The organism is Pseudotabrizicola sp. (genome assembly GCF_030684215.1).
In the GTDB taxonomy this organism is placed as follows: domain Bacteria; phylum Pseudomonadota; class Alphaproteobacteria; order Rhodobacterales; family Rhodobacteraceae; genus Pseudotabrizicola.
In genome coordinates this window covers 1-55853 of record NZ_JAUXOV010000055.1, presented here as the reverse complement: position 1 = coordinate 55853, position 55853 = coordinate 1, and the positions used below count along the sequence as shown (strand labels likewise).

Annotated in this window: 57 protein-coding genes (1 of these 57 running past the window's edge); 37 read left to right on the top strand and 20 right to left on the bottom strand. The window is 62.8% G+C overall.

Translation table 11 applies throughout. The features are described from left to right. Both Q8K08_RS11020 and Q8K08_RS11015 read left to right on the top strand, forming a co-directional pair. Positions 1–244, top strand: partial view of a nitroreductase gene (locus Q8K08_RS11020; RefSeq protein ID WP_304799904.1) — the 3' portion only. 329 nt of this gene lie to the left of the window's left edge; the window shows 244 of its 573 coding nt (coding positions 330–573); its start codon lies beyond the left edge, outside the window; the stop codon is at positions 242–244. Positions 245–248: 4 nt separating this feature from the next. After that, the gene (locus Q8K08_RS11015; protein ID WP_305250123.1) at positions 249–938 is read left to right on the top strand and encodes an EI24 domain-containing protein; all 690 of its coding nucleotides are present in this window, start codon (positions 249–251) and stop codon (positions 936–938) included. A gap of 98 nt (positions 939–1036) precedes the next feature. On the opposite strand, the gene Q8K08_RS11010 is transcribed toward Q8K08_RS11015, so the two are convergent. The 3 genes from Q8K08_RS11010 to Q8K08_RS11000 form a co-directional block, all read right to left on the bottom strand. Next, positions 1037–2926, bottom strand: a complete 1890-nt coding sequence (locus Q8K08_RS11010; protein WP_305250094.1) for an acyl-CoA synthetase — start codon at positions 2924–2926, stop codon at positions 1037–1039. A 178-nt stretch (positions 2927–3104) separates the two neighbouring features. Further along, positions 3105–3533, bottom strand: a complete 429-nt coding sequence (gene lysM / locus Q8K08_RS11005; RefSeq protein ID WP_304803309.1) for a peptidoglycan-binding protein LysM — start codon at positions 3531–3533, stop codon at positions 3105–3107. A 135-nt stretch (positions 3534–3668) separates the two neighbouring features. After that, entirely contained in the window at positions 3669–5450 is a 1782-nt protein-coding gene (locus Q8K08_RS11000; protein WP_305250093.1) for an ABC transporter transmembrane domain-containing protein, read from the bottom strand. A 270-nt stretch (positions 5451–5720) separates the two neighbouring features. Here Q8K08_RS11000 and Q8K08_RS10995 point away from each other — a divergent pair, with 270 nt between their 5' ends. The 10 genes from Q8K08_RS10995 to Q8K08_RS10950 all read left to right on the top strand — a co-directional run bounded on the left by Q8K08_RS10995 (position 5721) and on the right by Q8K08_RS10950 (position 14616). Continuing rightward, a complete protein-coding gene (locus Q8K08_RS10995; RefSeq protein ID WP_304800800.1) occupies positions 5721–6545 on the top strand; it encodes an alpha/beta fold hydrolase in 825 nt (274 codons plus the stop codon). Beyond that, positions 6542–7498 carry a threonine/serine dehydratase gene (locus Q8K08_RS10990; protein WP_304800802.1) on the top strand — a complete coding sequence of 319 codons (957 nt, stop codon included), beginning with the start codon at positions 6542–6544 and terminating at the stop codon, positions 7496–7498. The genes Q8K08_RS10995 and Q8K08_RS10990 overlap by 4 nt, the downstream gene beginning before the upstream one ends. A gap of 3 nt (positions 7499–7501) precedes the next feature. Beyond that, positions 7502–8287: a 3-oxoadipate enol-lactonase gene (gene pcaD, locus Q8K08_RS10985; RefSeq protein WP_305250092.1), complete on the top strand. Its 786-nt coding sequence runs from the start codon at positions 7502–7504 to the stop codon at positions 8285–8287. After that, positions 8280–9005, top strand: coding sequence for an alpha/beta fold hydrolase (locus Q8K08_RS10980; protein ID WP_305250091.1), 726 nt, complete (start codon positions 8280–8282; stop codon positions 9003–9005). The genes pcaD and Q8K08_RS10980 overlap by 8 nt, the downstream gene beginning before the upstream one ends. Beyond that, a complete protein-coding gene (locus Q8K08_RS10975; RefSeq protein WP_305250089.1) occupies positions 9002–10237 on the top strand; it encodes a TCR/Tet family MFS transporter in 1236 nt (411 codons plus the stop codon). The genes Q8K08_RS10980 and Q8K08_RS10975 overlap by 4 nt, the downstream gene beginning before the upstream one ends. Before the next feature lie 142 nt (positions 10238–10379). After that, positions 10380–11627, top strand: coding sequence for a mandelate racemase/muconate lactonizing enzyme family protein (locus Q8K08_RS10970; RefSeq protein WP_305250087.1), 1248 nt, complete (start codon positions 10380–10382; stop codon positions 11625–11627). An 82-nt stretch (positions 11628–11709) separates the two neighbouring features. Beyond that, positions 11710–12315 (top strand): TetR/AcrR family transcriptional regulator, encoded by a 606-nt coding sequence (locus tag Q8K08_RS10965; protein WP_305250086.1) that lies wholly within the window; start codon positions 11710–11712, stop codon positions 12313–12315. Positions 12316–12433: 118 nt separating this feature from the next. Beyond that, on the top strand, positions 12434–12625 hold the full coding sequence (locus tag Q8K08_RS10960; protein ID WP_304800814.1) for a chromate transporter: 192 nt from the start codon (positions 12434–12436) through the stop codon (positions 12623–12625). A 30-nt stretch (positions 12626–12655) separates the two neighbouring features. Continuing rightward, on the top strand, positions 12656–12853 hold the full coding sequence (locus tag Q8K08_RS10955) for a hypothetical protein (RefSeq protein ID WP_305250085.1): 198 nt from the start codon (positions 12656–12658) through the stop codon (positions 12851–12853). A 566-nt stretch (positions 12854–13419) separates the two neighbouring features. Next, entirely contained in the window at positions 13420–14616 is a 1197-nt protein-coding gene (locus Q8K08_RS10950) for a DegT/DnrJ/EryC1/StrS family aminotransferase (protein WP_305250084.1), read from the top strand. Between the two features lie 102 nt (positions 14617–14718). Here Q8K08_RS10950 and rsgA read toward each other — a convergent pair whose 3' ends face one another. Beyond that, the gene (gene rsgA / locus Q8K08_RS10945; protein WP_304800820.1) at positions 14719–15753 is read right to left on the bottom strand and encodes a ribosome small subunit-dependent GTPase A; all 1035 of its coding nucleotides are present in this window, start codon (positions 15751–15753) and stop codon (positions 14719–14721) included. A gap of 140 nt (positions 15754–15893) precedes the next feature. Here rsgA and Q8K08_RS10940 point away from each other — a divergent pair, with 140 nt between their 5' ends. Continuing rightward, positions 15894–16883 carry a LacI family DNA-binding transcriptional regulator gene (locus tag Q8K08_RS10940; RefSeq protein ID WP_304800822.1) on the top strand — a complete coding sequence of 330 codons (990 nt, stop codon included), beginning with the start codon at positions 15894–15896 and terminating at the stop codon, positions 16881–16883. Here the strand turns inward: Q8K08_RS10940 and Q8K08_RS10935 are convergent. Genes Q8K08_RS10935 through Q8K08_RS10925 form a run of 3 tightly spaced genes read right to left on the bottom strand, consistent with a single transcriptional unit; the run spans position 16880 to position 20034 of the window. Continuing rightward, entirely contained in the window at positions 16880–18013 is a 1134-nt protein-coding gene (locus tag Q8K08_RS10935; RefSeq protein ID WP_305250083.1) for a Gfo/Idh/MocA family protein, read from the bottom strand. The two genes, Q8K08_RS10940 and Q8K08_RS10935, sit on opposite strands and share 4 nt — an antisense overlap. Positions 18014–18020: 7 nt before the next feature. After that, complete coding sequence (locus Q8K08_RS10930) at positions 18021–18911, bottom strand: sugar phosphate isomerase/epimerase (protein ID WP_304799483.1); 891 nt, start codon at positions 18909–18911, stop codon at positions 18021–18023. Between the two features lie 7 nt (positions 18912–18918). Next, positions 18919–20034, bottom strand: coding sequence for a Gfo/Idh/MocA family protein (locus tag Q8K08_RS10925; RefSeq protein ID WP_304799481.1), 1116 nt, complete (start codon positions 20032–20034; stop codon positions 18919–18921). A 109-nt stretch (positions 20035–20143) separates the two neighbouring features. On the opposite strand from Q8K08_RS10925, the gene iolD reads away from it, so the two are divergent. The 7 genes from iolD to modC all read left to right on the top strand — a co-directional run bounded on the left by iolD (position 20144) and on the right by modC (position 27335). Next, positions 20144–22015 carry a 3D-(3,5/4)-trihydroxycyclohexane-1,2-dione acylhydrolase (decyclizing) gene (gene iolD, locus Q8K08_RS10920; protein ID WP_305250082.1) on the top strand — a complete coding sequence of 624 codons (1872 nt, stop codon included), beginning with the start codon at positions 20144–20146 and terminating at the stop codon, positions 22013–22015. Beyond that, on the top strand, positions 22015–22992 hold the full coding sequence (iolC, locus tag Q8K08_RS10915; RefSeq protein WP_305250081.1) for a 5-dehydro-2-deoxygluconokinase: 978 nt from the start codon (positions 22015–22017) through the stop codon (positions 22990–22992). Before iolD ends, iolC begins: the two co-directional genes overlap by 1 nt. Before the next feature lie 10 nt (positions 22993–23002). Continuing rightward, positions 23003–23860: a 5-deoxy-glucuronate isomerase gene (locus Q8K08_RS10910; RefSeq protein WP_304799475.1), complete on the top strand. Its 858-nt coding sequence runs from the start codon at positions 23003–23005 to the stop codon at positions 23858–23860. Then, complete coding sequence (locus Q8K08_RS10905; RefSeq protein ID WP_305250080.1) at positions 23857–24696, top strand: class II fructose-bisphosphate aldolase; 840 nt, start codon at positions 23857–23859, stop codon at positions 24694–24696. The genes Q8K08_RS10910 and Q8K08_RS10905 overlap by 4 nt, the downstream gene beginning before the upstream one ends. A gap of 80 nt (positions 24697–24776) precedes the next feature. Next, positions 24777–25571, top strand: coding sequence for a molybdate ABC transporter substrate-binding protein (gene modA / locus Q8K08_RS10900; protein ID WP_305250079.1), 795 nt, complete (start codon positions 24777–24779; stop codon positions 25569–25571). A 4-nt stretch (positions 25572–25575) separates the two neighbouring features. After that, the gene (modB, locus tag Q8K08_RS10895) at positions 25576–26244 is read left to right on the top strand and encodes a molybdate ABC transporter permease subunit (RefSeq protein WP_305250078.1); all 669 of its coding nucleotides are present in this window, start codon (positions 25576–25578) and stop codon (positions 26242–26244) included. Next, positions 26208–27335, top strand: a complete 1128-nt coding sequence (modC, locus tag Q8K08_RS10890) for a molybdenum ABC transporter ATP-binding protein (RefSeq protein WP_305250077.1) — start codon at positions 26208–26210, stop codon at positions 27333–27335. Before modB ends, modC begins: the two co-directional genes overlap by 37 nt. On the opposite strand, the gene Q8K08_RS10885 is transcribed toward modC, so the two are convergent. Genes Q8K08_RS10885 through Q8K08_RS10870 form a run of 4 tightly spaced genes read right to left on the bottom strand, consistent with a single transcriptional unit; the run spans position 27332 to position 31109 of the window. Further along, positions 27332–28114: a heme ABC transporter ATP-binding protein gene (locus tag Q8K08_RS10885; RefSeq protein ID WP_305250076.1), complete on the bottom strand. Its 783-nt coding sequence runs from the start codon at positions 28112–28114 to the stop codon at positions 27332–27334. The genes modC and Q8K08_RS10885 overlap by 4 nt on opposite strands. After that, positions 28115–29179 (bottom strand): iron ABC transporter permease, encoded by a 1065-nt coding sequence (locus Q8K08_RS10880; RefSeq protein ID WP_305250075.1) that lies wholly within the window; start codon positions 29177–29179, stop codon positions 28115–28117. Further along, positions 29179–30072, bottom strand: coding sequence for a hemin ABC transporter substrate-binding protein (locus Q8K08_RS10875; RefSeq protein ID WP_304804740.1), 894 nt, complete (start codon positions 30070–30072; stop codon positions 29179–29181). The genes Q8K08_RS10880 and Q8K08_RS10875 overlap by 1 nt, the downstream gene beginning before the upstream one ends. Continuing rightward, a complete protein-coding gene (locus tag Q8K08_RS10870) occupies positions 30069–31109 on the bottom strand; it encodes a hemin-degrading factor (RefSeq protein WP_305250074.1) in 1041 nt (346 codons plus the stop codon). The genes Q8K08_RS10875 and Q8K08_RS10870 overlap by 4 nt, the downstream gene beginning before the upstream one ends. Positions 31110–31316: 207 nt before the next feature. On the opposite strand from Q8K08_RS10870, the gene Q8K08_RS10865 reads away from it, so the two are divergent. From Q8K08_RS10865 to Q8K08_RS10830, 8 genes are all read left to right on the top strand, one after another. Further along, positions 31317–33431: a TonB-dependent receptor domain-containing protein gene (locus Q8K08_RS10865; RefSeq protein WP_305250073.1), complete on the top strand. Its 2115-nt coding sequence runs from the start codon at positions 31317–31319 to the stop codon at positions 33429–33431. Continuing rightward, entirely contained in the window at positions 33425–33841 is a 417-nt protein-coding gene (locus Q8K08_RS10860; RefSeq protein ID WP_304804730.1) for a hypothetical protein, read from the top strand. Before Q8K08_RS10865 ends, Q8K08_RS10860 begins: the two co-directional genes overlap by 7 nt. Continuing rightward, positions 33838–34509 carry a MotA/TolQ/ExbB proton channel family protein gene (locus Q8K08_RS10855; protein ID WP_305250072.1) on the top strand — a complete coding sequence of 224 codons (672 nt, stop codon included), beginning with the start codon at positions 33838–33840 and terminating at the stop codon, positions 34507–34509. The genes Q8K08_RS10860 and Q8K08_RS10855 overlap by 4 nt, the downstream gene beginning before the upstream one ends. Then, complete coding sequence (locus Q8K08_RS10850; protein ID WP_304804726.1) at positions 34496–34870, top strand: biopolymer transporter ExbD; 375 nt, start codon at positions 34496–34498, stop codon at positions 34868–34870. The genes Q8K08_RS10855 and Q8K08_RS10850 overlap by 14 nt, the downstream gene beginning before the upstream one ends. Before the next feature lies 1 nt (position 34871). After that, a complete protein-coding gene (locus Q8K08_RS10845; RefSeq protein ID WP_304804724.1) occupies positions 34872–35279 on the top strand; it encodes a biopolymer transporter ExbD in 408 nt (135 codons plus the stop codon). Next, complete coding sequence (locus Q8K08_RS10840; RefSeq protein ID WP_304804722.1) at positions 35276–36121, top strand: energy transducer TonB; 846 nt, start codon at positions 35276–35278, stop codon at positions 36119–36121. Before Q8K08_RS10845 ends, Q8K08_RS10840 begins: the two co-directional genes overlap by 4 nt. Before the next feature lie 111 nt (positions 36122–36232). Beyond that, entirely contained in the window at positions 36233–36400 is a 168-nt protein-coding gene (locus Q8K08_RS10835; protein ID WP_305250071.1) for a hemin uptake protein HemP, read from the top strand. Between the two features lie 37 nt (positions 36401–36437). After that, entirely contained in the window at positions 36438–36677 is a 240-nt protein-coding gene (locus Q8K08_RS10830; RefSeq protein ID WP_304804718.1) for a DUF1289 domain-containing protein, read from the top strand. 13 nt (positions 36678–36690) lie between these two features. Here the strand turns inward: Q8K08_RS10830 and Q8K08_RS10825 are convergent, their stop codons facing one another. Together Q8K08_RS10825 and Q8K08_RS10820 are read right to left on the bottom strand one after the other, a co-directional pair. Further along, complete coding sequence (locus tag Q8K08_RS10825) at positions 36691–37161, bottom strand: Dps family protein (RefSeq protein ID WP_304804714.1); 471 nt, start codon at positions 37159–37161, stop codon at positions 36691–36693. A gap of 142 nt (positions 37162–37303) precedes the next feature. Then, positions 37304–37711, bottom strand: coding sequence for a hypothetical protein (locus tag Q8K08_RS10820; RefSeq protein ID WP_305250070.1), 408 nt, complete (start codon positions 37709–37711; stop codon positions 37304–37306). A gap of 158 nt (positions 37712–37869) precedes the next feature. Here Q8K08_RS10820 and Q8K08_RS10815 point away from each other — a divergent pair, with 158 nt between their 5' ends. Continuing rightward, positions 37870–38766, top strand: a complete 897-nt coding sequence (locus Q8K08_RS10815; RefSeq protein ID WP_305250069.1) for a S9 family peptidase — start codon at positions 37870–37872, stop codon at positions 38764–38766. On the opposite strand, the gene Q8K08_RS10810 is transcribed toward Q8K08_RS10815, so the two are convergent. Genes Q8K08_RS10810 through Q8K08_RS10780 form a run of 7 tightly spaced genes read right to left on the bottom strand, consistent with a single transcriptional unit; the run spans position 38763 to position 47616 of the window. Continuing rightward, positions 38763–39818, bottom strand: a complete 1056-nt coding sequence (locus Q8K08_RS10810) for an ABC transporter ATP-binding protein (protein WP_305250068.1) — start codon at positions 39816–39818, stop codon at positions 38763–38765. The genes Q8K08_RS10815 and Q8K08_RS10810 overlap by 4 nt on opposite strands. A gap of 9 nt (positions 39819–39827) precedes the next feature. Then, positions 39828–40877, bottom strand: a complete 1050-nt coding sequence (locus tag Q8K08_RS10805; RefSeq protein WP_304797369.1) for a carbohydrate ABC transporter permease — start codon at positions 40875–40877, stop codon at positions 39828–39830. Further along, positions 40874–41887, bottom strand: a complete 1014-nt coding sequence (locus Q8K08_RS10800; RefSeq protein WP_305250066.1) for a carbohydrate ABC transporter permease — start codon at positions 41885–41887, stop codon at positions 40874–40876. The genes Q8K08_RS10805 and Q8K08_RS10800 overlap by 4 nt, the downstream gene beginning before the upstream one ends. A gap of 3 nt (positions 41888–41890) precedes the next feature. Continuing rightward, entirely contained in the window at positions 41891–43153 is a 1263-nt protein-coding gene (locus tag Q8K08_RS10795) for an ABC transporter substrate-binding protein (protein ID WP_305250065.1), read from the bottom strand. A gap of 48 nt (positions 43154–43201) precedes the next feature. Further along, a complete protein-coding gene (locus tag Q8K08_RS10790) occupies positions 43202–45676 on the bottom strand; it encodes a hypothetical protein (protein ID WP_305250064.1) in 2475 nt (824 codons plus the stop codon). Positions 45677–45685: 9 nt separating this feature from the next. After that, on the bottom strand, positions 45686–46519 hold the full coding sequence (gene kduI, locus Q8K08_RS10785) for a 5-dehydro-4-deoxy-D-glucuronate isomerase (protein ID WP_305250063.1): 834 nt from the start codon (positions 46517–46519) through the stop codon (positions 45686–45688). Then, on the bottom strand, positions 46516–47616 hold the full coding sequence (locus tag Q8K08_RS10780; RefSeq protein ID WP_305250062.1) for a glycoside hydrolase family 105 protein: 1101 nt from the start codon (positions 47614–47616) through the stop codon (positions 46516–46518). The genes kduI and Q8K08_RS10780 overlap by 4 nt, the downstream gene beginning before the upstream one ends. A gap of 112 nt (positions 47617–47728) precedes the next feature. Between Q8K08_RS10780 and Q8K08_RS10775 the strand changes: the two genes are divergently transcribed. The 8 genes from Q8K08_RS10775 to Q8K08_RS10740 all read left to right on the top strand — a co-directional run. Beyond that, complete coding sequence (locus tag Q8K08_RS10775; RefSeq protein WP_304799121.1) at positions 47729–48781, top strand: LacI family DNA-binding transcriptional regulator; 1053 nt, start codon at positions 47729–47731, stop codon at positions 48779–48781. Between the two features lie 87 nt (positions 48782–48868). Continuing rightward, positions 48869–49546 carry an SGNH/GDSL hydrolase family protein gene (locus tag Q8K08_RS10770; protein ID WP_305250061.1) on the top strand — a complete coding sequence of 226 codons (678 nt, stop codon included), beginning with the start codon at positions 48869–48871 and terminating at the stop codon, positions 49544–49546. 164 nt (positions 49547–49710) lie between these two features. Continuing rightward, complete coding sequence (locus Q8K08_RS10765) at positions 49711–50817, top strand: MlaE family lipid ABC transporter permease subunit (protein WP_305250060.1); 1107 nt, start codon at positions 49711–49713, stop codon at positions 50815–50817. Beyond that, complete coding sequence (locus Q8K08_RS10760) at positions 50814–51611, top strand: ABC transporter ATP-binding protein (RefSeq protein WP_304797901.1); 798 nt, start codon at positions 50814–50816, stop codon at positions 51609–51611. The genes Q8K08_RS10765 and Q8K08_RS10760 overlap by 4 nt, the downstream gene beginning before the upstream one ends. Beyond that, a complete protein-coding gene (locus Q8K08_RS10755; protein WP_305250058.1) occupies positions 51592–53337 on the top strand; it encodes an MlaD family protein in 1746 nt (581 codons plus the stop codon). Before Q8K08_RS10760 ends, Q8K08_RS10755 begins: the two co-directional genes overlap by 20 nt. Positions 53338–53367: 30 nt before the next feature. Next, positions 53368–53994: an ABC-type transport auxiliary lipoprotein family protein gene (locus Q8K08_RS10750; RefSeq protein WP_304797905.1), complete on the top strand. Its 627-nt coding sequence runs from the start codon at positions 53368–53370 to the stop codon at positions 53992–53994. A 161-nt stretch (positions 53995–54155) separates the two neighbouring features. Then, a protein-coding gene (locus tag Q8K08_RS10745) for an IS5 family transposase (protein WP_370870543.1) occupies positions 54156–54961 on the top strand; the annotation gives its coding sequence in 2 pieces (ribosomal slippage) (positions 54156–54477 and positions 54477–54961; 807 coding nt in all). A gap of 113 nt (positions 54962–55074) precedes the next feature. Further along, positions 55075–55853: IS110 family transposase (locus tag Q8K08_RS10740; protein ID WP_305250057.1), on the top strand; the 779-nt coding region annotated here is incomplete at its 3' end.

The window sequence follows — 55853 nt, the reverse complement described above, 5'->3', positions numbered from 1 at the left end:
GTTGGCCGAACAGGTGCTGTCAGCGGGGGCGTTGTGCATGAATGTCGTCCATGCCGCCACAGCGGCGGGCTGGGGCGTGTGCTGGCTGTCGGGCTGGCCCTCGCATGATGCCGAATTCCGCGCTCAGGCCTTTGGCTGCGCAGAGCATGAGACGGTGGCCGGGATCATCCATATCGCCACCCCGACCCCGATGGCCCCCGACCGCCCGCGCCCGGATGTGGCCAAACTGGTAAGCTGGGGCTAGAATGATCCTTGGGGATTTCCTGAAGGCCCTGCTGCAATTAGGCGACAAGCCGTTCCGGCGGGTCATGCTGATCGGGGTTATGTTGTCGCTGGCCTTGCTGGTCGCGGTCTATGCAGGCTTTCTTGCCTTGATCCAGACCTTTACGCCCGACGCGATCGACATTCCCTTTGTCGGCCCCGTCGGAGGCCTCGATACGCTGCTGTCATGGGGATCGGCGCTGTTCATGATCGGGCTGTCGGTGTTTTTGATGATGCCGGTAGCCTCGGCCTTTACCGGCCTGTTTCTGGAAGACGTGGCGCAGGCGGTGGAGGACCGGCACTACCCCGCGCTGCCGCCGGTGCCCCGGCTACCGCTGGGCGATGCGCTGGTCGATGCCGCGAATTTCTTTGCCCTGCTGATCGCAGTCAACACGCTGGCGCTGATCCTGTATGCCTTTGCCGGGCCGTTTATTCCGATAGTGTTCTGGCTGGTAAACGGGCTGCTTTTGGGGCGGGAATATTTCACCCTTGTCGCGATGCGGAGATTGGGGCGCGCAGGCGCAAAAGCGCTGCGCAAGCGGCATTGGGGCAAGGTCTGGATTGCAGGCACGCTGATGGCCGCACCGTTGTCGGTGCCCTTTCTCAACCTTCTGATCCCGGTTCTGGGGGCGGCGACATTCACCCATCTGTTCCACCGGCTGAATGTCCGTGAGTGATGGCAGAGGGCGGAATCTTGGCCAAGGGCAGAGCGGGGGGCCAGCCCCCCGCCCCCCCGGGATATTTTTGAACAGAAAATGAGTAGCCGCGGTTCGGGTTACGCCGCCCAGTCCCACGGGTTGGTAAAGCCGCCCAGCACTTCGGTGACCTTTGCGTCATCGACCGGGCCGGTTTTGACAAGCTTTGCCACAAGGCCGCGTTTTTTATCCTCGGCCACCATCGCCACGCTGGCCGGGATACCGGCTTTTGCCAGCGCCTCGTCATAGATGCGGGTGATGGCCATGCGGCGCAGGTCGGGTTTGAACACCTTACCCACGGCGGTTTTGGGCACTTCCACCAGAATCTCGATATGCTTGGGCAGGGCGGCGCGTTCGTGGATGTGTTTGGTGGCATAATCCATAAGATCGGCCACAGTTGCATTGGAGCCTTTGACCAGTTCGACGTAAGCCGCAGGCAGTTCGCCTGAATGCGCGTCGGGTTGGCCGATGGCACCGACCACGGCGACCGCCTCATGGCCCATAAGCGCTTCTTCGATGATTGCGGGGTCGATGTTATGGCCGCCGCGAATGATCAGATCCTTGGCGCGGCCGGTGATGAACAGATACCCATCGGCGTCGATGCGGCCCAAATCGCCAGTGCGCAGGAACCGGCCTTCGGCAAAGAGGTCTTTGTTCTTGTCGACTTCGGTATAGGTCGAGCCTTCAAATACGCCGGGGTTCGCGACACAGATTTCACCCACCTCATCCACGCCACATTCGCGAAAGCCCTCGCCGTTCTTGTGCAGGATGCGGACGTGGGTATAGGGAAAGGGCATGCCGACCGAGCCGATTTTCTTTACGCCATCGGGCGGGTTGATCGACACAAGGCAGGTGCATTCTGTCAGGCCATAGCCTTCGATAATCTCGATCCCGGTTTCTTTCTTGAAGCGGTTGTACAGCTCGATCGGCAGGGGCGATGAGCCGGAAAACGCGTTGCGCAAGGTCGAGATGTCGGCGTTGACCGGGCGCTGCATCAGCGCCGAAAGCGCGGTCGGCACGGTGATCATATAGGTGGCCTTGTAGCGTTCGATCAACTTCCAGAAGTTGTCAAACACCCCGTCGCCGCGATAGCCAGCAGGGGTCGGGAACACCGCATGCGCGCCCGATGCGATCATGCCCATCAGGATCGGATAGGCGGCAAACACATGGAACAACGGCAGCGGGCACATTGCCACATCATTGGGCTTGAACAACAACTGCTGACCAAGCCAGCCGTTATAGACCATGCCCGACACCTTGTGCTGGGCGACCTTTGGCATACCGGTGGTGCCACCGGTGTGGAAATATGCGGCAACTCGGTCGCGCGGCTCGTCTGCAAAGGTCAGGCGGTCTGACGGCTGGCGCGCCAGTTCAGTCATGAAATTCTTGACATTGGCATTGTGGCTGATCGGATTTTTCGGCCGGATCAGCGGCACGATAAACTTCTTGGCACCCGACAGGTAGCGCACCAGATCGACCTCCAACACGGTTTTCACCGTTGGCGCGTGACGCACCGCTTCGGCCACCTTTTGCGGCAGGTCGGTTTTCGGGAAGGGTTTGAGCGTGACCACGACCTTGGCCTTGGTCTCACGCAGGATGGCACTGATCTGCTCAGGCTCCAACAGTGGATTGATCGGGTTGACGATACCCGCGACCGCGCCGCCGATCAGGGTGACCACGGTTTCCAGCGCATTGGGCAGGACATAGGCCACCACATCGGATTCGCCCACGCCAAGGCTGCGGAACAGGTTGGCGGCCTGCGTGGTCAGCGCGTGCAACTCGGCCCAGGTAAGGGTTTCGCTCTTGGTTTCGGGGCCAGAGAGCAGCTGGTAGCTGACAGCCGGGCGCGCGCCATGAGCGGCCTTTGTGCCGCTGATGAATTCATACATCGTGCGTGCCACCGGGCGATCAGCCCATGACATTTCAGCCTCGGTCGCCGCGATATCTTCGCGGGTGACGAAAGTCCCCATAGTATCCTCCCTATGACCCCGTTGATGGGGGGTCTTTTATCCCTGCCACCTACAATGTGGGCAAAAGCGGTATTTGCCAAGCCGCAGCTGTGGATCAAAACGCAACGTCAAACCGGGGCCAGTCTGTAAAAAAAGGCGGCCCCTGAAGGACCGCCTTTCACAAGCTGACCGGCGCAGATCAGGCCGGGATGCGCAGCATCTGACCGGGATAGATCTTGTCAGGGTGCTTCAGCATCGGCTTGTTGGCCTCAAAGATTTCCATGTAGCGGTTGGCGCTGCCCAGCGTGGCCTTGGCGATCACCGACAGGTTTTCACCCTTTTGCACGGTGTGGAATGTTGGCTCATCGCCATCGGCTTCAGCCTCGACCGAAGCCACACCCGCCACATTGCCGACGGCAAGGATAACCTTTTCCTTCATCTCGGGCGACACGGCTTTGCCTTCCACGGTGACCTTGTCACCATCGACCTTGATCTCAAGCCCGGAAGCATCAAGCCCCAGATCCTTGAGTTCAGTCTTCAGCGCCTCTGGCTCTGGCAAGGTTGCCGCCTCTGCCTTGCCACCAAACAGCGATTTGCCCGCGTCTTTCACGAAACTCCACATTCCCATCGGATACTCCTCTACCCAGCTTTATCGCCCCGGACGTAGGTGCCAGAGGCATTGGCGCGCAGTATGGCGCGTGAGGATCAAAGCGCAATGACACTGTGCCGGGGTCGGCGGGGAAAAGCAGGGTTGGCTTCCCCCTCAGGCCGCGCCATCGGTGAATTGCAACCGCGCAAGCCGTGCATAAAGGCCGCCATCACGGACAAGATCATCATGCTTGCCCTGCGCCACAATACGGCCCTGATCAAACACAATGATCCGGTCGGCGCGTTTGACGGTGGCCAGACGGTGAGCCACGACAAGAGTGGTGCGGTTTTGCGCAAGGGTTTCCACGGCGGCCTGCACCAGTCGTTCGGATTCTGCGTCCAGCGCGCTGGTCGCTTCATCCAGCAGCAGAACCGGCGCGTCACGCAAAATGGCGCGGGCGATGGCGATGCGTTGTTTCTGGCCGCCCGACAGCATAACGCCGCGCTCGCCAAGATAGGTGTCATAGCCTTGTGGCAAGGCGGCAATGAAATCATGCGCGGCGGCAGCGCGCCCGGCGGCTTCCACCTCTGTATCGGTCGCCTCTGGTCGGCCAAAGCGGATGTTTTCGCGAGCGGAAGCGGCAAAGATCACCGGATCCTGCGGCACCAGCGACAAAGACTGGCGGAAATCGCCGCGGGTCAGGTCACGCAGATCGATGCCGTCAAGGGTGACGCTGCCCTGTTGCGGATCGTAAAACCGGAGCAGAAGTTGCAAAATCGTCGTCTTTCCCGCGCCAGAAGGGCCAACAAGCGCCACAGTTTCACCGGGCTGGACGTGCAGCGTAACGCTCTCAAGGGCAGAGGTTTCGGGCCGGGCCGGATAGCGGAAGGTGACGGCATCAAAGCGGATCTCGCCGCGAACGGGTTTGGGGAGGGCGACGGGTGTGGCGGGGTCGTTCACCGGGTCGGTGGCGTGCAGAAGTTCGACCAGACGCTCGGTCGCACCTGCGGCGCGTTGCAATTCGCCCCAGATTTCCGACAGCGCACCGACCGATCCCGCGACCATGATGGCATAGATGACGAACTGGATCAGTTCGCCTGCCGTCATCACATCGGCGCGCACGTCGCGCGCGCCCATCCAGAGCACACCAACGATGCCGGTAAACACCAGAAAGATCACAAAGATCGTCAGCACGGCACGGGTGCCGATGCGGGTTTTGGCTGACAGAAAGCTTTTTTCGGTCACCTCGGCAAAGGCAGCGCGGGTTTGCGGCTCATGCGTGAAGGCCTGTACGGTCTGGACAGATGACAGCGCCTCGGAGGCCGAGCCCGAAGAATTCGCGATCCAGTCCTGATTTTCGCGCCCCAGTTTGCGCAGACGGCGGCCCAGCACGATGATCGGCACCACAACCACAGGCACGATCAGCAGCACCAGCCCCGCCAGCTTGGCCGAGGTCAACAGCATCAGGACCAGACCACCCAACAAAATCAGGCTGTTGCGCAGTGCAATCGAAATGGAGGAGCCGATCAGCGACAAAATCAGCGTGGTGTCGGTGGTGATGCGGCTGAGCACCTCGCCGGTCATGATCCGCTCATAAAACGCCGGCGACAGCATCAGCACCCGGTCAAACAGCGCACGGCGGATGTCGGCCACCACGCGTTCACCCAGACGGGTGACAAGATAGTAGCGCATGCCAGAGCCAAATGCGAACAGCCCGGCAATGATGATGGCGGCGCCGAAGTATTGGTCCAGAATGACCACATCGGCGTTGAAGTTATCCACCACCCGCCGCACGGCCAGCGGCAACACCAGACTGACAGCGGCAGTCAGGATCAGGGCCAGCAAGGCCAGCAGCAACAGGCGGCGATACGGCATCAGGAAAGGCAGCAAGCCTGCGAGGGCGCTGACCTGTTTTGATTTCGCGCGGTCTTCGGTGACTGTGGGTGTGCGTGCCATGTCGTCCTGCCTTGTTGCGCCTCGGGTTTAGGCAACCCGGCCCGCCGGGGCAAGCGCCCCGATTGCCGCGCCCCTGTTTTGTCGGTGATAACCAGCTTTTCAGGCGCTGCGCGAGGGGCAAGCGGCGGATGCCTCCGGTGGGAGTAGTTTTGCCAAATTGAATGCGGCAGGCAGAGTATGGGCGGTGGATGACATATTGCGGCAGCGGCGCGCATCGGCTTTACCTGCGGGCGGGGGATCGCAGGCCCCTGCCCGATCAAGGAGCTGCCGATGACCCAGTTTTTCAAAGCGCAGGATGGCACAAAGCTGGCCTATAGCGATCAGGGTGAGGGTTTACCGGTGCTGTGTCTGCCCGGGCTGACCCGGAGCATGGGCGATTTTGACTATATGCTGCCGCATCTGCCGCCCTGCCGGGTGATACGGATGGATTACCGGGGACGCGGGCAAAGCGACTGGACCGGGGCCGCAAGCTATACTGTGCCGGTTGAGGGGCGCGACGCCTTGGATTTGCTGGACCATCTGGGGGTGGAGAGTGCCTGCGTGATCGGCACCTCACGCGGGGGGTTGATTGGCATGATGCTGGCGGCGGTGGCGCGGCCCCGGCTGAGGGGGCTGCTGCTGAACGATGTGGGGCCAGATATTCACCGACCGGGGCTGGAGCGGATTTTCGACTATGTCGGGCGCAATCCGGCCATGCGGACCCATGCCGCGCTGGCGCGGGCCTTGCCCGGCATGATGCCCGGCTTTGCGGGGGTGCCAGAGTCGCGCTGGCTGGAGGAGGCACGCCTGCATTACCGTGAGACGGCAGAGGGCCTACGCATTACCTATGATCCGGCATTGCGCGAGGCGTTTCTGGCCGCGTTTGAGGGGCCAGCGGTGGATTTGTGGCCGCTGTTTGACGCCTGTGCCGGGTTGCCTTTGGCGCTGTTGCGCGGGGTGAATTCCGATCTGTTGTCGGCAGACACGGCCGAGGAGATGCGCCGCCGCCGCCCGGATATGATCTTTGCCGAGGTGCCTGACCGCGCGCATATTCCGTTTCTGGATGAGCCGGACTCGGTGGCGGTGATCCGCGCGTTCCTTGGGGCCTGCGCATGAACGTCGCGATGATCGAGGCTGCGGCGGGGCGATTGGCGGGCCATGCGCGGCTGACGCCGCTGCTAAGCGCGCCACTGCTGGATGCGCGCTTTGGCAAGCGGGTTCTGGTCAAGGCGGAATGTCTACAGGTGACGGGGTCGTTCAAGTTTCGCGGCGCGTGGTCGGCGGTTTCAGCCTTGGCGGCGGGCGCGCGCGGCGTGTTGGCCTATTCGTCGGGCAACCATGGGCAAGGGGTGGCGCTGGCCGCCGCGCGGCATGGGTTGGCCGCCGTGGTGGTGATGCCCTCGGACGCGCCGGAGGTGAAGATCGCCAACACCCGCGCCTATGGGGCAGAGGTGGTGCTGTATGACCGCGCCACGACCGACCGCGACGCTTTGGGTGCTGAGCTGTGCGCCCAGCGCGGTCTGGTGCTGATCAAGCCGTTTGATGATGCGCAGGTGATATCGGGGCAAGGCACGGTGGGGCTGGAGATTGCAGCACAGGCGCGCACCTTGAGCATAGAGGCGGGCGACGTGCTGGTGTGTTGCGGCGGGGGCGGGCTGTCGGCGGGCATTGCCCTCGCGCTGGAGGCGCAGGCTCCGGGTCTGCGGGTGCGCACGGTGGAGCCTGCGGGCTTTGACGACATGGCGCGGTCACTGGCGGCGGGGAAGCGGCTGCGCAATGCGCAGACCTCTGGCTCGGTCTGTGACGCGATTTTGACGCCCGCTCCGGGGGAGATGACCTTTCCGATTCTGCAACGGCTGGCCGGGCCAGGGGTTGTCGTGACAGATGATCAGGCGCTGGAGGCGATGGCGCTGGCATTCACCCATCTGCGCATTGTGCTGGAACCGGGGGGTGCTGTCGCGCTGGCGGCGGCGCTGTTTGCGGACAGCGCCGATCCGGTGATCTGTGTGGCCAGTGGCGGCAATGCTGATCCTGCGCTGTTTCGTGCAGCCCTCGCGCGGTTTGGCTAAGCCATGGCGCTGATGTTTTTCCCCGACCTGCGGCTGAACGTCGAGATGTCCGGGCCAGAGGGTGGGCCACCCGTGGTGCTGCTGCACGCTTTGGGCACCAATCTGGCGCTGTGGGATGGCGTGGTGGCGCGGCTGCCGAGGCACCGTCTTCTGCGGCTGGATATGCGCGGGCATGGGGCATCAGACGTGCCGCCCGCACCCTATACCATGGGCGCGCTGATCCATGATTTGGAACGCGTGATGGACCGCGTACGGGTGCGCGATGCGGTGGTCGTTGGCCTGTCGATAGGCGGGATGATCGCGCAGGGGCTGGCGGTCAAGCGGCTGGATCTGGTGCGCGGCATGGTCTTGTCGAACACCGCCGCCCGCATCGGGATTGCGTCGCAATGGCAGGACCGGATTGATGCCGTGCGCGCAGGCGGGCTGGAGTCGATTGCCGACGCCACCTTAGAGCGTTGGTTTGGCCGCCAATGGCGCGACCTGCCCGAGTTGACGCAGATGCGCGCCATGCTACTTGCCACCCCGCCAGAGGGTTGGATGGGGGCAGCGGCGGCGATTGCGGGCACCGATTTCTATACGCCCACCGCCGGGCTGACCCTGCCGACGCTGGCAATCGCGGGCCTGCGCGACGGGTCCACCCCGCCCGATCTGGTCAAGGAAACCGCCGACCTGATCCTTGGCAGCCGCTTTGTGCTGGTCCGGAGCGCGGGGCATCTGCCAATGGTGGAGCAACCGGGCGTCTATGCCGACCTGTTGCGCGACTTTCTGGAAAGTATCGGCCATGTCTGAGTTTCTGCTGATCCACGGATCGTGTCACGGCGCATGGTGCTGGCACCGCGTGATCCCTGCGCTTGCCGCCCTTGGCCACAGCGCTCGAGCCATAGACCTGCCCGGCCATGGCCGCGACCGCACGCCTTTTGATCAGGTCACGCTGGACAGCTATGCCCAAGCCATCTGCACAGCGCTGGACAGCCCGACGATTGTGGTCGGCCATTCGATGGCGGGCTACCCGATCACCGCCGCGGCGGAGACCGACCCCACCCATATCTCTGCCCTCGTCTATCTGTGCGCCTATGCGCCGGTATCGGGGATGACGCTTGGCGACATGCGCCGGGCAGGCCCGCACCAACCGCTGGCCCCGGCCATAAGGGTGAACAAGTATCAAGGCACCTTTGGCTTTGATCCCGCGCAGACCAATGCGCTGTTCTACCACGATTGCGACGCGCAGGCGCAGACCCTAGCCACGCTGTGCCTGACCCCGCAGCCGATTGCGCCGCAGGAAACCGTGCTGACCCTGACCCAACGCAGCCAGTCGCTGCCCCGGCATTACATTCGCTGCACCGATGACCGCGCCATTCCACCCGAGTATCAGGCGGTGATGGCCGGGTCCGTCCCGGCAGCGCACCACACCACCCTGCCCGCGTCACATTCGCCGTTCTTCGCCTGCCCTGATGCGCTGGCCCAGCGCCTGCACACCATTGCCCAGCACAGTCAGGCCGCAACGTGACCCCCACCCCGACCCGCACCCCGAAACTCGCGCTGACTTTCATCCTGACCACCGTCACGCTGGATGCTATCGGGATCGGACTGATCTTTCCGGTGATGCCCGACCTGATCCGCGCAGTCACCGGGCAGGATCTGGCCCATGCCGCGCTGTGGGGCGGTGTGCTTGCCACCTCATTCGCCGTGATGCAGTTCCTGTTCGGCCCGATCCTCGGGTCACTGTCAGACCGCTTTGGCCGCCGCCCGGTGCTGCTGCTGTCACTGCTGATCATGTCGGTCGATTATCTGGTGATGGCGGTTGCCCCCACGATCTGGCTCTTGCTGCTGGCCCGAGTTATCGCAGGCATCACCGCCGCCACCTATTCCACCGCCACAGCCTATATCGCCGACATCACGCCACCCGACCAGCGCGGGGCGCGGTTTGGTCTGATCGGCGCAGGCTTTGGGGTGGGCTTTGTGCTTGGGCCGCTGATCGGTGGGCTCTTGGCGGGCATCGACACCCGCGCGCCGTTTTATGCAGCATCAGCCCTGGCATTCGCCAACCTGATCTTCGGCTGGCTGGTTCTGCCTGAAACCGTCACCGATGCCACCCGCCGCCCGTTCTCGATCCGTCGTGCCAACCCCTTGGGCGCGCTGCGGTCTGTCAGCAAACTGCCCGGCCTGCGCCTGACACTTGCCTGCTTCCTGATCCTCGGCATCGCCATGAACGTCTACCCCGCGATCTGGGCCTATTTCGGGCAGGCCCGCTTTGGCTGGAGCACGCAGATGGTCGGCATATCACTGGCGATCTATGGCATCAGCTATGCGCTCGGTCAGGCCCTGCTGGTTGGCCCGATGATCCGGCGCTTTGGCGAACACCGTGCCGCCCACTACGGCATGTGGGTCGATGTAGTCACCCTCACGGCCCTTGGCCTTGTTACCTCCCCCGTCCTTGCGCTGATGATCACACCGGTCACCGCGCTTGGCGGCGCAGTCACGCCGGCGCTTCAGGCCATTGCCAGCCGCGCCGCCCCCGCTGATGCCCAAGGCGAGGTCCAGGGCGTGCTGGCCAGCCTGAACGCCATCGCCATGATCACCTCGCCCCTGATCATGACCGCCACCTTCAGCGCCTTTACCAGCCCCACGGCCCCGGTCTACGCCCCCGGCGCGCCCTTCCTGCTCGCCGCCGCCATGATGCTCGCCTGCCTCGCGCTGCATGTCCTTGGCCCCCGCCTCAGCCGGCCCCAACCCGCCTGATCGTTCATTTACGTCATACACTGTCGCAAACACCTTTGCCCTGCCACGAAACCGCGCCTACCCTTCATCTTGGTAAAAATACTCTGCAGGGGGTCCGGGAGACGCAAAGTCGCCCGGCGCTTGCCAAGAAAGGGCCGCTGGCATGAAGCTGAAAGACCTTGAAATCTTCGTCGTCGCCCCGCCGTTTCCGGGCTGGGGCGGGCGCTACTGGATCTTTCCCAAACTGACCACGGCTTGTGGCATCACGGGGTATGGCGAATGCTATGCCTCTACCGTCGGCCCCAGGGCGATGATCGCGGTGATCGAGGATGTGTTTTCCCGCCACATGGAAGGCTCCTCGCCCGAAGATATCGAACTGATGTTCCGCCGTGCCTATTCCTCGGGCTTCACCCAACGCGCCGATCCCACCGTGATGGGCGCGTTTTCCGGGCTGGAAATCGCCTGCTGGGATATCCTCGGCAAGGCCCGCAACCGCCCAGTGTGGGCGCTTCTGGGCGGCAAGATCAACAAACGTATTCGCAGCTACACCTATCTTTACCCCGAACCAGGCAATGAGAACCCCGATTTCTGGATCGATCCCGACGCCGCCGCAGGGGCGGCCGTGCGCTTCATGGAAATGGGGTTCACAGCCGTCAAGTTTGACCCCGCCGGTCCCTATACCCTGCGCGGCGGGCATCAGCCGGCGCTGTCTGATATCTCGCGTTCGGTCGCGTTTTGCCGCGCGATCCGCGAGGCGGTGGGCGACCGGGTTGATCTTTTGTTCGGCACCCATGGCCAGTTCACCACGTCAGGCGCGATCCGCCTGGGGCGCGAGTTGGAACCCTACAACCCGCTGTGGTACGAAGAACCGATCCCGCCGGACAACCTGCTCGAATTTGCCGAGGTGGGGCGCGCCGTCCGCATCCCGCTGGCAACCGGCGAGCGGCTGACCACCAAGGCCGAGTTCGGCGCACTGTTGCGCCATGGCGGGGTCAAGATCCTGCAACCGGCGCTGGGGCGCGTGGGCGGCATCTGGGAGGCCAAGAAGATCAGCGCCATGGCCGAGGTGTTCAACGCCGAAATGGCCCCGCATCTGTATGCAGGCCCGGTGGAATGGGCGGCGAATGTGCATCTGGCGGCATCGATCCCCAACCTGCTGATGGCCGAGACCATCGAGACCGGCGGCGCGTTCCACCAAAAGCTGATCCGTAACAGCATCATTTGGGAAAACGGTTATATCCTGCCGCCCGAAGCCCCAGGTCTTGGCATCGACTTTGATGAAGATGTGGCGCGCGCGCATCCCTATTCCGGCACCGGTCTGCATCTTCAGATGCAAGAGGCACCCTGTGATTACACCAATGGCAACCGGTTTGAGGGCGGCGCGCCGTCTACCTTGCCGCACAAGGAGTGATATATGCGCGCCAGTTGCGTGCGGCCCCGTTTGCGCTTCTTCCGCGCCTTGGCTATCCTTGAACAAAGTTCAAGGAGCACTTATGGCCAGCGCCCCCAGCAAGACCGAAACGCGCCGCGATGATCTGCGCACGCGCCTGATCGACCACGCCGAAGCGGTGATCGCAGCGCAGGGTCTTGCAGCGCTCAAAGCGCGGGATCTGGCAAAGCTGGCGGGCTGTTCGGTGGGCGCGATTTATAACGTGTTCACCGATCTGAACGCCGTAACGATGGCGGTGAACGGCCGCACGTTTCAACGGCTGGGGGCGGCTGTTTCGGCGTCTATGGCAGGGCAGGATCTGACGCCGCGCGATTGCCTGATCACGATGTCACACGCCTATCTGCACTTTGCCGCCAGCAACACAAAAGCATGGCGCGCGCTGTTTGATCTGGAAATGTCGATCGAGACGCAGGTGCCCGCGTGGTATCTGGCGGAACTTGCAGCGCTTTTTGCGCTGATCTCGGCCCCGCTGGCCCGGATCTTTCCCGACTGGCCCGCCGCGCGCATTGATCTGATGACCCGCGCGCTGTTTTCTTCAGTTCATGGAATCGTGCTACTGGGTCTGGAAAAGCGCATTTCAGGTGTGCCGGTAGACAAGATCGAACAGATGATCGCGGTGGTGCTGGCCAATATCACTGCCGATCCCTGACTGGGCCTGCGGGTATGGGTGGCATTGGGCACAGTTGATAGGGCAATGACGGAATGACAGATAAATCAACGGCTGACCAAGCCCCTGCCACACCGGGCGCACAGGGAACGCCGACTGGTTGGGGGCGCTTGGGGCATTCACGGCCTTTACGCTGCCCTCGGCGCTGGTGCTTTTGGTTTTTGTCCTGACGGCGGCCTCGTTGACCAGGCCGATAGCCTCTGGGGCCTTGCACGGGCTGAAAGTCGTTGCGGTGGCGATTGTCGCACAGGCCGCTCTGGGCATGGCAAGAACGCTGTGCCCCGAGCGCTAGCGCGCAACGATTGCCGTAGGCGCCGTCGCGGTGCTGGTGATACTGCCAGGGGCGTTCGGGATGGTGGGCGCGATCGTGTTTGGCGCCTGTGCCGGGCTTGCACTGGGGCGCGGAAACAGCGCGCAGCTGGGCGGACATGTCATGATGCCGGTGTCGGCATTCTGGGTGCTGCCCTTTATGACCCGGTCTTTACCGGCACCATCAGAGATCTGGGCGACCTTGCGCTAGCGCTGGCGTGCTTTGTTCTGCTGATCCAGTGGAAAGCCCCGCCATGGAGTGTGGTGATCGTCGCCGCGATGGGCGGGATCGGACTGACACTGATAAACTGACGCGCGTGACCGCAACATGCCCAGACCACACGCAAGGCCCGCTCAGCAAACCCCAAGCTACAAAAAGCAAATCGCCTTATGAGCAAGGTTTTTCAGCGAATCACTGAGACGCATTTCCAGCCTGTTTTAACGACAGAACCTTGTGAAACACTGCGAGCGCGCGCAGAAGCTGTGCTGCCTTGCAGCGCCCGCAACTGGGGATTGCGGCCGGTCTGAGTAATTAACTCAGATTGCCTAAAAGTTCGCAGTGATACGCATAACTTTAGTCTCGGTTTACCAAGTCTGAGCCCGTTTTGCCCAAAACACCGGATACGCCGCGCTATCGCCGTGATACCAGTGGGATATCGGAAAATTATTAATAGCTGGTTAACAACTTTGGCTAGAAGACCGCACATCCATACATCTGATCAGGCCCCAGCCGAGCAGTGGTATACACCCAAACTACCAACCAGTGCCGGACACGCCATGACCACAGGGCGTGGATCGACGATGGAAAGCGCGCAAGCCCAATCCATCCACGTCAGCCGCCCGATGCTGCCGACATCTGACCAGCTTTCGCCCTTTCTCCGCAATATAGACACCACCCGGTTTTACTCAAACGGGGGGAACCTGCACGAAATGCTGCAAAAGGCATTGGCGGGACATTTTGCAATTGATCCGGGCCGGATCGGGATTGCCGGATCGGGGACGGCGGCGCTGATCGGTTTGCTTGTGGCTGCTGCGGGACGGGCCAAGGCAGATCGCCCATTGTGCGTTTGCCCGGCCTATACCTTTGTTGCCACGGCAAGCGCGGCACAGGCTTGCGGCTATGCGCCCTATCTGGTCGATGTCGATGCGCAAAGCTGGGCGCTGGACCCGGTCGCTGTCGAGGCGCTACCGGATTTTGCGCAGGTTGGCGCTGTTATCCTTGTGGCCCCCTACGGGCGGCAGATCGACCTTGCTGGCTGGCGCGCCTTTGCGCAGCGCACCGGGGTGCCGGTGGTGATCGACGCAGCCGCCAGCTTTGACACGTTTTCGGCTGCCGAGGTCATTGCGTCGGGCCTGCCGGTTGCAATCAGCCTGCATGCCACCAAGACACTCAGCACTGCCGAAGGCGGGTTGATGATCTGTGGCGATCAGGCCTTGATCCAGCGGGCTGTTGCAGCAGTGAATTTCGGCTTTGTCGGGGAGCGCATCAGCGTCATTCCGGGGATCAACGGCAAGCTCAGCGAATATCATGCCGCCGTCGGCCTTGCCGATCTGGAAACATGGCCACAAAAACGGGCTGCATTCATGATGACAGCGTCGATCTATACCATGCTGGCCGACTTCTACCTTATTGGTGACCGCATAGAGGTGAACTCTGATGCAGCAGTGCCCTATGCCCTGTTCATCGCCCAGGATGCAGCTGAAGCCGAACGTGTTGGCGAAGCGCTTGCGGCACAAAACATCGAATCCCGGCGCTGGTATGGTCACGGGCTACAGAGTCATCCGGCCTATGCGGGCTGTCGGCGCGCCAATCTGGATACGTCGACCGACGTTGCAGCGCGGGTCTTGGGTCTGCCGTTTTCGGTAGATATCTCGGCACGCAATGTTGATCGTATCATCGAGGAAATCGCCCGAACATTAGGTGGCGTTTCAAGACAATCGCGCCGCAACCTGCATCATTTGCCCGCGCAATAGTGCTGGAACGCCCCGCATCAGACGACAGGGCAAATCATCAGACGGTTGCAGGCAGTTGCGTGACGGCCAAAGCAATGTCACGCCAAAACGATAACCCGCGCCCTACCAGCGTTTGCCGGGGGTCTTGGTCGTTTTATTGCCGCGCGGCCCGGTCTGAACCGGAGTGTTAGCCCGGTTCTCCTCCAGCAATTTGCGCCAGCGCACCAGCCGTTCCGGGTCCAGCGCGCCCTTGGCAACTGCCGCCTGAACCGCGCATCCCGGCTCGTGTGCGTGGGTGCAATCGCGAAATCGGCACTGGGGGGCGAGTTCGATGATTTCGGCAAACAACTGGTCCAGCCCAAATGCGGTATCGCTGATATGCAGCGTGCGCATCCCCGGCGTGTCGATCACACACCCGCCGCCCACTATCGGGTGCAGCGATCGCGCGGTGGTGGTGTGACGACCCTTGGCATCAGACTCGCGGATGCTGCCGGTCAGTTGCGCCTCATCCGGGGCCTTGGCCGCCAGCGTGTTCAGTAGCGATGACTTGCCCACCCCCGATGATCCGACCAAGGCAACTGTCTGGCCTTCGGCACACCATGGCGCAAGCATATCTGCCGCGTCGGGTGATTTTGCATTCAGCGCCACCGCCGCCAGCCCGCGCTGCAAGCCGATCACCTGTTCGCGGTAAGGCTCTGGATCGGCAACCTGATCGGCCTTGGTCAGAACGATCACGGGTGTCGCCCCCGCCTCATTCGCAAAGGCCAGATAGCGTTCCAACCGGGCCGGGTTCAGATCATCGTTGCACGAGGTCACGATAAACAACGTATCGACATTGGCCGCGATCAACTGCGGGAACCGCGCGCCCTCGGTATGGCGTTGCAGCAGGGTCTTGCGGTCAAGCCTGCGCACCACAAGCGCCGTGCCCGGCTCGGCCAGAACCCAATCGCCCACGGCGAAATCGCCCGTAGACAATTGTGGTGGCAAAGTCAGCCGGACCGGCCCCGCCGAAGAAACAGCGGTCAGTCGGGCGCGGTGAACGGTTGCAATGCGCATCCGGTCAAGGCCAGCCTCTTCCGCGCCAAGCTGGTCATCAAAGAAAGCACTCCACCCAAGGGCAGCCGCGGAAAACAAGTCTTGGTCTGAAATCTGGGTCATACCTGCCTGAATGATCGCGCCTTGACCATATTGCAAGCGGCACTGGCAGAACTTTGCACCTGAACCGGGGCGCAGCAAAGGTTTTCTTTGCCACCTTTGCCAGTATAGTCAGCGAAAGCACAGACGATGGACAGCGCGCAATGGTGGTGACCCTGAAAGACGTGGCGGAACGGGCCGGCGTGTCGCGCTCTGCGGTGTCGCGCACCTTTACCGACGGGGCATCGGTGTCGCCCAAGACCCGCGCCAAGGTGGAACAGGCCGCGCTTGATCTGGGCTATGCGCCCAATGCGCTGGCCTCCAGCCTGACCACCGGACGGACAAAGCTGATTGGCCTCATCGTCAACAACTTCCACAACCCTTTGATTCTGGAAGTGTTTGATCTGTTTACGCGCGGGCTGCAAGACCGGGGCTTGCGGCCCCTGCTGGTCAACCTGAGCAACGCGACAGACCCAGCGGCATCGGTACGGATGCTGCGGCAGTATTCGGTGGATGGGGTGATTGTGGCCTCGTCCACCCTGCCAGCAAGCTTTGCTGAATCGTTCAAAAGCGCGGGCCTGCCGGTTGTGCACACGTTCGGGCGTCCTTCGGTCGCGCCGGATGTGTCTGTGGTGGGCATCGACAACGTGGCCTGCGGACGCATGGCGGCACAGGCGCTGATCCGGCGCGGCTACAGGCGGGTGGCCTTTCTGGGCGGGCCGCGCAGCGCCACTTCGACCCAAGACCGCATGGCCGGGTTTCTGGGCGCACTTGCAGAGCATCCGCGGATTGCTAGCAGCACAAGTTTTGCCACCGATTACACCTTTGATGCCGGGCGGGCCGAGATGCAGCGCTTGTTGGGCGAACCCCCGGCCGAAGCGTATTTCTGCGGCGATGATCTGCTGGCGATTGGCGCGCTCAGCGCCATACAGAATGCTGGCCTGTCGGTGCCCGGTGATATCGGGCTGATCGGCCTGAACGACATGGAAATGTCGCGCTGGCAAAACATCGCGCTGACCACGATACATCAGCCGGTGGCCCAGATCATCGAGGCCGCCATCGAGGTGGTGGTGGCAACCATCGCAGAGCCAGACCGCCCGCCAGAGGTGCGGCTGTTCCCCTGCCGGGTGATTGACCGGGGAACCCTGCGCTAGCGGAACATGGGCGGGCGGGCGTCCATCCATGCCCCTCCGGCCTTGGCCGAGGCAACAGCCGTATGCACCGCCGCCATCGACCGCAAACCACTGGCCGCAGTGGGCAATCCGTCGCGCGTTTGGCCACGGATGGCATCGGCAAGGTCGCAATAGATATTCGCGACCGCCAGCGGAAAGCCTTCGGGGTGCGCAATCGCCACGCGCGACAGGCGCTTGGCATCGTCATAAAGCCCGCCTTCGCCCTTCTCCATGATCTGTGTGCGCCCGCCCACCGGGGTATAGATCAGCTGGTTCGGTTGCTCGGATGCCCAGCGAAAGCCCCCGGTTTCGCCAAAGACCTGAATGTCGAACCCATGCTGCCGCCCGATGGCAACGGATGAAGTCCAAAGCCGCCCGACCGTGCCGCGTGTCATGCGGAAGTTGACCATAGCGTCATCCTCCAGCACCCGGCTGGCAATGGTCGAGGCAAAGTCAGCGGACAGCTTTTCCACCTCGTCGTCACAGATAAAGCTGGCCATGTGCAGCGCATGGATGCCGCAATCGGCGAACTGGCCGGACACGCCCGCCATCGCCGGATCATAGCGCCAGCGCACACGCGGGTTGTCGGCGTCGCTGGCGTCGCCGTGGTGCCCGTGGCTGAAGTTGGTGACCACCAGCCGCACCCGGCCAATGTCACCATTGCGCACCATCGCACGGGCTTGGCGCACCATCGGATAGGCGGAATAGCAGTAGTTCACCGCACAGATCTTGCCGGTCTTCCCGGCGATGCGGACGATTTCTTCGCCCTCCTCCACCGTCACCGTCATCGGCTTTTCGCACAGGACGTTAAAGCCAGCTTCAAGGAAGGCCTTGGTAATCTCAAAGTGGGTGGAATTGGGTGTAGCCACCGTTACCAGATCGCAGCGGTCGGGGCGGTTCCGTTCCCCTGCCAGCATTTCCGTCCAGTCGCCATAGGCCCGGTCGGCAGCAACCCCCAATGCTTTCGCGTAGTCGCGCCCCACATCAGCGCGGTGATCCAGCGCGCCTGCCGCAAGGGTGAAATGCCCGTCGGCCAAAGCGCCCAGACGGTGGGCTGGCCCGATCTGACTACCCTCGCCGCCGCCGATCATGCCCCAGTTCAGTTTTGCCATGATGCCCTCAGAATCCGATGGAGGAAAGGTATTCGCGGTTCTTGCGCGCGTCGTTGACGGGGCTGATATCCAGCGTGGGGTCACAATCCTGTTCCACCGTGCACCACCCGTCAAACCCAGCGTCCAGAAGGATCTGGCGCACGGTCGGAAAATCGACATCTCCCGTGCCAAGGTTGCAGAAAATGCCCTGCCCGCAGGCATCATAGAATCCGGTACTGGCCGCAATCGCCCTCGCCTTGACCACGGGGTCTATATCCTTGAAATGCATATAGGAAATACGGCCCATATGGCGGCGCATGAAAGCGACCGGATCAAAGCCCGCATAGGAATGATGCCCGGTGTCGAAGCAGATTTTCAGGATGCTTTCATCCACCTCGGCCAGCAAACGCTCCAGTTCCGGCTCAAAGTCGATGAACCCTGCCGCGTGGGCGTGGATGCCAACGGTCAGGCCGTATTCCTCGGCCCCCATGCGCGCCACAGTGGAAATGCGGTTGCGAAAGGCCGCCCATTCTGACGGATACATCTGGACTGCCGCATCCGCGCGCCCGGCTGTGGGCGCCCGGCGCGCAGAGATGGAATCGATCAGCACCAGATGCCGCGCCCCATGCGCCACCAGCGCCTTGCAGGTGCGCCGCGCTGCATCCATCACCTCATCCCATTTTGAGGGGTCGTGAAACGGGCGAAACACCACGCCGCCGATCAGCGTCAGATCATTGGTTGCCAGCGCCTCGCCCAGAATCTCGGGATCTTCGGGCATAAAGCCGATGGGGCCAAGTTCGATCCCCTTGTAACCTGCGGCGGCGCACTCGGACAGCACCTGTCGCCAGTCCGGATTACGCGGGTCGTCTGCAAATTCTACACCCCAGGAACAAGGGGCATTGCCAATGCGGATGGTCATTTGATCCTCATATTTGCGGGACGGCGTGCCAACGGCCGTCGTCGGATGATTTGAAGGCGGTATCGATAATCTGGCTGACTGCCAGACCGTCGCGGAAGGTGGGCCAGACGGGTGTGCTGGTGGCAATCGCCTCCAGAAAATCCCGCGCCTCGATGATGATCTGGTCCTGATAGCCGGTGCCATGGCCGGGGCCCTGACAAAAGGCGGCATAGTTCGGATGCGCAGGCCCGGTCAGAATGCGGGTAAAGCCGCGCGTGGCCTCTGGACCCTCGGCACGGTAGAGCCAGACCGCGTTCTGATCTTCCTGATCAAACCGGACTCCACCCTTTGTGCCATGAATTTCATAGGCATAGCCCATCTTGCGCCCCGTGGCGACGCGGCTGACAAACAGATGCCCCATCACCCCACTGGCAAAGCGCAGCATCAGTTGCGCCTGATCGTCATTGTCCACCAACAAGGGACCGTTCGGGCCGGGACGGGTGGCGTGGACGGTCTCGATCCGCGCGGAAAGCTCGGCCACCGGACCCATCAGCGCCAGCAGGCAGTTGATCGGATGCGGGGCCAGATCGCCCATGCAGCCATTCGCCCGACCCGTGGTGCGCCAGGTCGCAGGCAGCGCCGGATCGGCCAGAAAATCCTCGGTATGCTCACCCCGGAACCACGTCAGATCGCCGATCGCGCCTGTCGCCAGCAATTGCCGCACGAATTGCGTGGCAGGGGTGCGCACATAGTTGAAGCCGATCATATTGGGCAGACCCGACGCCTCGGCCGCGGCCACCATTGCGCGGGCATCGTCCAGCGACGCGCCCAACGGCTTTTCGCAGAACACCGGCTTGCCAGCGGCAAAAGCGGCCTCGGCAATCGCTCGGTGCGTGGACTGGGGTGACGCGATGACCACGGCCTGCACCTTGGGGTCGGCCACAAGCTCACGCCAATCCGCCGCCGCGCGGTTGAACCCATAAGCACGGCGGTAAACCTCAGCCGACTCAGGGCTCGACGCCGCAATCACTTCCAGCCGGGGGCGCAAAGCGGTATCGAACACCGCACCAACCGCTGACAGGGCCACCGCATGCGCCTTGCCCATATAGCCGCCGCCGACCAGCCCGATTCCGATATCCGTCACTGAAAGCCTCCCCGCTTGCAGCCGGTATTGCAACCGGTTGCAAATTATGTATCCTCCCTTCGCAAGCCGTGCAAGCCCCCTGTGGCCCTGCGGCGATCGGGGGAGTGCCATGGCAAATACGGACGATACCATCAGGCTGACTGTGGCACAGGCCATCGTGCGTTGGCTGATGAACCAATTCATCGTGATCGACGGGGCCGAGGTCCGCATCTGCGGCGGAGGTTTCGGTATTTTCGGCCATGGCAACGTGCCCTGTCTGGGCGAGGCGCTGTATCCGGTTCAGGCCGAGATGCCACTGTATCGCGGGCAGAACGAACAAAGCATGGGCTTTGCGGCGGCGGCTTACGCCAAATACCACCTGCGCCGCCGCTTCATGTTCTGCACCGCCAGCGCAGGGCCGGGCACCGCGAACCTGCTGACAGCGGCAGCACTTGCCCATGCCAACCGCCTGCCGATGCTGATGCTGTGCGGCGACACCTTCCTGACCCGCCTGCCCGATCCGGTGTTGCAACAGCTGGAGCATTTCGGAAACCCCACCATCGGCGTGAACGATGCGTTCAAGGCCGTCAGCCGGTTCTGGGACCGCATCACCCACCCGGCGCAGGTGCTGCAATCGCTGCCTGCTGCGCTGGCCACGATGCTGGACCCCGCCGATTGCGGCCCGGCCTTCCTTGCCCTGCCGCAGGATGTTCAGGGTTGGGCCTATGACTATCCAAAGGCGTTCTTTGCCCCCCGGGTTCACCGTATCCGCCGCCAATCACCCGACACAACCGAAGTGGCCGAGGCTGTAGCCCTGCTGAGTGCCGCCAAGCGCCCGGTGATCGTGGCTGGTGGCGGCGTGCAATATTCCGGTGCGGTGGCCGAGTTGACCGCCTTTGCTGAAGATCATGGCATTCCGGTTGTCGAAACCATCGCTGGCCGGGCGAACCTGTTGGCCGACCATCCGCTGAACATCGGCCCGCTTGGGGTAACCGGATCGGACAGCGCCAATGCCATTGCGGGCGCGGCGGATGTGGTGCTGGCCGTCGGCACAAGGTTGCAAGATTTCACCACCGGATCATGGACGGTCTTTGCCCAAGATGCCCGCCTGATCGGCCTGAACGCCGGGCGGCACGATGCGGCCAAGCACCAATCGCTGACCGTGGTGGGAGATGCCAAGCTGGGGCTTCTGGCGCTTGGCGATGCGCTTGGCACCCACCGCGCACCCTCGGACTGGATGGCCAAGGCCCAAGCAGAGCGCAAGGCATGGGATGCATACGTCGCGGGGAATGTGGCCCATGGCAACCGCCCCAATTCCTACGCCCAGGCCATCGGTGTGGTGAACGCCCTGTGCCACCCTCGCGACCGGGTGGTGACAGCGGCTGGCGGTCTGCCCGCCGAGGTCACTGCCAACTGGCGCACGCTGGGGGTCGGCACTGTGGATGTAGAGTTCGGATTTTCCTGCATGGGCTACGAAATCGCTGGTGGCTGGGGCGCACGAATTGCACAATTCGAACATGAGTCGCACCGAGACACCATAGTTTTCGTTGGAGATGGCAGCTATCTCTTGATGAATTCGGACATTTACTCGTCAGTACTCACTGAACGAAAACTGATCATCCTTGTGTTGGATAATGGCGGCTTTGCGGTCATCAACAAGCTGCAAAACAACACCGGGCAACCCAGTTTCAACAACCTGATCGCAGATTGCTCGACTGTTCCCGCGCCCTTTGCGGTGGATTTTGAGGCCCACGCCCGCGCGATGGGGGCCAATGCAGAAACGGTGGCCAACCCCGCAGAACTGGCGCAAGCGTTCCAGCGTGCCAAGGCTGCTGACCGCACCAGCGTTATCGTGATGCAGGTCGATCCTTACGACGGCTGGACAACCCAAGGCCATGCGTGGTGGGAGATTGGCACCGCGCAGGTCTCCGACAGCGAAACCGTCCGTGACAAGCACACAGCAGTCGAGGCCGGGCGCGCCGCGCAAAGGCAGGGCGTCTGATGGCCGATCTTGCGCGCCTTGCCGGGCGAAATTTCCTTGTGATCGGGCGGGCGGGCATGGACCTTTATGCTGACCCGCCCGGCACACAGATCGAACAGGCCACCCGCTTTACAACCGCGCTGGGGGGATCTTCGGCCAATATTGCCGTGGCGCTGACCCGGCAAGCGTGCCGCGCCGCGCTGGTGACCTGCGTGTCTGATGACGCGGTGGGCCGCTTTTGCCTGAACCAGTTGGACGCTTACGGCATCGACCGCGCCCATGTGCGCGCCGTGGCGGGCGAGGCGCGCAACTCACTGGCCGTGGTGGAAACGAGGGCAGACAACTGCCAATCAGTCATATATCGAAACAATGCCGCCGACTTTGCCATGACTGTTTCCGACGTAGAAGCGATTGACTACGCCCCCTTCTCCGCGCTGATCACCACTGGGACCGTTCTTGCCGCCGAACCATCACGCGGTGCCGCCTTTCGTGCTTTTGACCTGGCCCGCGCAGTGGGACTGCCACTTATTTTCGATGTCGATTACCGCCCCTATTCCTGGCCCTCCGCCGATGTTGCCGCCCAAAATTACTCGCGTGCTGCCGCCCTTTGCGATGTGATCGTCGGCAATGATGTAGAGTTCGGTTTCATGGCCGGGCACCCGGACCGGGGGTTGGACAAGGCGCGCAGCCTGATCACGCAGGGCGCGCAAATCGTGGTCTACAAGATGGGTGAAAAGGGCGCGGTAACAATCACACCCAAGGGCGAATTTGCCACCGGCATTTACCCGACCACCGCCCTGAAACCCACTGGTGCCGGCGACAGCTTCCTTGGCACCTTCATCGCAGCACTGGCAAGTGGCGTGCCCGTCAAAGACGCCGTTCTGCGCGGCTCTGCCGCTGCAGCGATGGTGGTCGCCCGCGTGGCCTGCGCCCCTGCCATGCCGACCACTGCCGAACTTGACGGCTTTCTTGGCCAGCACCCCGGCCCGACCGGATAAAGGAACCCACATGCACATCGCCCCCCATGACAACCAGAACCGCGCCATCGTCGATATGGACGATGCGGTTGTGCCGCTGGTCTATTTCAACATCATCACGCTGAAAGCGGGAGAAAGCTTTACCTACCGCACCCCCGGCTATGAAACCTGCATCGTGCCTGCGACGGGCACGGTCACGGTGGAAACCATGGGCGAAACCTTTGCCGCGATCGGCAACCGGGGGGCGGATGTGTGGGATGGCGAGCCGGAGGGCGCTTATGTGCCGCAAGACACCGGCGCGCGGATCACTGCGCTGACCGACACGGAAACCTTCATCGCCGGGGCAAGATTCGCAGAAACCCTGCGCCCCTTTGCTGTGCGCGCCGCTGATATCGACCGCGTGCAATACGGGTCGGACGACACCAAAACCCACCGCAAGATCAAACACATCCTTGGTGCCGCCTATCATGACCGCGTGGGCCGCCTGCTGGTAAGCGAGCTTTACACCGTGGGTGCGGGCGGCTGGTCGGGGTTCCCGTCCCACAAGCACGACGCCGACCGGTTGGACAGCACAGGGGAAGGCATGATCGAGACGCGCCATGACGAATGCTATAATTTCCGCTTCAAGCCCGATTATGGCTCTGGCCTGCAAATGCTGCAACGGGTCGACAACGAACCGGGCGACGCCTATCACATCATGAACCGCTCAACCGTGCTGATCGACACCGGTTATCACCCCTGCTGCGTGCTGCCGGGGTATGAGATGTATTACTTCACCATTCTGGGTGGCCAAAGCCAGCGCAGTCTGAAGCAGTATTTTCAACCCACCCATGCCGCGCAATTGCACACCATTCCCGGCATCATGGATATGGTGGCCAAGTTCAAATGACCCTTGTGACGCTCCGCGATGTGCTGCAACCGGCGCTGAAAGGTGGATACGCCGTGCCGGGTCTGGTCTGCCTTGGCTGGGAAGACGCCCGCGCCTTTGTCGCCGCCGCCGAGGCCGAACGTGCGCCGGTGATCTTGCAAGCCGGACCGGGCGCGCGGGCGCATATGCCTGTTTCGGTTTGGGGAGCGATGTTCCGGCATCTGGCCGAAGGCGCTTCGGTGCCTGTCGTGGCACATCTGGACCATGGCACATCGCTGGCGGACTGCCGCGCAGGGCTGGACTCGGGGTTTTCATCGGTGATGTTTGACGGATCAGACCTGCCCTTGGCCGAGAACATCGACGCAACCGCAACCGTAGCCGCACTGGCCCATGCCGCCGGGGCCAGTTGCGAAGGCGAGATCGGCTTTGTCGGATACGCCGGGGGCGCAGCCTCTGCCGGGACAGATCCCGAAGACGCCGCCCGCTTTGCCCGCGAAACCGGGGTGGACGCCATGGCCATTTCCATTGGCAACCTGCATTTGCAGCAAGACCCCGGCAACGGGCTTGACCTTGCCCGTCTGCGCGCGATTGAAGCGTTGACCGACGTGGCGCTGGTCATACATGGCGGGTCCGGCGTGCCGTTCGATCAGCGCGCTGAACTGTCGGCCACCAGCCATATTGCCAAATTCAACATCGGCACCGAATTGCGCATGGTCTTTGGCGCGGCTTTGCGCGCGGCGATGGCGCGCGACGCCAACCGCTTTGACAGAAATGCGATTCTGACAGACACGCATGATCCGATGCAGCACGCGGCCCAAGCGGTTTTTCGCGGCCTTGGGGCGTCTGGTCGGGCGTAAGTGGCCAAAACCCAAGGGAAATAGCGCTTGCCTGTCGCGCCAACTTCCCGCGATATGTTTGACAAGCCACAACACCCCGGATGCTGCCCATGCCCCTTGCCATCACCCGCCGCGCGCTGTTCGCGGCCACAGCAGCGCTTGCCCTTGCCGGGCAAGGGCAGGCGCAAGGTGATATTCCGGTGATCGCGGCCGCGTCAGATCTGCAATTCGCGCTGACCGAGATCGCAGCGGCGTTCAGGGCCGACACCGGTATGGACGTGCGGCTGGCCTTTGGCTCTACTGGCAACTTTGCCCGCCAGATCCGCGAAGGCGCACCGTTCCAGATCTTCATGGCGGCAGATGAGTCGTTTATCGCAGCCTTGCACGCCGACGGGTTTACCCCCGATGCAGGTGATCTTTACGCCCTTGGCCGCATTGTCATCATGGTGCCGACCGGGTCTGCCCTGACCCCTGATCCGGCGCTGGACAGTCTGGCCCGGATGCTCGCGGCAGGCCAGATCACCCGGTTTGCCATTCCCAATCCCGATCACGCCCCCTACGGCATGCGCGCGCGTGAGGCGTTGATCACAAAAGGGATATGGGATGATCTGCACCCCGTTCTGGTGGTTGGCGAAAATGTCTCCCAAGCCGCACAATTCGCGCTGTCGGGCAACGCCGAGGGCGGGATCATCGCCTATTCGCTGGCACTTGCCCCCGAGGTGACCGCGCGTGGCAATTTTGCGCTGATCCCAGAAGACTGGCACGAACCGCTGCGTCAGCGCATGGTGCTGTTGAATGGCGCCGGGCAGGTTGCGCAGGCGTTTTATGCCTATATGAACGCGCGCGCCGCCCGTGACATTATGGACCGTTACGGCTTTACCCTGCCGCAGGAGTGACCGCGTGGACTGGACCGCCCTTTTCCTATCATTGCAGTTGGCGGGGTGGACCGTTGTTTTCCTGCTGCCGGTGTCGGTCCTGATGGGCCGCCTGCTGGCCTATCGGCGATTCCGGGGCAAAGGGCTGGTCGAGGCGCTGGTGATGCTGCCCTTGGTGCTGCCGCCCACCGTCTTTGGGTTCTACTTGCTGGTGGCTTTCGGGCGCAATTCCCCGCTGGGCGATCTGTGGCAAACGCTGTTCGGCCATCAGCTTGTGTTCAGCTTTCAGGGGCTGGTGCTGGCGAGCGTGATTTTCAACCTGCCCTTTGCGATCCAGCCCGCGCAGCGCGGGTTCGAGTCGATTCCGGTCGAAGTGCGCGAGGCGGCGCGCTGCTGTGGTCTGTCGCCCATGGCTGCGCTGTGGCGGGTAGACCTGCCGCTGGCATGGCCGGGGGTGGTGACGGCAATGGTGCTGACATTTGCCCATACGCTTGGCGAGTTTGGCATCGTGCTGATGGTGGGCGGCTCTATCCCCGGCGAAACAAAGACAATCGCCATTGCGATCTACGACCGGGTGCAGGGCTTTGATGACAAAGGGGCCGCCACCATGTCTGCCGTTCTGGTGGCAATCAGCCTGTTCACCATCGCGCTGACCTATTGGTTGTCGGCGCGCGTCGGGCGACGGTTATCGTGATGGCGCTGGAGGTGATGGCACAGGCGCAAACGCCGATCGCGCTGGATATCTCGTTCCGGGTCGATCCGGGCGAACTGTTGGCGCTGGTGGGGCACTCCGGGTCCGGCAAGACCACGCTGTTGCGCTGCATTGCCGGGCTTTCGCACCCGGAAGCGGGGCGCGTTGTGGTGGGCGGCACCACATGGCTGGACACCACAGCCGGGGTCAATCTGCCCACGCATCGCCGCCGCGTCGGGGTGGTGTTCCAGAATTATGCGCTGTTCCCGCATATGACAGCCGCGCAAAACGTGATGGTGGCTATGGTCAGTCCCGACCGGGCCGAGGCCGCGCGCCTGCTGGATCTGGTCAACCTGCACAGCCTGTCAGACCGCAAGCCTGCCCAGCTTTCGGGCGGGCAGCAGCAGCGGGTGGCGGTAGCGCGCGCGCTTGCCCGCAAGCCGCAGGCGTTGTTGCTGGACGAGCCGTTTTCCGCCGTGGACCGCCCCACCCGCGAGACGCTTTATGCCGAGATCATCGCCCTGCGCGCGTCTTTGGCCATGCCGGTGATCCTTGTTACGCATGACATGAACGAGGCGCAGCTTCTGGCTGACCGTATGGTGGTGATCGAACAGGGGCGCGTGGTGCGGCAAGGCAGCACCGCCCAAGTGATGGCAGACCCCGACGCCCTGCGCGCCATGGGCATCCGCGAGGTGGCCGCGATGCTGCCCGCGACGATTGCCGAACATGGGTCAGATGGCCTGACCCGGTTGGACGGACCGACGGGCGCGCTGTATCTGGCGGGCGTTTCGGGGCCTGTGGGCGCGCAAGTGCGCGTGCGGATCATGGCGCATGAGGTGATCTTGTCGCGCGCTCGGCCCGAAGGTCTGTCCGCGCAGAACATCATTGCCGGGGTGATTACCCGGATCGTGCAAGGCGTCGGGCCGGGGGCGATGGTGCATATTGATGTGGCGGGCCATGACCTGCTTGCCCGCATCACGCGGCGCGCGGCGGATCAGATGCACCTTGCGCCCGGCGATGCCGTCCATGCCATTGTGAAATCCATGTCCGTGGCGCGCGACCATGTTGCCCGCGCGCCCACCCACCGCGACTAAGCCACACCCGCCGCCTGTGGCAGGGCAAACCATCCGCCCAAAGCGGGCAAACGCCCCACCCGCAGTGGGCAGCCATAGGCGAGTTCTAGCGCAGCATCGGTCAGCACTTCGGCCATCGCCCCCTGCCCTGTCAGTCGGCCCTGATCCATCAGCCAGACCCGGTCGGCGGCCATGGCGGTCAGGTTCAGATCGTGCAACACCGTGACCACGCCGCCGCCCCGCCGCGCAAAATCGCGCATCAGGCGCACAACGGCCAATTGATGCGCAATGTCCAGACTGGCCACCGGTTCATCCAGAAACAGCCAGCGTGGCACACCAGCGACGACTGGTTCCCACACCTGCACCAAAACGCGCGCCAGTTGCACCCGCGCTTGTTGCCCGCCCGACAGTTCCTGATACAGCCGCCGCGCAAAGCCTTCCATATCCACCGCGCCAAGCGCGCGCACCACAAGTTCGGCACGGTTGGCATGGGTGGCGACGGTCAGGCCAAGCCGCACCACCTCGGCCACCGTGAACGGAAACGCCAGCGCCGAGGCTTGCGGCAGCACACCGCGCAACGCCGCCAGTTCCCACGGGCGCAGCCGGGCGCAATCTTGCCCGTTCAGGCAGACCCGGCCCTGAAACGCAACATCACCGGTTAATGCCCGCAACAGCGTGGTTTTGCCCGACCCGTTGGGGCCGACGATCACCGTCACCTCACCCGCCCGCGCTGCGGCACTGATCCCGTGCAGGACCGGGACTTTGCCCAAAGACACGCGGATATCGTTCGAAATCAACATTTACAGATCCACCAGCCCGCGACGCCGCAACAAAATCCACAAAAACACTGGCGCGCCCAGTGTGGCTGTGACGATACCGATGGGCAGTTCAGCGGGCGCAATGATGCTGCGCGCGATCAAATCCGCCAACAGCAACAAGGTCGCCCCCGCAAGCCCCGCATTAAGCAGCAAGAAGCGGTGATCCGGCCCGGTCGCCAGCCGCAGAAGATGCGGAACAACAATACCGATGAACCCGATCCCCCCTGCCACCGCCACTGCGGCCCCGGTCGCTGCCGCCACGGTCAGGATCGCCACTGCCTTGACCCGCTGGATCGGCAGACCGATGTGATGCGCCGCGGCCTCGCCCAGCGCCAGACCGTTCAGGCCACGCGCCAGAAACGGGGCCGCGACCAGTGCCAGTGCCATGACCGGCCCTGCCGCCAAGAGCTTTGGCCAACTCGCCCCGCCAAGGCTGCCAAGGCCCCAGAATGTCAGATCCCGCAACTGACGGTCATCGGCAATATAGACCAACACCCCCGTCGCCGCCCCGGCCAGCGCGCCAAGCGCAATGCCAGCCAGCAGCATTGTCGCCACAGATGTGCGACCCGACCGCGTGGCCACCCGGTAAAGCACCAGCGTAGATGCCCAACCGCCAAGAAAAGCCGCCAGTGGCACCAGATGATACCCCACGGCCTGTGTCAGCCAAAGCGGGGCCAGACCGCCCAACACGATCGCCACCACCGCACCCAAGCCCGCCCCGGCCCCCACGCCCACAAGACCCGGATCGGCCAGCGGATTGCGGAACAACCCCTGCATCACCGCCCCCGCCACCGCCAGCGACGCGCCCACCAGCACGCCCGTCAGCATTCGGGGCAAGCGGATTTCCCACAAGATCAGCCGGTCTCGGTCAGGCATGGCCTGACCCGATGTCAGCGCCTCAATCAGTGACCAAAGCGAAACACCAGACGCCCCGTGCGACAGACTGAGCAGTCCCGTCAGCAACAATGCGGCCATAAGCGCCAACATGGTCACGCGCGCCTGCGCACCGCGGTCGCCCATCAGGCTTGATGCGTCCAGCGCCACCATCAGCCGCGTCCCGCCGGAATGACCGCCCGCAGCGCCGTGTTCAACTCCAGCGCGGCTGCCCCGGTGCGCGGACCAAATCCCAACAGATACAGACCATCCATCCGCACCACCTGTGCACGCTGTGCGGCCGGGGTCAGCGCCAAAGCGGGATGCGCCAAAAGCTCATCCGCCTCGACAGCCATGTCGCCCCCTCGGTCCATCGCCAGAATTACATCCGGCGCCGCCGCAATCGCGGCCTCATCGGTCAAGGGCTTGTAGCCGATAAAACCCTCAACAGCATTGACCCCGCCAGCCAGCGCAATCATCGCCGCAGCCGAGGTATCGCTGCCCGCCGCCAGAATGCGCCCGCCTTGCAGCGACAGAACAAACATGACCCGAGGCCGCGCGGGCAATGATGCCGCAGCTTGCGCCGCCGCATCCAAATCGCTTTGCGTCCGGGCCAAAAGCTGCGCACCTGCCTCTGGCAGACCCAGCGCTTGGGCGGTGAGACCGATTTTGGCCAGCACATCCGCCGGGGTCCGGGCCTCGGGCAAGATGACCATGGGCACGCCCGCACGGGTCAGAATCTCGATGGTTTCGGGCGGGCCTGCATCATGTTCGGCCAGAATCAGATCAGGCTCCATCGCGATCAGGTTTTCCGGCGACAGGCGGCGGACATAGCCCACATCGGGCAAATCCAGCACCGCCTGAGGAAAACTTGATGTGGTATCGCGCGCGATCAGGCGGTCGCCCTGACCCAGCGCAAAGACGATCTCTGCCGCCGATCCGCCCGCCGCAATCACCCGGCGCGGCCCGTCATCGGCACGCGCTGCTGTGGCCAGCGCCAACAGCAGCAACATCGCCGTCAGTCCGGCATGGACCCCGCCCACCGAAACAAACCTTGCGCGGTTCATGCCAACACCTCTGCCGCCAACCCCTTGGCCATCCGGTCCCAGCCCGAGGTCTCAATATCAGCCTCGGCGCGTTTGCCGAACATTTGCAGGATCAAGCGGCCCTCGGCATCGAATGCCTCGACCGAAACCGCGGGACCGCGTTTGGTGGGTTTGCTGACCAGCCAGACCTCGGCGATGTGGTCGGCGCGCAAATGAAGGTTGAACCGGGGGTCAAGCACGTTTTGCCATGGTCCCATCGGCTCGATCCGCTGCACCGGGCCGGAATGGATCTGGATACAGCCCTCATTGCCCACAAAAAGCATGATCTTCAGCGCCTCGGCGGCAGAGCGTTCCAGCGCCCACGACACGGCATCCACCGGAAGCTGGCGGGCAAAGGTGGAGCCTACAGCGCGGTTGGCCCCCAGCCGGTTCATCTTCAACCGCCGCACCATCGCCAGAAACTGATGCGTGTCGGTCATCTGCGCCCATTCGCTGCGCAGCGCGTCGATGCGGGCCGCGTCAATGCGGGCAGGTTCCGGGGCGGCACGGGCGGCGATTTCAAACGGGGCATCATCGGGCACTGCCAGATCTGAAATCGCTGCGTCAAAGGCGGCCGCATCCGAACCGGCCCCCAGATGAACCTTGTGAACAGCATCACCCGCCGCATCAAACACCTGCACACTGCGCTTCACCCCCTGATCCGTCTCACCACGGACCGCAAAGGCATGGACCCAGTGGCGCGGGAAGATCCGCAGATCAATCTCGTCGCCCAGCACCATCGAGGCATGCGCGCCGGCGTGAAAATTCTTGTAGACCCCGCGCCGTTCATGCACCGCACTTTCGTTGCGGGTCAGCGCCATCACATCGCCCATCTGGCAGATATGCGGCATCAGGCGCGCCGGGTCCGCGACGATTCGCGTGGCCGCCCCGCCCGCCTCGGCGGCGACAAGTTGCGCTTCGGACAGACCAAGCGTGGCGGCAAGATCACGCTCGCGCAGCTTGGGGCGCTCGGCGCGGGCTTGGGTGATCAAAGCGATCATATCAGGGGAAATCAGCATGGCGGTCATCCTTGGCCTTGGGCTTTGACATGGGCAGTGGTCGCATGTCTGGCGGGGGCGTGGCCCCTGGGCTGGATGGCGCGGTGCAATACTTGACGAATTTGCTGGGTTAATCTAGAACCCTGCTCCAACGGGGTCAAGAGCCGATCCCGCAGGGTGCCAGCGTTCCGCCAGCCGACCACAACCGTCGCGACCAAGGGGACACTGATGCAACCGAATTTTTCGGGCCAACCGACCATTGCGGGCGTTGCCCGCCTGATGACAACCGCCGCCATTATCGCCATTGCGACACCTGCCGCCGCGCAGGATGCAACACGTGGAGGAACCTTCCTCGGCCGTCTGATTCTGGGCGCGGGACAGCAAAAGGTGGCCATAGACACGCCGCAGGCAGTCACCGCGGTTGAGCAAGACGACATCGACCGCGAACAGCCCGCCACGGTCGGGCAGATCTTGCTCAACGTGCCGGGAGTGCAGGCGGCAGGATCTGACCGCCCGCTTGGCACGGCGTTCAACATCCGTGGCATCGGCACCACTGAACAGACCGCCAGCGAGGCGCGCATCATCGTCAACGTCGATGGCGTGCCGAAGTTCTACGAGCAGTATCGCCTTGGCTCGTTCTTTAGCGATCCCGAACTTTATCGCCGGGTCGAGGTGCTGCGCGGGCCGGGGTCGGCAGTTCTGTATGGCTCTGGTGCTATCGGCGGCACGGTGAATTTCGAGACCAAGGATGCTGGCGACTTTATCCCCGAGGGCAAGACCGGGGCCGCGCGGCTGAAACTCGGCTATGAAAGCAACGGCGATGCACTCATGGGCTCGGCCATTCTGGCACTGCGCACCGCACCGGGGGCAGAGTTTCTGGCGGCCTTGGGCTATCGCACATCAAACGACTACAAGGATGGCGCGGGCACCACGATCCGTGGCTCTGAATTTTCGTCACCATCCGCGCTGGTCAAAGGCACCTTCCGGCTGGGCGAGACGCAAACTCTGCGCCTGTCGGTCCAGCGCTTTGAAAGCAACGACGACAACGCCACCCTGTCGCAGACCGGCGGTGGCAATGTGATTGCCGATGCCTTTGGTCTGGTGCGGCGTGACACGACCGACACCACGATCAGCGCGGTTTGGCAGGCGACCACAGATCTGGCATGGCTGAACCCAAAGGTCCAGCTTGCTTATTCTGATACCAGCGTTTCCCAGCGTGACGCCCGCAATCTGGCCGGCGTGCCACAAACCTGTCTGCCCGTGGCATCGAATGCCAACGTCTTTTGTGATGTGGATTACGCTTATCGCACGACAATGCTGAAAGTGGAAAACACCGCGACGCAGCAAGGTGCCGGGTGGGAAAACTTCCTGACCGTCGGTTTGCAGGCAACCAACCAAAAGCGCGTGGCCGACAGTTCTGGTCCGCTGGGCTTTCACCCCGAAGGCACCGACCGCAAATTCGGTATTTATGCGCAATCTGAACTGGTTATCGGCGAGCGCCTGACGCTTGTTCCCGGCGCGCGGATCGACTTTGGCACCCGCGATCCCAGCGCAAACGTGCCGGGGGCCGCGCGGGTCAAGGATGAGGCCACGGCACTGACCTTTGCAGCACTTTACAAAATCACCGATGATCTGTCGGTGTTCGGCTCGGTCGCGCGCACCGAACGCCTGCCGACGCTGGATGAGCTCTATTCGTGGTCTGCGACCAAGGCCCCGGCCCTGTCGTTGGAAAAGGAAAAGGCCACCAGTTTTGAGCTCGGCCTTGCTTGGTCGCATCAGGGGTTGTTTTCGGCAGATGACAGCTTGCAGATCAAGGCCACGGTCTTTCGCAACCGGATCGACAATCTGATCACCACGACTCCCACCGTCGATACCGTGTTCCACCGCAATCTGGCCCGCGCGCATTTCAAAGGCGCCGAGATCGAGGCGGGCTACGAGACCGACCGTTTCTTCGGGCGGCTTGCCTACTCGCAGGTGTCGGGCAAGGACAGCGACTTTGGATATACCATCGCCACCACACCGGCCGAATCCCTTGCGCTGACGCTGGGCGGACGGGTGCCGGATCGCGGGATCGAATACGGCTGGCGCGGAAATTTTGCAGACCGCATTACCACCGCCACCCGCAGCACCGCGACCGGGGTTATCACCTCGACCCGTTATGCCGGATATGCCACGCACGACCTGTTCCTTGGCTGGAAACCTCAGTCCGGCGCGCTGGAAGGGGTCAGCGTGCAACTGGCGGTTGAGAACGTGTTTGACAGGGATTACCGCAACAACCTGTCCGCAGATCGCGGGCGCGGGCGGACGTTCAAGGTCAGCCTCGCAAAGGCGCTGACATGGTAAGGCGTCTGGTTTTCGCAGCGATGGCTTTTGCCATCGCTGCCACTGCGGCAACTGCGGCCGGGGCGCAGGATCTGGGGATCGCCCTGAACACGTTGGACCCGCAACCTCAAGCTTGTCGGCTGACCTTTGTGGCCGACAACGCCACCGACACCGACATCACCCGGCTGGTGCTGGAAGCGGTGCTGTTCACCAAGGCCGGGCGAGTCGCACAGTTCACGCTGTTCGACTTTGCCGCTCTGCCAGAGGGGAGGCAACGGGTGCGGCAATTCGATGTGGCAGGCTTGGGCTGCGATGATCTTGGGCAGGTTCTGCTGAACGGGGTGTCAAGCTGTGAGGGCGCAGACTCCACCGCCTGTGCCGCCGCGCTGAAACCACACAGCACCGTTGAAGGCGTAGAGGTAACAGGATGATCCACCTTATGGAGGCACGCGACGCTTTGGTTGGCCTGATCCGTTTGGGGGGGCCGGTGGTTGCACTGATCCTTGCGCTATCGGTTCTGGCGGGCGCAGTTGTGCTGTGCAAGCTTTGGCAGTTCCGCGCCGCAGGTGTGGGGCGGCACACAGGGCTGAAGGCTGCGATCACCGCGCAGGATGCAGGCCAGCACACCCGCGCCCGCGCCTTGGCCGAAGCGGCCCCCAGCCACCTGTCACCCCTGCTGGCCGAGGCGTTGCAGGCACAAAGCGCTGCCACGCGTGATCGTTTGTATACGCTGGCCGAAGACAGGCTCGCGCGGCTGGAGACCGGTTTTCGATTGCTCGACACCATCGCGCAGGTGGCCCCCCTGTTGGGGCTTTTTGGCACGGTTCTGGGCATGATCGACGCGTTCCGCGCGATGCAAGGGGCCGGGCAAGCGGTTGACCCTTCGGTTCTGGCCGGCGGGATCTGGGTGGCGCTGATGACCACGGCGGCAGGTCTTGCGGTGGCCATGCCGGTGTCAGCACTGCTGGCATGGCTGGAACAGCGAATGGCGGCAGAGCGCCGGATGGCCACCACCCTGATCGAAGCCGCCCTATGCCCCGGCTTGAGGGCGCTTGCGGAACCCTCTGTGCAACCGGGGTTTGCGCATGTCCCGGCTTAGGCAATCCACCCGGCGGCGGCCCCTGTCAATGACCTCGCTGATCGACGTGATCTTTCTTCTGCTGCTGTTTTTCATGCTGTCCTCTACCTTTACCCGCTTTGGTGATCTGCCTTTGATCACCGCCTCGGGTGGGGCCAGCGCCAAGGCTGATGCGCCTGCCTTTTTGCGTCTGATGCCCGACACATTGACGCTGGACACCCAGACGCTGGATCTGGCCGCTTTGCCGGGGGCATTGGCCAGCCGTGCGCCGCTCCTGGTCATCTTGGCGCCCGGCGACGGGGTGACGGCGCAGCGGCTGGTGGATGTGCTCGGCGCGCTGCGCGATCAGCCAGACATCACCCTGCGCGTGATCGGAGGCTGACATGTCCCGCCTTGCCCCCCCGACCCGCCGCCGCGCCGAGCCAACAATCACGCTGATCAACGTGGTGTTTCTGATGCTGGTGTTCTTTCTGATCGCAGGTCAGGTCGCCTCGCCCCTCGACAATGACATCCGCCTGATCGAGACCGGGGCACTGGCCACACGCGCGCCTGATGATGCGCTGGCCATCCGCGCGGATGGCACAACGCTGTGGCGCGGCAAGCCAACCTTGCCAGAAGCCTATGCCGCCGCCCGGATCATCGCAGGCGCCGAGGTGCTGCGGTTGGTTCCCGCCCGCGATCTGCCTGCACAGGATTTGCTGCGTATTTCCAACGCTTTGCGCCGTGCCAGCACCGCGCAGGGGGCCTTTGCGATCGAAGTGCGCCTGGTTACCGAACGGTCTGCCCCATGAAAAAAGCCCGCCTTCCCTTCGTTGCCGCGCTTGCGCTGTCTGGCGCTCTACATGCGGCAGGCGCAATTGCCATTGCTCCGCATGAGGATCTTGCGGTTGAGGGCGGCGCTCCCGCCACCATCGCCCTGTTGGGTGAGGCGTTTGAGGATCTTGCCCAAGGCGCGCAGCCGGTTGCCGCCACCAGTGCCCCTCCTGCGCCAACCGGAACGGCGCAGTTCCCCCCCATTACGGCGGCAGCTATGGCACCGCCCCCGTTGTTGCCGTCCGCTGATGTGGCAGATCTGGCTTTGCCGGTGGCTGCGACCATGGCCCCAACGCCCGCCACGCCGACGCTTGCACAGACGGCCAAAGCTGAGACGGCAGCGCCGGACAGATCGCCCAGACCCCGTGCGCGGCTGGAAAAACCATTGGCCAAGGCACCCCCAACCGAAAAACGCGCCGCCAAATCGGCCGCACCTGTGCCTGCCGGAAACGCAGACCGAGCAGCGCACAAAGGGTCGCAAGACGGGCAAGAGGCAGCACCCACCGCCGCCGCATCAGGCGCTGGCAACACCAAACCGGCGCAGCAGGCGGGCAATGCGGCACGCTCCAGCTATCCCGGCCTTGTGCTGCGCAAGATCGAGGGTACTCGCAAGACCGCCAGTTCGGCGCGTGGAACGGTTGTTGTGGCCTTTCGCGTGGCATCGTCTGGCGCATTGGCATCAGCGCGCGTGGCACGCTCAACTGGGGATCCGTCGCTCGAACGCGCCGCGCTTGACCATATCCGCCGCGCCGCGCCCTTTCCGCCACCCCCCGCAGGCGCAGAAACCGAGTTCCGGTTTGAATTTGTCGGGCGACGGTAGCCCTGCACAGGCGCAAAGTAAAAGACTCAGGATTGACAATTCCGACAGAAAAGATCACCTATTCACGATCCGGCCTTTCGGCCAGCCCCATTCCCTGCCCAGGCCACCCGCATGCAAGACCGCCAGCCCCCCAGTTGCCCGCAACCATTGCCAGACATTCGCCCTGCCCCGGCGCATGAGGCGCTGACGGCAGGCGGCGCAAAGGCGCATATCGTGCTGGACGGCCAAGTCTACGTTTTGCGCATCACACGTGCCGGAAAGCTGATCCTGACCAAGTAACCCCAGCCAAAGGGCAAAACCGCCCTGCGAGGATACGATGACCAAACTTCCCTCTCCCTGCATCAGTGTCTGCAAATTCAAACGCGAGGGCCATTGTATTGGCTGTTCGATGACAAAAGATCAGAAAGACATGTTCAAGAAGCTTAAAAAAGAGAAACACCAACACGCCTTTATCGACATGCTGGTGCATCAACAAAATGATATCGGCCGCTATCGTCACTGGGCACCGGCTTACGCCAAACGTTGCGAAAAGCGGAATGTAAAAAGCCCGCTGTAACGCTCAGGCACGATCAGCGCAGATGCGCGCGCAGCATCCAGGCGAATTTCTCGTGGGTTTGGCCCCGCGCAATCGCCAGATCCTGCGTCAGCAGATCGCCGTTTTCTTCCGCCACCGCTGCAATACCGGCCAGTGTGGCCGCCAGCGTTTCCTGGGCTGCAAGCAAGGCCGCAACCATGGCTTCAGCCTTGGCGTGGCCGTCATGCTCGACGATCTTTGACCGCTTCAGCATGGCCGAAAGCTGGCCCTCGGCATGGCCGTCCAGCGCCTTGATGCGCTCGGCCAGATCGTCTTGGGCGGTGAAATGATCTTCATACATGGTCTGAAACAGCGCATGCAGCGGGCCAAAGCCCATGCCCGTCACGTTCCAGTGGAAATTCTGCGCCAGCATCGTGGCGACCACGGTTTCTGCGACGCCCTGATTGAGCGCCTCACACACGGCTTCGCGGGCCGATGGGCTGATTTGGGCTGAAGCTTGCGCCATGCCTGACCTCCTTTAATGAGTTCGGAATTCTGGGGCGAACTGGCTTGCATACAGGCTGGCTATCCGCTTGCACAAGGTAGGGGCAGATAGGTGCGGGGACAACCCCTTTTAGAATAATTCTAAACCTGACAAGTTTACTCAGTCACATCTGATCTTGCCTCTGCGCCAGCTGTGCCGCCAGCCAACCGACCTGCCGCCACGTATGACGCGGCAGGCGTGAGGCGAGAAGAAAGCGCACAGAACTGTCATCCTTGCGCGCGGCCGCGTCCAGCAAACTGGCGATCCACACCTCGTCAAATGACAGCTCGGCCGCGCCGGGTTGGTGCAGCACGGGCGCACGAGGAAGAACCACTGCAAGGCCGCGCAACAGGGCCTCGGCATAGGCTTGGGCGGCCAGATCGGCACGCAAAGACAGCATCGCGCAGGCCTGAAACAGATCAATCCGCGCCCCGGCCTGACAGCGCCGCGCAATCCGGCGCAAGGCTGCGACGGCTGCCGGAATGGGTTGGTTTGGCCCGGTCTGTGGGCTTGGTCGCGCAAGTGCCTGCATGATACATCTCCTTAAACCTGAGTATTATAGTCGGGTAATTTCGCTTCGTCCAGAAGGCATCAAGCGGCCCCCAAAAAACGCGGCCTGATACTCTGCGCTGGACCCGGATGGCGGCAAACGCCACTCTGGCCCCGAATGGAGTGGACCGGGGGGGCGATATGACATTGCACAACGAAGACCTGTGGCAAGCGTTCGGGTTGTGCGATCCGGTTCCGATGATCTCGGCGCAAAGCCTTGGGGTGGCGGTAGAGGACGCAACCTGCCGTGCCGAAGAATTGCGGCTGAGTATCGGCGCAGATCAGATGGCGCGCGCCTATTGGTGCCGCCCGCAAGATACCACCGGGCCAACTCCGGCGGTGCTGCTGATCCACGCCCATGGCAACCGCTATGACATCGGCGCGGCCGAGGTGATCAACGGCCGCCCTGCCCTGTTCGCCCCGACCGGGCGCGCATTGGCCGCACGGGGGATCGCCTCGCTGTGTCTGGATATGCCCTGTTTTGGCAGCCGTGCCGCGCAATCCGAGACTGCGACGACCAAGGCGCTGCTGTGGGAGGGGCGGTCGTTGGCCGGGCAGATGCTGGCGGAAAACCTCGCGGCAGTGCAGTGGCTTGCCGCCCGGCCCGAGGTGCGCGCCGACCGGATCGGGGTGTTTGGCCTGTCGATGGGGGCCACGCTGGCCTATTGGCTAGGCGCGCTGGAGCCGCGCCTGCGCGCCGTCGCACATGAGTGCTGCTTTGCCGATTATCGACAGTTGATCGCGCTTGGCCAGCATGATCTGCACGGGATTTACCTGACGGTGCCGGGCCTGCTGGCGCGGGCGTCAAACGGGCAGATTGCGGGACGGATCGCGCCGCGTGCGCAGTTTATCGGTCTGGGCGATCTGGACCCGCTGACGCCCCCCGCCGCCACAGCTCCGGCGCTGGATCAGGTGCGCGCAGCCTATGCCCAACACGGCGGGCGGCTGGCAATCCACCGCGAAGCCGCCTCGGGCCATTTAGAAACACCTGCCATGCACCGAGCGATGCTGGATTTCATGGCAAGCGCCCTGGCCTAAGCCAGCCGCTGACCATCAGACCCAAAGACATGCACGAATTGCGGCTCATAGCCCAACTCGATCACTGCCCCCCGCCCTAGGTCGGGCTGGCCCGGCAGAACCGCAAGCAAGCCACCGCCCGCGCCCATATCGGCATGCACAACGCTTTCAGGTCCAAGCGCCTCAATCAGCCGCACCTCGGCCCGAATTGGTCCCCCGACCTCGGGGCGCAGATGTTGCGGACGGATGCCGAGCGTCACCGGACCATCGGGCACGCGCACGCCAAGCGGCAGTGGCAGCAATGCCCCACTGTCCAGTTGCACCGACACGCCCTTGGCCTGCCCGGCCCACAGGTTCATGCCCGGCGCGCCGATGAAGCCCGCCACGAACAGATTAGCAGGGCGGTTGAACAGGTTCAGCGGCGTGTCAACCTGTTCCACCTTTCCGGCGCGCAACACAACGATCCGGTCGGCCATTGTCATCGCCTCGACCTGATCATGGGTCACGTGAATCATCGTGGCCCCAAGGCGATCATGCAGTGCCGAGAGTTCTGCCCGCATGCTGACGCGCAATTCGGCGTCCAGATTTGACAACGGCTCGTCCAGCAAGAAGGCAGTCGGGCGGCGCACAATGGCGCGGCCAATGGCCACCCGCTGCCGCTGCCCGCCAGACAACTGGCCGGGGCGGCGTTCCAGCAGCGGCTCAATCTCCAGCATCCGCGCGGCCTCGCCAATGCGGGTGTCAATCTCGGCCTTTGGCATGTTGGTGTTTTGCAGGCCAAAGGCCATGTTGGCGCGCACTGTCATATGCGGATACAAGGCATACGACTGGAACACCATCGCCAGCCCCCGATCCGCCGCCGACCGCGCGGTAACATCGGTGCCGTCAATCTCGATCCGCCCAAAGGTGGGCTTGTCCAACCCGGCGATCATGCGCAGCAAGGTGGATTTTCCGCAGCCGGATGGGCCGACGAAGACCACAAGTTCGCCTTCGTCAATCGTCAAGTCGATGCCTTTGAGCACATCAATAGCGCCAAAACTTTTGCGGATGTCGTGCAACTGTATGCGTCCCATCGGGAACCCCTATTTCAACCCGGTTCCGGCGATGCCCGCCGTGATGAACCGTTGCAGGAAGATAAAGACCAGAACGACCGGGATCATGGTGATGACGGTCATCGCCAGCAGATAGTGCCACTGCACATTCAGCTCTCCGGCATAGGCGTTCAGGCCGACTTGCAGCGTATAGACCTCTTGCCGCGACAACACGATCAGCGGCCACAGGAAATCATTCCAACGCCAGACCACCGAGAAGATCGCCAGCACCGCCAGCGCGGGCGCGGTCAGTGGCAGAACGATCCGCCAATAGATCTGCCATTCGCTGGCATGATCCATCCGCGCCGCCTCCAGCAGTTCATCGGGGATGGTCAGCATGTATTGCCGCAACAGGAACACCCCCGTCGGTGTGGCAACCGTGGGCAGGATCACCCCCCAAAGCGAGTTGATCAGCCCCACCCCCGCCACGATGGAATACAAGGGCACCAGGATCACCGATAGCGGGATCATCAGCGTGGCAATGATCAGCACGACCACAAACCCACGTCCCCGGAACTCGTATTTTGACAGCGCAAAGGCCGCCATCGAATTTGTCAGCAGGGTGATCAGCGTGGCGACCCCGGTCACGAAGATCGAGTTCTTGGTATAGTTCAGGAAATCAAAGCGCAGGAACGGGTCAAGGTAGTTGCCCCAGGAAAACCCCACCTCGCGCACCGGGGTCCGGTTGGCGATGTTGATGCGCTGCACCTCTGCAGGGTTCGCCGGGTCCACCATCTGCGCCACGGTCCCCACCCGGCGCACCTCGGCGAGGGTCCGGGTGCCATCGTCATCGGACACCGAAAACAGTGGCAACAGCCGGTCGTAGCCTTCAACAGCAACCGTTTGCGCCTCATACGGCAGCAAGGTCGGCGGAAACTCCGACAATTGCGCGGGCGATTTGAACGAGGACAGCACCAGCCAAAGTGCCGGACCGAACATGATAAACACGGCAGAGCCCAGCCAGATGAAGGTGAACACATCGGTCCAGTCCCACGCATCGCCCCCTTTGCGGCGGGTCAGAAAGGCCATGGCGCGGCTCATTTCAACTTTCCTTTCCGCTCATTGCGTTTGCCCAGCGCCAGTTGCAGCAAGGTCAGCACGATCAGCACCCCACCCATCAAGATAGACGCCGCCGCTGCAAGTCCGGGGTTTTTCAAGAGCGAGGCAAAGCCGACCTCGTAGATATACTGCGTCAGGAACAGCGTGGCCGTGCCCGGACCGCCCCCCGTAAGCACATAGGCCTCGTCAAACACCTGCACCGCACGGATCAGCGCCAGCACGATCACCACCAGCATATTGGGCATCAACAGCGGCAGCGTGATGCGCCAGAACACGCGGGCGGGCTTGGTGCCGTCCATCTCGGCTGCCTCATACAGATCTCGCGGAATGGCTTGCAATCCGGCCAGCAGGATCAGGGCAAAGAACCCCAATTGCGCCCAGATCGTCACGCCAATCGCGGCGGAAAAGGCATAGTTGCGCTCCAGCAGCCAGTTCACGGGGTCCATCCCCACCCCGACAAGGGCTGCATTCAACACGCCGTTGCGGTCCAGAATCCAGCGCCAGATCAAGCCCACAACAACCGGCGACAACAGCACCGGAAAAAAGAAAACCGCCCGCCAGAAGCTGAGCGCGCGCAGCGCCCGGTTCAGGATCAGCGCGGTGATGGTCGCGGCCACGATCAGCAGCGACACTTGCAGCACAACAAAAGTGCCGGTGTTGCGCAGGGCAATCCAGAACTGATCTTCCTGACAAGTCATCAGATTGGTGTAATCGGTGCAGCGAAGCAGCCGTTCATATTGGCCCATGCCAACATAGGTGCGGTCAGGAAGGAAAAGGGCCGCGCCGGTCGTCATCGAATAGGCGATGTTGATGACCAGCGGCAGCAAGACGAAAATGGTAAAAATCGCCATGTTCGGCAACAGGAAAAACGCCACCATACCGCCCTGCCCCGCCACTCGTTGCCAAAGGCGCAAGGGCGCATCCAGCAGACGGGCGAGCCAGCCCAGGGGGGCCGTCACAACGGCCCCCAACATTCCCTTTACCCCGGTCATGGCTTACTGAGCCGCCGCGACCTGTTCAGCGATGTCCTGATCGATGCGCGCAAACGCGTCGTCCAAGGTCAACTCACCCGCCATCACCTGACTGATCCGGTTAACCAGCGCGCCATAAACCGGTGAGGCCCACTTCCAAGCAGGAAGCGCACCAGCGGCAGGCAGGATATCACCCGCAGCCGCCACATAGGCATCAAGCGCTGCGCCTACATTCACATCATCAGTCTGCCAGTTCAGGCCACCAGCAGCCGCGACGCCGGCATGGGCAGGCAAGAACAGGGTGCGCTCGGAGAACTCTTTCACGATATCTTCACGCGCGAAATATTCCATGACTTTTGCCACTTCCTCGGCGTTCTGGGTGTATTTCACCGCGACCAGCGCAGCCCCCCCGGCCAGACCGGAACATCCGGCGGTGCCGCAAGGCGATCCGGTGGCCACCCAGTCAAACCCGTCGCCGATCTTGGTCGACAGGTTGGCGATTTGCCAACTGCCGGAATAATAGAATGGGATCGCCGCGTTGATGAAGTCGTCCGCCGCCGCACGATAGGTAGATCCCGATGCCGCAACCCATGTGTCACGCAGCATCTGGCCGCCCTCGACCCAGCCAACCAGTTTGGCGGCAAAGGCTTTGGTTCCGTCATCCACCGGCACAGGCATGCCGTCAGCACCGATGTAATCCGCGCCATAAGACACATTTGGCCCAGAGATCCGGTGGCCCGAACGGTCGATGGCAAAGGCGGCGGCGGTGCCTTGCGATTTCGCGACCTGATCGGCAGCGTTCACCCAATCATCCCAAGTGGCCCCCTCACCCGGCAACGCCACGCCCGCCTGTTCAAACAGGGTCGCGTTGGCAAAACCGCCTGTCAAGGTAAGCTGGGTCATGAACCCGGTGATAGCATCACTGCCATCTGTCCGCATCCAATCTGCATGGGCGCCAAAGTTGGTGCGCCAATAGTCCGGGTCCGCCAGATACGGCGTCAGATCCAGCCAATGCGGTGCCAATGTCTTGATATTGGTTACGCGGGCGATATCGGGGCCAGAGCCTGCTTCAAGCTGAATTTGCAGCTGTTCTTGCACAACCTTATAGGCCACCTCGTCCAGAATGACGTTGATGCCGGGGTTTTCCGCGTTGAAGCGCGCGACAAGGTCTTTCATCACCTCGCCCTCGACCCCGTCAGAATACCACATCAGACGCACGTCACCGGCAAGCGCGGTCGTGCCCATCAGGCTGGCACCGAGTGCCAGTGCGATCATTGTATTTTTCATGTCGTTCTCCTCCTTCTGTTATAGCCCGGCCTCCCGCCGGGGTCGTTCTTAGCGGTGCAGGGTTCTGTGCCCCACGACCGTCCATTCCTTTGGATTGACTGTCCGCCCCTCCGCCTCGATCCGGCCATCAGCGTGAAAGTGAACCGGGCCGTATTCAGGATCATCAATCGTGACTGTAGCACGCGAATTTGCGCCAATGTCAGGAGTAAGTTGCGAGAATTGCGCGGCGTAATCATCAAGCCCCTTTGCTGCGTGACCCATCCGCACAATCCACCACCCATGGCACCCTGCAAGCCGCAATTCGCAGCCTGCTGTGGGGCCATCGGCGACCATTTCCAGCGCACCGGAAGCGCGGACCACCATAGCGCCTTCGCCCACGGCCGCCGCTGCCATATCACCCATCAACCGGGTGTCATCAAAGGCAATGGCCGGAAACCAGCAATGAGTGAAGCCCGGCTGTTCTGGCTGGCCATCAAACCACACCAGCGCCAGACCGCGATACTGCTGCACCCTTGGCACCGAGGCAGACCCACCCCAATACGACGGACGGCCATAGCCGGAATGAATCACCTCGCCCGGATGGTTGATCCAGATCTGCGCATCCGGGTTCCGCCCCATGCGGGCATGCAGCAGGGTTTCCTGATAGCCCCAGTCAAACCAGCGGTAAGCCGCCGTCGATCCCATGGCCCAATCCGGGGTTTTTGCATGATACAGCGCGGCAAAGCGGCCTTCACCTTGCGCGAACATCCATTCCTGTTCGCCCGCCGCAAGACTGGCGCGCGCGGCCAGACCCGCATCCAGTTGCAATCCATGATCACGCAAGGCCAGCGCCAGCCCCGGCAGGCAGTGGAAGCGCGCACCAAACTGGCCCATGCCCCACAACATGCGGGTGATGGCCGACAATTCCAGCGTGCGGCCCGCGCGCAGTGTGTGTTCATAGCTGCGCCCTTGGGCGGCCGTGATCACGCCATGATGCGCGGAATTGGCTACCACCTCGATCAACCGCACCACGGCGCGGCCTGCGCGCGCCCGGATATCAGCATCGGGCGCGAGGGCGTAAAGCGCGGTTAACCCTTTCAAATCAATTGGGAAATAGGGGGCTGAGTTGAATTCGGCCATCTCCCATTCCTCGAAGTGATCCAGCCAGGCCCGCACGCGGTCGCGCCCGGTGGCAGACTGTTCCACCCCCGTGCGGCCTGACCGGCGGAAAGTGGCCTCGGGCAGCAGATGCCCCGCCAGATAGGCCGAGGTGTGGAACAGCAGCGCGTGGTTTTCGCTGAAATACCACTGCACGTCATTGCCCGGCTCGTCCATCCAGTAGCGATAGCCAAGGATGGCAGAATCAATCCGGTCGCGCACCCGGTCGGACAGCAGATGCCCAAACCGGGTGCGCCCCCAGAGCAGCGGCACCAGCGCGAAATCGGCGCAATCCCAGCAATCCTCGATCGCGGGGAGGGTCGCGTCGATCATCGCTTCGGTCTCGGGGCCGGAAAGCCCCTGCGCCAGCCGTGCAAGTGCCGCCACCGTGTCGGGTTCGGCGCGGTTGGCGACCCATGTCAGCGCCTCGTCGATCCGCGCCGCCAGCGTGTCGGGGGCGGTGCCTTGTGCGGCCAGATCGCAGACCTCGACCCCAAAGGTGCGGGTGGCAGAAAAGCCGTCTGCGGTCAGCGTGGGGATGAAGTGCCGGAAATCGCCGGGCAGGTTTTCAGCCCGGTCGATGACCAGCTGTGCCGCCCCTGCGGGCAAATGCCGGTGCAAGGCGGCGGGATGGTGCGACATGAAATCGCCCTCGACCCGGATTGCCACATCGACATCCATCGGCATCGGCACCGGCAAAACCAGCGCCACCTCGCCCCCGGTATAGGCCGGTTGGTCAAAGTGCATCGTCGCAAGTGCCGTTTCCATCGCGCGGGCGTGGTCAGTGGTGCAGGCGGTGGGGATGCCCGCCTCGGCCTCCGGACCGTTCAGCCAGTCAAGCTGGATGTAATAGCGGGCATCACGCTCGGCCAGATCGTCAAAGAACACCTGCACGCTGTTGTCGCCCGCGTGCAGCGTCACGTCGAATTCAGCGGCGGTTTCCGCGTTGCGCTTGTAGGGGGCCATCCATCCCACTTCCGTGCCGTTCACGAACAGCACCGCCCCGCCGCAGGTGCGCAGACTCAGGCGCGCAGGCCCGGCAGCGGCCGCCCGGATCACCGTTTCCGCCCATGTCGCAAGATGGGTGGGCCGGAACCAGAACCCCGACAGATCAAGGCGCGGCGATCCAAAGGGCAACCAGTTGCGCGCCGCCTCGAACGCATTGGCCACCTGTGGCCGCTGGTCGCGACGATCCGCCGCAAACTGCGTGCGGCAGGGGTATTCGTGCGGGATGAAGTTCTTGTCCTTGGTCAGGAAAAAAAACGGGTCCATCTCTCCCGCCATTGGCAGGTCAGGCAGGTCGAACCGCGCCTCTGCGGTCGGACCAAGACGCCAATATCCAACAGCCGCGCCGGGGGTCAGGGGATGGGACAGAAAGCCTTGCATGTCAGATGATTACCTAAGCGATGAGACAGGAACGGGGGTAAAGTCGGTATAGGCCTGATTTTCACCGGTCATGCCCCAGACAAAGGCATATGGCCCGGTGCCCGCCCCCATATGGATGGACCACGCGGGCGACAGCACCATATCGCCATTGGCAATCACCAGATGCCGGGTCTGATCGGGGCGGCCCATGAAGTGCATCACCCGGTCATCATCGCCCATGTCAAAGTAGCAATAAGCCTCCATCCGGCGTTCGTGCAGATGGGGCGGCATGGTGTTCCACATGCTGCCGGGGGCAGGATCGGTGATGCCCATCAAGAGCAGACAAGACGGCGAGACTTCGGGGTGGATATACATTGCCAAGGACCGCACATTGGCCTTGGCCGGCTCGCCCAAGCGGATGTGCTTTGCCTGATCGCGGCGGATCAGACGAGTCGGATGATTTGCCCCGGCCGGTACGGAGTTGAGGTAGAACCACGCCGGATGGGTGGCGTCATCGCTGCGCATCTCCACCCGCTGCACGCCGCGTCCGATGTAGAGGATATCACGGTTTCCCATGGCGTAGTCGTTGCCATCCACCGTCACCACCCCCGGCCCGCCCAGATTGGCAAGCCCGCCCTCGCGTGCCGAAAAAAAGAACTCGGTCCCCAGGTCTGCGCCATCGCCGAACACCAGCGGCGTATCTGTGGGCACCGCGCCGCCAAGGATCATACGGTCGACATGGGTATAGGTCAGCCGCAACTGCCCCGGCGCAAAGGCCCCCTCAACCATATAATCGGCGCGCAGGCGGTCGGTGGTGGCGGTCATCACATCGGCGGGGTTGCCGCCATAGCGCACGTCCATCATGCCGCCACCCCTGCGGTTGCCAATTGCCCCTCAGCCTCGACCAGACACAGGATCGCCAGCGCCTGACCATAGCCAGTGGGTTGCAACGGGATGTCGCGGTAAAACTGCAGATCCGGCCCCATCCGCGTGCCGTAAGACACGTTTTGCACTGTGCCCTGATCGTCGATGTTCACCATTACCGCCTGCACAGCGCGCCACCCGGCCTCGGCCCAGTCGGCCCCGCCGATACCTTGCCCTGCCGCCTTCAGCAGTCCGTAAGCAAAACCAGCCGTAGCACTGATCTCCTCATAGCTTTGCGGATCATCCAGCAGCGTGCGCCATGCCCCGTTTTTGGTCTGCAACGGCAGCAACGCCTGCACCTGAGCGCGCAACACCTCGGTCAGATACAGCCGGACCGACCCCGGCAGGTCCGGCACCTCAAACAGGTCAAGAATACAGGCCGTGATCCATGCATTGCCCCGCGCCCAGCGCGCACGGGCGAAGTTGTGCCGCCCGTCAAAGGTCCAGCCATGGAACCACAAACCGGTGTCCGGGTCCGACAGATAGCGCGCATGCACCAGAAACTGGCGGATCGCTTCGTCCACCAGTTCGGGCCGCCCCGCCGCATGGCCATACCGGGCCAAAAACAACCCCGCCATGAACAGCGTGTCATCCCACAATTCGCCGGGGTTTACCTTGTCGGACACATCATGCTGAAATCCGCCCTCGGCCGTGCGCGGGGCATCAGCCATCAGACGATCCGCCCAATCGTCCAGCGCAGGCCGCCAGCGTGGATCGCGGGTTTCAGACCACAACAGCGACAACGCCAGCATCGGCGCGGTGGTGTTGATGTTCAGCCCCGGCAGGCCGCGGTCAAGATGGCGGGCATACCAACTCTCCAGCAACGCCTGCAAAGCCGGGTCACGATGCCGCCGCCACAGCTGCGCCAAGCCATAAAGCCCAACCCCCTGCGGCCATTCCCAGCTGTCAAAGCTGATGTAATCGCCTGCTGTCCCGTCAAGATTTGGCTCATCAAACTGGCCATCGTGGCGCAGGTCGGTCAGACCCCGCACCAATTGCCCAAGCTTGCGCCTGATCTGATCAGCCTGTGGTCGCATCTTCCCCCCTTGGCCCATGTTTTGGTCCTTGAATCAGATCATGGCAGTGCAAAAAATTTGCACAACATGAAAATTTTTTGCATGATAGGCGGGCACATTGGAAAGTTACCCCATGCACAGCACGCCACCGGGCAAAAGCGGCAAACCAAGCCGCCGCATCAGACTGGACGATCTGGCAACCGCTTGCGGCGTGTCCATCGCCACCGTGTCACGCGCGCTGTCGGGCGCGCCGGGGGTGCGGCCAGAGCTGGTGGAAAAGATCCAGCGCAAGGCGCAGGAGTTTCGCTATGCCCTGCCCTCGACCCTGTCTGGCCAGCGGCTGCTGATCCTTGCCAGCCCCGCCGCGATGGAAGATTACGCGCGCAGCCAGTTCACCCTGAACGTCATGCAAGGCATTGAAGAACAGGCGAAACTTTTGCGGGCAGCAGTGATGACCCAGCCGATCACCTCGACCGAACAGGAACGTCAGACACTTGCCGAGGTGGCGAATGACCCAAGTGTAGCGGGCCTGTTGTTCCTGACGCTGGATGACGAAGACATGCTGACCGCCGCGCGCGCCTCGCGCAAGCCCGTGGTGCTGGTCAACGGGGATGATCCGTTGATGCAACTGTCTTCGGTCGCGCCGTCAAACCGGGCAGCTGCAACGATGGCGACCGATTACCTGATGCGGCTGGGACACCGCCGCATTCTGTTTCTTAGTCGCCGGGGACGCCGCACGATTGAGCGGCGCTTTGAGGGTTGGCGGGATCGCATGACGCTTGGTGGCGTGGCACTGGATGCGGGCTTGCAGATTGATGTGGCAGACTGGTTACCCGATTGCGCGGCACAAGCGGTGAAGGACAGGATCCAGCGCCACGGTGTCGATTTCTCGGCCGTGCTTTGTGCCAGTGATAGTCTGGCCATGGGCTGCATGCAGGGGCTGGCATCGCTTGGCCTGTCTGTACCGGGGGATGTTTCGGTGCTTGGCATGGACGGGCTGGCGCAGGGGGCGTTTTTCACGCCACCCCTGACCGCGATTGAAATGCCGATGCGCCATATTGGGGCCGCTGCCGTGGATCTGCTGCGTGATTTGAGCTTTGGCGCCCATATGCCCGCGCGCCGGATCGAGCTTGCCTGTCGGCTGATAGAGCGCCAGTCTTGTGGCCCCGTCAAAGCCAGCCCCTGACTTTGGCCGCGCAACGGGACTGTGATTTGGCCTGCGGCAAGACCACCCGTAAGGTTGCAAAGGCTGGGGCGCGATAAGGCTGTGTGAATGAAACCATGGATGGTGCTTGGCCTTTTGGTGCTGGTCGCAGCCTGCGGGCTGACGCCGCCCCGGTCGGGTGGTGATATTTTGGTCATCGGTGATTCCGTGATGGCGTGGAACAGGTCGGGCGGCGCTGATATTGGCAGTGCAATCGGCACCGAGCTTAACCGCGATGTGGTCAGTCGCGCCGCCTTGGGTGCGCGTGTCCGGCCTGGCGCGCTTGGGGCCATCGGGCGGCTTGGCATTCCCTCGCAGCTTTCACCGGGACGGTGGAACTGGGTGGTGATGAACGGAGGGGCCAATGATCTGGGGTTCAACTGTGGTTGCACCCCCTGCGACGACGAGATTGACGCGTTGATGTCAAAGGATGCCAGCACAGGCTCTATCCCCGACCTGATTTTGACGGCACGGTCGCAGGGCGCACAGGTGCTGTGGGTTGGCTATTATGCAGCGCCGCAATCAGAGTCTTTCAAAGGCTGTCGTCCCGGCCTTGTCGAGTTGGAACGGCGCATCGCGGCCTTTGCCAGCGCAAGGCAGGGCGTGTTCTTCATAGACTCAGAAGATGTGTTTGATCCGAACAATGCCGCGCTTTTTGCATCGGACAAAACCCACCCGTCACCCGCAGGCTCTGGCGTGATCGGGCGGTTTATCGCGCGTGAGATCAATGCCCGCACACCGCGCTGATCGGGCACAGTATGGCCAATGCGCAACGCCAGTGATCAGTGGTCAGGCCACAGCGCTGCGTGGTGCCCCCCGGACTTCTCTATTGCCGTCGATGATGATAGCCCCACCCTTTCAACCCAAGGGGATGAATGCAGGTTTTGGACCGCCTTGAAACGCCAGTCTCTGTGACCACTGACCAAGCCGATGGCGCGGTCAGCCTGCACCTTGCGGGGCGGTTTTCGCTTGGAGATCTGACGGCGCTGCATGGCGCACTGATGCAGGCGGCAACGGCGGGGCCGTTTTTGGTGGATCTGTCAGGCGTCACACGGCTGGATACCGCCGCCGCTTGGGCGATTGCCGAGGCTGACGCAAAGGCAACAGCGGCCGGGCATTCCATGCAGATTACCGGGGCAAGCGCGGACAGCGCAGCCCTGATCCAGACCGTGCGCGATGCCCTGCCCAATCCCGATACGCCCCCCGCAAAACCCATGACGCTGGCCCTTTGGCTGGACGGATATGGCCGCTCGGTGATGGGGGCGGTCTCATTTTTGATGCAGCTTCTGGGCTTTTTGGGGCTGTTCCTGTCGCGCCTTGCACGTGCGCTTCGGCATCCGTCTGAATTCCGGCTGACCGCCCTTGTGCATCACTGCCACGAGGTCGGGCTGAAGGCCGTGCCGATTGTAGCGCTGATGGCGTTTCTGATCGGGATTGTGCTTGCGTTTCAAGGGTCTACCCAGCTCAAGCAATTCGGGGCCGAGGTCTTTGTGGTGGATCTGATCGCGGTGTCGATCCTGCGCGAACTGGGCATCTTGCTGACCGCCATTATCGTGGCAGGTCGCACGGCATCGGCCTTTACCGCCGCAATCGGGTCGATGAAGATGCGCGAAGAAATTGACGCAATGCGCACGCTGGGCATTGATCCGGCGGCGGCGCTGATCGTGCCGCGCGTGCTGGCCTTGCTGTTGATGCTGCCCATTCTGGGGATGATCGCCAATGCGGCGGGCCTGTTCGGCGGCGCGCTGATGAGTTGGGTGGAACTGGGCATATCCCCCGCCATGTTCCAGTCACGGCTGATCGAGGGCACGGATGTGTCGCATCTGATGGTCGGTATGATCAAGGCTCCGTTCTTTGCCATCATTATCGGTGTGGTGGGCTGTCATGCTGGAATGCAGGTTGGCAACAATGCTGAGTCGCTGGGCCAGAAAACCTCGGCTGCGGTGGTGACGGCGATTTTTTCGGTGATCGTCATTGATGCGCTGTTTTCAATCTTCTTCGCGCAGGTGGGCATATGACGGTCGCGACAGATCCTACCCCGGTGATCCGTCTGCGTGGGATTCGCAACCAGTTCGGCAGTCATGTCGTGCATGACGGGCTTGATCTGGATGTTTACCGGGGCGAGATTCTGGGCGTCGTCGGCGGGTCGGGCACCGGAAAGTCGGTTCTGCTGCGGTCCATCGCGGGCCTTCAGCGCCCTGTGGCCGGAGAGATCGAGGTGCTGGGCACCGATGTGCGCGCCGCCAGCGAGGCCGAGCGCATAGCACTGGAACGGCGCTGGGGCGTGATGTTTCAGGATGGCGCGCTGTTCTCGTCGCTGAACGTGCGCGAAAATGTCGAAGTGCCGATGCGGGCGGTCGAGGGGTTGGACCCGGCCTTGCGCCGTGCGATGGCCGATCTGAAAATCTCGATGTCCGGCCTGCCCTATCTGGCGGGGGACAAGTACCCGTCGGAACTGTCGGGCGGCATGCGCAAGCGCGCAGGACTGGCGCGGGCCTTGGCGCTGGACCCCGAAATTGTGTTTCTTGACGAACCCACCGCCGGACTGGATCCGATCGGGGCCGCCGATTTCGACACGCTGATCCGCCAGCTTAGTGATACCATGGGACTGACCGTATTTTTGGTCACACATGATCTGGACACGCTCCATGCGATCTGCGACCGCATTGCAGTGCTGGCCGAGAAGAAAGTTCTGGTTACAGGCACCATGGACGAGATGTTGCGCGTCGATCACCCGTGGGTTCACGATTATTTTCACGGGCCACGCGCCCGCGCGGCCCTGACCGCCAAAGATGCGCAGAAAGGCAGTTGATCCTGTGGAGACCAAAGCAAATTACGTCCTGATCGGAGCTTTCACACTGGCCGGGCTTTTGGGCATCCTTGGGTTTTTCCTGTGGTTCGCGCAGGTGCAGCTTGACCGTCAGTTCAGCTATTACGAGGTGAAGTTCACCTCGGTCTCGGGGTTGGCCACCGCATCTGATGTGCGCTTTGCCGGGTTGCCCGTAGGTCAGGTGGTTGATGTGCGCCTGTCGCCGGATGGGGATGGCACCGTGCGGGTCCGGTTGGAAATCGGCACTGATGTTCCGGTGCGCACCAGTTCGGTTGCCACCATTGAATCGCAAGGTGTCACGGGCGTGTCCTTTGTCGGGATCAGCCCCGGTGAGGCGACGGACCCGCTTTTGCGCGCTACCAGCCTTTTAGACATCCCCCAGATTGAAGCCGGCCGGTCGATGCTGCAAAGCCTGACCGAGGACGCGCCGCAATTGGTCGAACAAGCCCTGCGGGTGATGCAAGACCTGTCTAACCTTGCCAGCACCGAAAATATCGAGCGCGTGGGCAGCATTCTGGAAAACGCGGACACAGCCTCGGCGGGGCTGTCCAAGGCGCTTGAGGATTTTTCGGTCGTGGCTTCTGCAGTGGCAGATTTTGCCGACAATATCTCGGCTTTCAACGTCACGCTGGAGGGCCTGACCGGGCGGGCAGAAAGCCTGTTCGAGACGGCAGAAACCACGCTCAGGAATGTAGATGGGCTGGTCACTGAATCGCGCACAGCGCTGTCCAGCGGCACCGCTACGTTGGATCAGGCAACCACCACCCTGGCTTCGGCAGATCGCTACATCACCGAAAACCTGAAGCAGACGACCGAAGAAGCCCGCGCCAGCATTGCCGAGTTGCGCGTGCAAATAGACCAGATCGGGACGCAAGCGCGTGAGATGGTGGCCGAATTCCGTCTGACAGGCGAAGCTGCGACCGCGCGACTGACGCAGGTTGAAACAACAATTCGCGCCACCGATGCTATGATCGCTGATCTGACAGCCACGTTAGAGACATTCGACAAGGCCACCACGAACTTTGATGCACTGGTCATGGGCGACGGCACTGCACTGGTGGCCGAGGCACGGGCGGCCATCAAACCCATCTCGGACGCAGCCAATGCCGACCTGCCCGCGCTGGTGGCCGATATCCGCTCTGCCGTCGAAACGGCCAACCGCACGATTACCGATGTTGGTCAAAGCCTGACCGATGCTACCGGCAAGGTTGACGGGCTGATGGATGATGCAAGTGCTGCCGTCACCACCGTCACCGATACGTTCAGCCGCGCGAATGAAACGCTGAGTGCGATCAACTCTGCGCTGGTGGTCGGCGAACGCACTCTGACAGCGGCCGAGCGCACCTTTGACGGCGCCGACCGGGTGATCAACAATGATGTGGCCGCGATCACCACCGATCTGCGCCGCACGATCGACACCCTGGATCAGGCCATCGCGCAGGTGTCGGCTGATATTCCGGCAGTGACCGCTGATCTGAAAGCCGCAAGCGAGGCGGCCCGGCAAGCCTTTGACGAAGTGGCACGCACGGCTTCGGCTTCGGGCCAGCCGATCCGAGACTTTTCCGCCAATGCCTTGCCGCAGTTCACCCGGTTGTCGCGCGAAATGCGCGATCTGATCGGCAACCTTGACCAACTGACCCGCCAGATCCAGCGCGACCCGGCGCGGTTCTTCCTTGGGGGAACCAATACGCCCGCCTATCGCCAGTAAGCCTATCGCCAGTATAGAAAGAGCACTGCCATGCTTCGCCCGATCGTGACCGCCCTCGTCGCCACCGCCTTTTTGTCAGCCTGTTCAGCCATCTCAGCGCTGAACAGCGCCGCAACGCCTACGCAAAGCTATGACCTTCAGGCCCCTGTCGATGTGCAGGTTGCGCGCAGCAGCCTTGCGCGCCAGCTTGTGGTCGAAGTGCCCACAGCTCCCGGCGGGCTGATGACGGATCGCATCATGATCCGCCCGCGTCCGCTTCAGGCGCAATATCTGACCGATGGGCAATGGGCCTCAGAGGCGCCCCTGATGATGCAAACGCTGATCGTGCGCACGCTGGAGGACAGCAACGGCTTTCGCTATGTCGGACGCCGCCCGCTGGGCAGCTTTGGCGATTATGTGCTCATCTCGGAAATGACCGACCTTCAGGCCGAGGCAGCCCCCGACGGCAAAAGCGCCACCATCCGCGTCAGGCTGACCGCAAGGCTGGTGCGCGAAAGCGATGCGTCGGTCATGGCAACCCGTACCTTTAACGCCAGCGTTCCGGTTGCCACCACTGAAACCATTGCTCTGGTCGAAGGGTTCAACAGCGCCACACAAAGCGTGCTGAAAGATCTTTCGGCGTGGGTTCTGTCATCCCTTGGGGTGCGCACCGGATAGACGACACAGGGCAAACCCTTGCCAGATAACGCACCAGAGCGATGATGCCGTCGGGCTTCCTACCTTCACCCAAATGCATTTCGCTCTGCCGTTGCGTTAGGGTCAGGACCCATTGATCATCCGCTCGCGGCGTGATTCAGCCTCCGCAAGGAGACTGACTGATGAGCAACCTTTTTTGGCTGACGGACGCGCAGATGGCGCGGCTTCAACCCTTCTTCCCGAAGAGCCACGGCAAACCCCGTGTCGATGATCGGCGAGTGTTGAGCGGGATAATCTTCATTAATAGCAATGGCTTGCGGTGGTGCGATGCGCCGAAGAAATATGGCCCACCAAAGACCCTCTACAACCGCTGGAAACGGTGGAGCGACAAGGGTGTCTTCGCCCGTATGATGGTTGGCCTGGCAGCCGAGGCCGCCGTCGCGAAGACAGTTATGATCGACGCGACCTACCTGAAGGCACACCGCACGGCGACCAGCCTACGGTCGAAAAAGGGGGAGCCGGTGACCAGAGGGGCCGTCTGATCGGCCGAACCAAGGGCGGCATGAACACCAAGTTGCATGCCGTTACCGACGCCGAGGGCCGCCCGCTCCGCTTCTTCATGACCGCAGGCCCCCTCTCGGCGATACAGGCATCGCCTGCCGGGCAACGAGTCAGTGACTACACCGGTGCGGCGGCCCTGCTGAGCAGCCTGCCAAAGGCGGAATGGTTGCTTGCCGACCGCGGTTATGATGCAGACTGGTTCCGAGATGCGTTGAAAGACAAGGGGATAAAGCCCTGCATTCCCGGCAGGAAGTCGCGCGGCAAACCCATCAAGCATGACAAGCGACGCTACAAACGCCGCAACCGCATCGAGATCATGTTCGGGCGGCTCAAGGACTGGCGACGGGTCGCAACACGCTACGACAGGTGCCCGAAGGTCTTCCTCTCCGCCGTCGCCCTCGCCGCAACAGTCATGTTCTGGCTATGATGCGAGAACGAGATGCCGTAACGGGGCCTGCGTCGCGACCCGCCCGTTACCGTTGCAATATCGAGGGCAAGCTGGCGCCATTCCCGTATTGAATCCATCGGGAGGACTTCGGGATGAAGCTGTTTGTCGGACTGGACGTGTCGCTGGAGAAGACCGCGATCTGCGTAATCAACGAGCATGGGAAGATCGTGAGGGAGGCGCAGGCGGCCAGCGAGCCGGAAGCGCTGACACGGTGGATGAGGGAGCTGGACGGCACCATCGCCGCTATCGGTCTTGAAGCCGGCCCCCTGTCGCAATGGTTGCACCGCGGGCTGACCGAAGCGGGACTGGACGTCGTGCTGATGGAGACCCGGCAGGTGAAGGGGGCGCTGAAAGCCATGCCGATCAAGACCGATCGTCGGGACGCCGAGGGTATTGCGCGCCTGCTTCACCTCGGCTGGTTCCGGCCGGTCCACTGCAAGTCCGTCTCGGCGCAAGAAGTTCGCGCCGTGCTTGGTGCCCGCAAGGCCGTGCAACAAGGCTTTATTGCCTTGGAAATGTCTCTGCGCGGGCTCTTGCGAAACTTTGGGCTCAAGGTCGGTGCCATCTCTCGGGGGCGGTTCGAGCAGCGCATCCGTGAACTGGTAGCAGGCACTCCCATGCTGTTGGCTGCGACGGGACCGCTGCTCCGCGCGCGGTCCTTTTTACGGCAGGAACTGGCGGGACTGGAGCGCCGTGTTCGCCAACTGGCCCAGGATGATCCCGTTTGCCATCGGCTGATGTCGATGCCGGGGGTCGGCGCGGTTGTCGCTCTGACCTACCGATCAGCCGTCGACGATCCCTCCAGGTTCACGTCCTCGAAGAAGGTGGGGCCATGGGTTGGCCTGACGCCCTCGCGGAACCAGTCTGGGGA

Coding starts and splice junctions, on each gene's coding strand:
- Q8K08_RS10830 (WP_304804718.1), top strand. CDS start 36,438: ATGACCAAACTTCCCTCTCCCTGCATCAGTGTCTGCAAATTCAAACGC.
- Q8K08_RS10930 (WP_304799483.1), bottom strand. CDS start 18,911: ATGACCATCCGCATTGGCAATGCCCCTTGTTCCTGGGGTGTAGAATTT.
- Q8K08_RS10805 (WP_304797369.1), bottom strand. CDS start 40,877: ATGAGCCGCGCCATGGCCTTTCTGACCCGCCGCAAAGGGGGCGATGCG.
- modA (WP_305250079.1), top strand. CDS start 24,777: ATGCTGCCCATGCCCCTTGCCATCACCCGCCGCGCGCTGTTCGCGGCC.
- Q8K08_RS10845 (WP_304804724.1), top strand. CDS start 34,872: ATGTCCCGCCTTGCCCCCCCGACCCGCCGCCGCGCCGAGCCAACAATC.
- Q8K08_RS10990 (WP_304800802.1), top strand. CDS start 6,542: ATGAACGTCGCGATGATCGAGGCTGCGGCGGGGCGATTGGCGGGCCAT.
- Q8K08_RS11010 (WP_305250094.1), bottom strand. CDS start 2,926: ATGGGGACTTTCGTCACCCGCGAAGATATCGCGGCGACCGAGGCTGAA.
- Q8K08_RS10865 (WP_305250073.1), top strand. CDS start 31,317: ATGCAACCGAATTTTTCGGGCCAACCGACCATTGCGGGCGTTGCCCGC.
- Q8K08_RS10905 (WP_305250080.1), top strand. CDS start 23,857: ATGACCCTTGTGACGCTCCGCGATGTGCTGCAACCGGCGCTGAAAGGT.
- Q8K08_RS10935 (WP_305250083.1), bottom strand. CDS start 18,013: ATGGCAAAACTGAACTGGGGCATGATCGGCGGCGGCGAGGGTAGTCAG.
- Q8K08_RS10770 (WP_305250061.1), top strand. CDS start 48,869: ATGAAACCATGGATGGTGCTTGGCCTTTTGGTGCTGGTCGCAGCCTGC.
- Q8K08_RS10760 (WP_304797901.1), top strand. CDS start 50,814: ATGACGGTCGCGACAGATCCTACCCCGGTGATCCGTCTGCGTGGGATT.
- Q8K08_RS10750 (WP_304797905.1), top strand. CDS start 53,368: ATGCTTCGCCCGATCGTGACCGCCCTCGTCGCCACCGCCTTTTTGTCA.
- Q8K08_RS10870 (WP_305250074.1), bottom strand. CDS start 31,109: ATGCTGATTTCCCCTGATATGATCGCTTTGATCACCCAAGCCCGCGCC.
- Q8K08_RS10825 (WP_304804714.1), bottom strand. CDS start 37,161: ATGGCGCAAGCTTCAGCCCAAATCAGCCCATCGGCCCGCGAAGCCGTG.
- lysM (WP_304803309.1), bottom strand. CDS start 3,533: ATGGGAATGTGGAGTTTCGTGAAAGACGCGGGCAAATCGCTGTTTGGT.
- Q8K08_RS10755 (WP_305250058.1), top strand. CDS start 51,592: ATGCGCAGAAAGGCAGTTGATCCTGTGGAGACCAAAGCAAATTACGTC.
- Q8K08_RS10940 (WP_304800822.1), top strand. CDS start 15,894: ATGGTGGTGACCCTGAAAGACGTGGCGGAACGGGCCGGCGTGTCGCGC.
- Q8K08_RS10780 (WP_305250062.1), bottom strand. CDS start 47,616: ATGCGACCACAGGCTGATCAGATCAGGCGCAAGCTTGGGCAATTGGTG.
- rsgA (WP_304800820.1), bottom strand. CDS start 15,753: ATGACCCAGATTTCAGACCAAGACTTGTTTTCCGCGGCTGCCCTTGGG.
- Q8K08_RS11000 (WP_305250093.1), bottom strand. CDS start 5,450: ATGGCACGCACACCCACAGTCACCGAAGACCGCGCGAAATCAAAACAG.
- Q8K08_RS10880 (WP_305250075.1), bottom strand. CDS start 29,179: ATGGTGGCGCTGGACGCATCAAGCCTGATGGGCGACCGCGGTGCGCAG.
- Q8K08_RS10885 (WP_305250076.1), bottom strand. CDS start 28,114: ATGTTGATTTCGAACGATATCCGCGTGTCTTTGGGCAAAGTCCCGGTC.
- Q8K08_RS10980 (WP_305250091.1), top strand. CDS start 8,280: ATGTCTGAGTTTCTGCTGATCCACGGATCGTGTCACGGCGCATGGTGC.
- pcaD (WP_305250092.1), top strand. CDS start 7,502: ATGGCGCTGATGTTTTTCCCCGACCTGCGGCTGAACGTCGAGATGTCC.
- Q8K08_RS10810 (WP_305250068.1), bottom strand. CDS start 39,818: ATGGGACGCATACAGTTGCACGACATCCGCAAAAGTTTTGGCGCTATT.
- Q8K08_RS10970 (WP_305250087.1), top strand. CDS start 10,380: ATGAAGCTGAAAGACCTTGAAATCTTCGTCGTCGCCCCGCCGTTTCCG.
- Q8K08_RS10840 (WP_304804722.1), top strand. CDS start 35,276: ATGAAAAAAGCCCGCCTTCCCTTCGTTGCCGCGCTTGCGCTGTCTGGC.
- Q8K08_RS10820 (WP_305250070.1), bottom strand. CDS start 37,711: ATGCAGGCACTTGCGCGACCAAGCCCACAGACCGGGCCAAACCAACCC.
- Q8K08_RS10995 (WP_304800800.1), top strand. CDS start 5,721: ATGACCCAGTTTTTCAAAGCGCAGGATGGCACAAAGCTGGCCTATAGC.
- Q8K08_RS10815 (WP_305250069.1), top strand. CDS start 37,870: ATGACATTGCACAACGAAGACCTGTGGCAAGCGTTCGGGTTGTGCGAT.
- Q8K08_RS10835 (WP_305250071.1), top strand. CDS start 36,233: ATGCAAGACCGCCAGCCCCCCAGTTGCCCGCAACCATTGCCAGACATT.
- iolD (WP_305250082.1), top strand. CDS start 20,144: ATGGCAAATACGGACGATACCATCAGGCTGACTGTGGCACAGGCCATC.
- Q8K08_RS10875 (WP_304804740.1), bottom strand. CDS start 30,072: ATGAACCGCGCAAGGTTTGTTTCGGTGGGCGGGGTCCATGCCGGACTG.
- Q8K08_RS10950 (WP_305250084.1), top strand. CDS start 13,420: ATGACCACAGGGCGTGGATCGACGATGGAAAGCGCGCAAGCCCAATCC.
- kduI (WP_305250063.1), bottom strand. CDS start 46,519: ATGATGGACGTGCGCTATGGCGGCAACCCCGCCGATGTGATGACCGCC.
- Q8K08_RS10790 (WP_305250064.1), bottom strand. CDS start 45,676: ATGCAAGGCTTTCTGTCCCATCCCCTGACCCCCGGCGCGGCTGTTGGA.
- Q8K08_RS10800 (WP_305250066.1), bottom strand. CDS start 41,887: ATGACCGGGGTAAAGGGAATGTTGGGGGCCGTTGTGACGGCCCCCCTG.
- Q8K08_RS10855 (WP_305250072.1), top strand. CDS start 33,838: ATGATCCACCTTATGGAGGCACGCGACGCTTTGGTTGGCCTGATCCGT.
- Q8K08_RS10965 (WP_305250086.1), top strand. CDS start 11,710: ATGGCCAGCGCCCCCAGCAAGACCGAAACGCGCCGCGATGATCTGCGC.
- Q8K08_RS10850 (WP_304804726.1), top strand. CDS start 34,496: ATGTCCCGGCTTAGGCAATCCACCCGGCGGCGGCCCCTGTCAATGACC.
- Q8K08_RS10860 (WP_304804730.1), top strand. CDS start 33,425: ATGGTAAGGCGTCTGGTTTTCGCAGCGATGGCTTTTGCCATCGCTGCC.
- Q8K08_RS10775 (WP_304799121.1), top strand. CDS start 47,729: ATGCACAGCACGCCACCGGGCAAAAGCGGCAAACCAAGCCGCCGCATC.
- Q8K08_RS10910 (WP_304799475.1), top strand. CDS start 23,003: ATGCACATCGCCCCCCATGACAACCAGAACCGCGCCATCGTCGATATG.
- iolC (WP_305250081.1), top strand. CDS start 22,015: ATGGCCGATCTTGCGCGCCTTGCCGGGCGAAATTTCCTTGTGATCGGG.
- Q8K08_RS10795 (WP_305250065.1), bottom strand. CDS start 43,153: ATGAAAAATACAATGATCGCACTGGCACTCGGTGCCAGCCTGATGGGC.